Here is a 50,663-nt window from a genome sequence, read left to right as displayed (position 1 = left end):
CGCTTTTCTCCCCCCTCCAGGGGGGGGGGGTGTGGGGGGGGCGGGGGTGGTGGGGGGGGCGGGGGGGGGAGGGGGGGCACGGGGGCCCCCCCCCCCCGAACCGCCCCCCCCCTCCGGCCGGGCGGCGGGGTCTGCCGCCCGGGCGTGGGACGTGTCGAGGCTCAGGATGCCGCCCCGAACGCCTTCGCGAGCTGCTCGTAGACCCCGGTGTAGGTCTGGATGTCCTCGCGGAGGTAGAACGCCGGGTCCACGTAGACGACCTGGCCGCGCTTCACGGCGGTCACGTTGGCGAGCGCCTCCGAGCCCTCGATGAGCTGCTTGGCGGGCACGTAGCCCTCGGCATCGGTCATGGCGCCCTCGCGGTCGATCACGACGATCCAGTCGGGGTTCGCCGCGGCGATCGCCTCGACGCTGATGTCGTCGCCGTGCGAGGTGTCGTCGGCGGCCTGCTCGATGCCGGGCTTCAGGCCGAGTGCCGGGTAGAGCATGCCGAGGCCGCGGCCCGTGACCGGGGCGATATAGGAGATCTCGCCGCCCGAGGTCATCAGGCTGACGACCGAGGAGCTGCCGTCGTAGGCCTCCTTGGCCTCGGCGATCGACTGCTCGAAGTCGGCGACGATCTCCGCCGCCTCGGCCTCGTGGTTGAAGATCTGGCCGAGGATCTCGACCTGGCGCACGAGCTCGGCGGCGGGGTCCTCGCCCTCGCGCGGCGCGATCTCGATGACGGCGGCGTCGGGGTTCTGGCTCACGATCTGGTCGTAGGACTCGGCGAAGCGGTAGCCGCCGATGATGAGCTCGGGCTGCGCCGCGACGATCGATTCGAGGTTGGGCTCGAAGTGCGCGCCCACGTCGAGCACCGCCTCGTCGCCGGTGTACTCGGGCCAGATGTCGGTGCCCATGACGCCCTTGGGGGCCGCGGCGAGCGGGATGTCCCAGGCGGACAGGGTCTCGAACACGTGGTTGTCGAGGGCCACGACGCGCTTCGGGTTCACGGGCACCTCGACCTCGCCGTGGTTGTCCTCGATCGTGACCGAGGTGGCGGCGGCGGTGCTCGGTTCGGCCTCGGCCGTGCCGCTCGCGCAGCCGGCGAGGAGGAGGCTCGCGGCGGCGAGCGCCCCGGCGGCGGCGAAGATCGACTGACGTCTGGGCATGCGGAAGTCCCCGTTCGTAGGAGTGTGCAGTGGGATGCCGACCCCTCGTCGCGTCGACTAAGGTGAGGCTAACCTTAATTCGACGCGAATCTCAAACCCCGGCGTGCACCGCGCAGGGGACCGCCGTGCACCCCTCGCACACCACGGACTGCTGCCGGCACGAGGCATCCGGGCAGTTCGCCGTGCGCTTCGTCGCGGCGCCGCAGCCCGCGCAGCGACCGATCACCTCGGCGTGATCGCTGAAGTCCACCGAGCCGCGCCCGTCGAAAACGTACAGCGAGCCCTGCCACAGCCCGTCGTCGCCGAAGCGCTCGCCGTAGCGGACGATGCCGCCCTCGAGCTGGTACACCTCGCCGAAGCCGCGGCTCGCCATCAGCCCAGACAGCACCTCGCAGCGGATGCCGCCCGTGCAGTAGGTGACGACCGGGCGGCCCTTCAGATGGTCGAAGTCGCCGCGGTCGAGCAGCTCCACGAAGTCCCGCGTCGTCTCCGTGTCCGGCACGACCGCCCCGCGGAAGCGGCCGATCTCCGCCTCGAGCGCGTTGCGGCCGTCGAAGAAGACCACCTCGTCGCCGCGCTCGGCGACGAGCTCGTGCAGCGCCTCAGGGTCGAGCCGGATGCCGCCGCCGACCACGCCCGCCGCGTCGACGACGAGCTCGCCCGGGGCGCCGAAGGAGACGATCTCCTCGCGCACCCGCACGCTGAGCTTCGGGAAGTCGAGGCTGCCGCCCGCCTCGTCGAGGCCGGTGCCCTCGCTCCACTTGAAGTCGATGCCGCGGAACGGCGCGTACTCGCGCGTCTTGCGCACGTAGCGCTTCAGTGCGCCGAGCTCGCCGCCGAGCGTGCCGTTCAGCCCGTCGCCCGAGATCAGCAGCCGGCCGCGCAGCCCGAGCGATTCGGCGAGGTCGCGCTGCCAGAGGCGGATCGCCTCGGGGTCGGCGATGGGGGTGAACACGTAGTACAGCAGGATCTTGGCGACGGCCACCCCGAAATCCTACGTGGGCCCGCGACGTAGGCTGGGCGGAGGACCGGATGCCGGCGCCTCCGCGTGGATCGAACGGCGGCCCGGCGAACGAGGGAAGGACAGAGATGTTCGATTTCGACCCGTACGAGCAGCTGCAGAAGCTGCGGCCGATGGGCTCCTTCGCCCTGACGAGCGAGGACCTCGCGCCGGGGCAACCGCTCGCCGAGGCGCAGCGCGGGGCCGGCCGCGGGGGCGGCGACGTGTCGCCGCAGCTCAGCTGGTCGGGCTTCCCTGCCGAGACGAAGAGCTTCGCCGTGACCTGCTTCGACGCCGACGCCCCGACGGGCTCCGGCTGGTGGCACTGGGCGGTCGCGAACATCCCGGCCTCGGTGACGAGCCTCGCCGCGGGGGCCGGGGCGCCCGACGCACTCGCCACGGGCGCGCTGCCCGAGGGGGCGCTCGTGCTGCAGAACGAGAACCGCGAGCCGCGGTACCGGGGATCCGGGCCGCCCGCCGGCAGCGGCGTGCACCGCTACTTCTTCGCCGTGCACGCGCTCGACGTGGCGCACCTCGACCTCGACCCCGCCGTCACGACGCCCGCCGTGCTCGGCTTCAACTGCTTCTTCCACGGGCTGGCCCGAGGCATCCTGATCGGCACCGACGTCAACCCCGCCGACGCGGGCTGAGGCGCGCGCCTGCCGGCGCCGCGCGGCTGCCGGCGCCGACGCGAAGTCGCCCGAACCGCCCTTCCCGGGCCGTCCGGGCCTCCGTTCGCGCGACTCCACGATGCGGAGTCGCCCGAACCGTCGACTCCGGCCCGGCGCTGGGACCGTTCGTGCGACTTCGCGCGGCGGTACGACGGCGCGGCCGGCTAGTGCTTGCTGCCGCTCAGGGCGAGCACGCCGCCGAGGCCGATCATCATCACGCCGCCGGTCGTCGCGAGGTGCTCGGCGCGCTTCGGCGAGCGGGCGAACCAGTCGCGCGCCGAGCCCGCCGCGAGCGCCCACACCGAGTCGCACGCGAGCGCGAGCACCACGAACACGACGCCCAGCGTCGCGAGCTGCAGCGGGATCGCGCCCGCGCCGAAGTCGACGAACTGCGGCAGCACCGCCACGAAGAACGCGATCGTCTTCGGGTTCGTCACGCCCACGAGGAAGCCCTCGCCGAGCAGCCGCCACGGCGAACGCCGCGCCACCCGGCCGGCGATCGCCGCCGAGGCATCCCTCCGGTGCCGGATCGCCTGCACGCCCAGGTAGGCCAGGTACAGCGCGCCGACGATCTTCACGATCGTGAACAGCACCACCGACTGCGCCACGACGACGCCGACCCCGAGCGCGACGGCCGCGACGAGCGGGATCATGCCGAGCGCGTTGCCGACGACGCTCAGCAGCCCGCCGACCCGGCCGAGCGCGAGCGAGCGGCCGATCACGAAGAGCACGCTCGGGCCGGGCACGACGATGAGCACGACCGAGGCGGCCACGAAGGCCCAGAGGTTGGCGGCGGGGACCATGCGAGGATGCTACTCCGCTAGCGTGGCGGTGTGAGCCCCCACATCTCCGCCACGGTCGCCGACGGCGTCGGCCACCTGACGCTCGATCGGCCCGAGGCCATCAACGCCCTCTCCTTCGAGATGGTGCGCGAGCTCTCCGGCGTGCTCGAGGCGTGGCGGCGCGACACCGAGGTCGGCCTGGTCGTCCTCGACGGCGCGGGGGAGCGCGGCTTCTGCGCCGGCGGCGACATCCGCGAGCTCTACGGCTACGCGACGAGTGACGCGCACGAGGAGGCCCGTGCCTTCTTCCGCACGGAGTACCGGCTGGATGCCGCGATCGCCCGCTACCCGAAGCCGGTCGTCGCCATCATGGACGGCATCACGATGGGCGGCGGCATCGGCCTCGCCGGGCACGCCGCGATCCGCATCGTCACCGAGCGCTCCCGCATCGCGATGCCCGAGACCCGCATCGGCTTCACCCCCGACGTCGGCGGCAGTTGGCTGCTCGCGAAGGCGCCCGGCGAGCTCGGCGTGCACCTCGGCCTGAACGCCCGCACCATGGACGCCGCCGACGCCCTCTACGCCGGCTTCGCCGACGCGTACGTGCCCTCGGAACGGCTCTCCCACCTCGTGCAGGCGCTCGCCGAGCGCGCCGACCCCGGCAGCCCCGCCGAGATCGTCATGCTCTTCGACGAGACCCCGGAGCCCTCGAAGCTCGCGCTCGCACGCGATTGGGTCGACGCCTGCTTCTCGGCACCGACGGTCGCCGAGATCGTGCGCCGGCTGCGCGAGCACGGGCACGAGGACACTGCGGCCGCCGCCGACGAGCTCGAGACCCTGTCGCCGACGGCGCTCGCCGTGACGCTCGCCTCGATCCGCCGGGCGCGTACGCTGCCCGCGCTCGAGGACGTGCTGGAGCAGGAGTTCCGCGCGGTCAGCTGGTTCCTCGACCAGCCCGATCTGCACGAGGGCATCCGCGCCCGGGTCATCGACAAGGACCGCTCCCCGCGCTGGAACCCGCCCGAGATCCGCGACGTTCCGCTCGACCTGCCGGGTCGTGTGCTCGAGACCCCGGTGCCCGGCGGCGGCGTCTTCGCCTAGCCTCGGGCAGGCGCCGCGCCGTGCCGCCGGCTCAGTGGCCGTAGTCCGCGATATAGACGCCGATCTGCGTCACGCCGTCGGCCTCGTAGACGGGGATCTCCCGCTCCCGGGGTTCGGCCACACGCTCGGCTTCCGACAGTGAGCCCGCCGGTGCTCCGAACGCGTCGACCGTGAGGATGTATCCCTCCCGCCCGTTCGTCCCGACGGCGCGGAGCAGATCGGGAGTAGCGGATGGGTCCTCATGGAGCCCGACGCCGTACTCGCCGAGCGTCTGCCCGCGTGCGTTCGTCTCGAACCGCTCCACGGTCGGGATGCCGCTCTCCGCGGGCGAGGTGGCGCTCGGCGGGCTGGCGCTCGCGGCCTCGGCCGGTGCGTTCGATGCGCTGATCGCCACACCGGCGATCGAGCCGAGCGCCCCACCCGCCAGAAGGACCGCCGCGCCGGCCGCTACGAGTTTGCTTCGCTGTTTCATCGGAGTCTCCTACGGATACACCTGGAACGGTGCCTGGACGGATCGGGAGGTATAGCCCGAACCGTTGTACGCGTAGCCGATCCCTGCAGCGGACAACTGAACTCGAGTTCCGCACGCGCTGCTGTTCCAGTACGCCATGCTGGATTTGTACGCGGTCTTCGCCGTCGAGTAGGTGGTCGCTGCTGATGAACAGAGGGTTCCGTTCGGCCGCTTCAACCCCACACTGCTCCCGAGCCAGCCGGACGGCTTTGCGGACACGGATCCTGCCGTGCACCCGTTGTACGCGGTGGCATTGAGCTGAGCGCGTTCTGATGCGTCGGTGTTCGAGATTGCGACCACTCGCGCGCAGAAGTTCGCCTGTGCGGCGATGGTGACCGTGCTGCTCGATGCCGTCGCGAGGGCTGCGTAGGTGCCGCCGAAGCCTCCAGCGAAGACGAAGCTGAGCAGCAGAGCAATCGAGAACCTAGCCCGCAGCCGCATCGAAGCTCCCTCCCGTGCTTGGTATGCCAAAAAAGCCCTGAAGGCATTAAGCCCAGCAAGCCGACTATTTGTCAACGGTGCGGGTGTGCAATTTGGTATCCGAAGTGCACGCTCGATTCAGGCGGCGCGCGCCTCGGTGAGGCAGGCCTCGAGCGCGACCCAGGAGAGCATCGCGCACTTCACCCGCATGACGTACTTCGAGACGCCGTGGAACGCGATCGCGTCCTCGAGCAGCTCCTCGTCGGGCTCCCCGGCGCCCTGCGAACGCAGCATGGCGCGGAAGGCGTCGATGCGCTCGCCCGCCTCCGCGAGGGTGCGGCCGGCCATGAGGTCGACGAGCGCCGAGGCCGAGGCCATCGAGATGCTGCAGCCGTCGCCCTGCCAGGCGAGTTCCTCGATGCGCTCGCCCGCGTCGTCGAGGCGGATGCGCATGGTCAGCTCGTCGCCGCAGGTCGGGTTGTACTCGTGGTGCTCCGCGGCCGCGTGCTCGAGCGGCCCGTCGCCGTGCCTCGCCTTCGAGTGGTCGAGGATGATCTGCTGGTACAGCCCTTCGAGCCCGCTCACGCGACGACCCCCGTCTGCTCGCCGGCGCCCGCGACGCCGAAGAAGCGGCGCACCCCGCCGAGGGCGTCGATGAAGCGGTCGACCTCGTCCTCCGTCGTGTAGACGTGGGCGCTCGCCCGGGTCGTGGCGGTGACGCCGAGCGCCCGGTGCAGCGGCTGCGCGCAGTGGTGCCCGACGCGGACGACGACGCCCGCCTCGTCGAGGTACTGGCCGACGTCGTGGGCGTGCACGTCGTCGACGACGACGGAGACGAGGCCCGCGCGCTCCTTGCCGGGCGGCGGACCGATCAGGCGCACGCCGGGAAGCGCCGCAACGGCTTCGGCCATGCGGGCCGCGAGCGCGGACTCGTGCCGGGCGACCTCGGCCATGCCGAGCTCGTCGAGGTAGCGGGCGGCCTCGGCGAGGGCGACGACCTGGGACACCGGCTGGGTGCCCGCCTCGAAGCGGTGCGGCGCCGGCAGGAACTCGGCGTGCTCGAGCGTGACCCGCGTGATGGTCGAGCCGCCGGTGCGTGCCGGGGGCAGCGCGTCGAGCAGCTCGGCGCGGCCGTACAGGCCGCCGATGCCGTTCGGGCCGAGCATCTTGTGGCCGGAGAACGCGGCGAAGTCGACGCCGGACGCGGCGAGGTCGCTCGGCCGGTGCGGCACCGACTGGCAGGCGTCGAGCACGACGAGCGCCTCGGGCGAGCGCTCGCGCACGAGGGCGACGAGCTCGGCCACCGGGGCGAGGAAGCCGGTGACGTTCGAAACCTCGGCGAACGCGACGACGCGGGTGCGCGGCGAGAGCACGGCGGCGAGCTCGGCCGGGCCCCAGAGCCCGCGATCGTCGACCCGGACGGGTCGCAGCACGGCGCCGGTGCGCGCGGCGAGCCGCTGCCAGGGGATGAGGTTGGCGTGGTGCTCGGCCTCGGTCACGACGAGCTCGTCACCCGGCTGGAGGGCGAAGCGGGATGCCTCGGCGCCGCCGAGCCCTGCGGAGGCATCCGCCATGCCGAGCGCGACGATGTTCAGCGCGTCGGTGGCGTTCTCTGCCCAGACCAGCTCGCGCTCGCCGGCCCCGACGAAGCGGGCGACGGTGGCCCTGGCGTCCTCGAAGAGCGTCGTGGAGCGGGCGACGGCGGCGCTCGCGCCGCGGTGCACCGGGGCGAGGTGGTGTTCGAGGTAGTCGCGTTCGGCGTCGAGCACCCGGGCGGGCCGTTGCGAGGTCGCGGCGGAGTCGAGGTAGGCGGGCGCGTGCTCGCCCCCGTCGCGGAACACGGGGAACTCGAGGCGGAGGTCGGCGACGCGCCGGGCGCCGATGGTGTCGCTGCTCATCCCTTCCATCGTCCCATGCGGCGGGTGGGTGAGGGCCGGATGCATGTATACATTCCGTGCAGAAATCGCGAAGGAATCCGTGTGATAGCGTCGGAATGTATACATCAGGCGAGGAGGTGCGGATGCGGGCCAGCGAACGCGCGTACCAGCGGCTCCGCGAGGAGATCCTCGACGGCGAGCTCGCCCCCGGCGCCCCGCTCGGCGAGGTCGAGCAGGCGGCCCGGCTGGGTGTCTCGCGGACCCCGGTGCGCGAGGCCTTCGCCCGGCTCGAGGCCGACGGCCTCGCCACCGCCGCCTCGGCGCGCGTGCTCGTCGTCGCCGAACTCAGCCCCGAGAGCATCGCCGCGCTCTACGAACTGCGCGAGGCGCTCGAAGAACGTGCAGCCCGGCTCGCCGCCGAACGCCGCGACCCGGCCCCGTTCCGCGCCGTGCGCCGACGCATCGTCGCCGCCACCGAGCGGCTCGACGGCGGCGCCGACGGGCTCACCGAGTACTACGCCGCGATCGCCGAGCTCGACGAGGCCGTCGACCGCGCCGCCGGCAACCCGCTGCTCACGGCCGCACTGCGCGGGGCCCGGCTGCACTCCGCACGCGTGCGCCGGCTCGCCAGGCACCACCCCGAGCGGCTCCGCCGCGCCGCCGACGAGCACCTGCTCATCGTCGACGCGATCATCGACGGCGACGCCTCGCTCGCCGCCCACGCCACCCACGTCCACCTGCACCTGAGCCTTCGTCACGCCCTCGCCTCCATCGGCGGGCGGAGCGTAGCCTGACACCGACCGCACCACCGAAGGGACCCCCGATGCAGACGCACCACCTGCGCACGCACCGCAGCGACGAGCACCTGCCCCGCGAGGGCCAGCTCGCCTGGCAGCTCGCCGAGCTCGCCGCCGACCCCGTCGAGCTCGACGCCGACGTCGTCGACATGGTGGTGAACCGCGTCATCGACAACGCGGCGGTCGCCGCGGCATCCCTCACCCGCCGCCCCGTGGTCTCGGCGCGCAGCCAGGCGTTCGCCCACCCGGTCTCGATCGGCGGCGAGGGCGCGACCGTGTTCGGCGCCGACCCGGCCCGCCGCACGAGCCCCGAGTGGGCCGCGTGGGCCAACGGCGTCGCCGTGCGCGAGCTCGACTACCACGACACCTTCCTCGCCGCCGAGTACTCGCACCCGGGCGACAACATCCCGCCGATCGTCGCCGTGGCGCAGCACCTCGCCTCCGCCCGCGGGCTCACCGGCCGCGACGTCGTGCGCGGCATCGCGACCGGCTACGAGATCCAGATCGACCTCGCCAAGGCGATCAGCCTGCACCAGCACAAGATCGACCACGTCGCCCACCTCGGGCCGAGCGCCGCGGCCGGCATCGGCACCCTGCTCGGCCTCGACCGCGAGACGATCTTCCAGTCCATCGGCCAGGCGCTGCACACCACGACGGCGACCCGCCAGTCGCGCAAGGGCGAGATCTCCAGCTGGAAGGCGCACGCCCCCGCCTTCGCCGGCAAGATGGCGATCGAGGCCGTCGACCGGGCCATGCGCGGCGAGACGAGCCCCGTGCCGATCTACGAGGGCGAGGACGGCGTCATCGCCTGGCTCCTCGACGGGCCCGACGGCGCCTACGAGGTGCCCCTGCCCGAGCGCGGCGAGGCCAAGCGGGCCATCCTCGACTCCTACACGAAGGAGCACTCGGCCGAGTACCAGGCCCAGGCCTGGATCGACCTCGCCCGCCGCCTGCACGAGGCGTACCCGCTGATCCTCGACGACCCCGAGCGCATCGAGTCGATCGTGCTGCACACCTCGCACCACACGCACTACGTCATCGGCTCGGGCGCGAACGATCCGCAGAAGTACGACCCGGACGCCTCGCGCGAGACGCTCGACCACTCGATCCCGTACATCTTCGCGGTCGCCCTGCAGGACGGCGCCTGGCACCACGAGCACTCCTACTCCCCGGAGCGGGCGCACCGGCCCGAGACCGTCGCGCTCTGGCGCAAGATCTCGACGGTCGAGGATGCCGAGTGGACCCGCCGCTACCACTCGCTCGACATCGCCGAGAAGGCCTTCGGCGGCCGCGTCGTCATCACGCTCGCCGACGGCGGCGAGATCGTCGACGAGATCGCCGTCGCCGACGCGCATCCGCTCGGCGCCCGGCCGTTCGCCCGCGAGCAGTACGTGCAGAAGTTCCGGCTGCTCGCCGACGGCGTGCTGGAGCCCGGCGAGATCGAGCGCTTCCTCGAGCTCGCCCAGCGCCTGCCCGAGCTCTCGCCCGACGAGCTCGGCGGCCTCACCATCACCGCGGGCCCCGGCGTCCTGGCCGGCCTCGCGATCCCCACGGGACTGTTCTGACGGAGGTCAGCCGATGCTCTACGCCACCACCCCCGCCCATGTGAAGCGCCAAGCGTTCCGCGCCCGGCTCGCCACGGGCGAGCTGCTGCGCTTCCCCGGCGCGTTCAACCCCCTGTCGGCGCGGCTCATCGAGCAGCGCGGCTTCGAGGGCGTCTACATCTCGGGCGCCGTGCTCTCGGCCGATCTCGGCCTGCCCGACATCGGCCTCACGACGCTCAGCGAGGTCGCGGGGCGTGCGAAGCAGATCGCCCGGATGACGGAGCTGCCCGCCATCGTCGACGCGGACACGGGCTTCGGCGAGCCGATGAACGTGGCCCGCACCGTGCAGGAGATGGAGGACGCGGGCCTCGCCGGCCTGCACATCGAGGACCAGGTGAACCCCAAGCGCTGCGGGCACCTCGACGGCAAGCAGGTCGTCGACGAGCACACGGCGCTGCAGCGCATCCGCGCCGCCGTCGACGCCCGTCGCGACCCGAACTTCCTGATCATGGCGCGCACCGACATCGCCGCCGTCGAGGGGCCGCAGGCCGCGGTCGACCGCGCGAAGGCGCTCGTCGACGCGGGCGCCGACGCGATCTTCCCCGAGGCGATGCGCTCGCTCGCCGAGTTCGAGGCGGTGCGGAAGGCGGTCGACGTTCCGCTGCTCGCGAACATGACCGAGTTCGGCAAGAGCGAGCTCTTCACCGTCGCGCAGCTGCGCGACGTGGGCATGAACCTCGTGATCTGGCCGGTGTCGCTGCTGCGCCTCGCGATGGGGGCCGCCATGCGCGGGCTCGACGAGCTCGAGGCGGCGGGCGCGCTGACGGGCAAGCTCGGTGACATGCAGCACCGCGCGGAGCTCTACGAGCTCATCGACTACGAGGGCTATACCCGCTTCGACTCCGGCGTCTTCGACTTCACCGTCGGCGACACCCCCCGCTGATCCCGCCCTCCCTCCCGCCCCGCCTCTTCCCCGGCAGCCCAAGAAGTCACTATTCGCGGGTGCTGCTCGATCCAGACCCGCAAATACTGACCGCAAGGGGGTCAGGGGGTCAGGGAGTATGGGGGGCAAGGGTCAGGGAGTAAGGGGCCAGGGGGGTCAGGGGCCAGGGGCGGGCCGGCGAGCGGGATCAACGGACGGGGAACCAGCGCGAGAATCGCGGCGTGCCCGACCACCCCCGGCGACGCAGGGTCGCCGCGAGCCGCGTGATCAGCTCGCGCGGTCGCCGGAGATCCGCCTGCGTCACCTCGGTGACGTGAAAGCCGAGGGCCTCGAGCTCCGCCTCCCGGGTGCGGTCGCGTCGCCACTGCCGCAGCTCCGAGCGATGGTGGTCACCCTGGTACTCGAGGATCTCGCCGTACTCGTCGAACAGCGCGTCGACGCGGGCGACGAAGCGGCCGGCCTCGTCGACGACGACCGCCTGCGGGAGGTGCGTGGGCAAGCCCGCCAGGATCGTCAGTGCGAGGAGCTCCGATTCCTTCGGCGACTCCCGTCGGGTGTCCCGCAGGGCGAGGGCGGCGGACAGCTTCGGGCGCATTCGGCCATCCGGGTACCGCTCGACCGCCGTCGCGAGGTCGAGCGACGGGGGCAGGGCATCGGCGACCGCGACGAGTTCGGGCACGGTGAGTCGGGCGGCGAGGTCGCAGAAGGTCCGCTCGGGCGAGGTCGTGCGCGCGCCGTCGACCCGCACGAGTTCGTGCGGCTGGATCCGGAGCGAGCGGGCGACGATGCCCGCGCGCCGCGGCGCCCTGGCCGGCCACGGAACGCCGAGCTCCATGATCGGGTTGAGCCGCCACGGCAGCGGAAGCTCGTACTCCGCGGCGGCGGATGCCCCGCAGAGGAACGCGTCCCCGCGGAGCGCGAGGAGGATGGCACGGCGCCGATCCCCAGCATCGCCGCCGCGGGGCGCGCGCGCACCGGACGTCGGGGCGTCGAGATCGGCTGCACGGATCCGCCCGGCGGAGACCCCGGCGTCGAGGGCCGCGCGCGTCGCGAACGGCCGGCCGGCGAGGTGCGGAGGCAGCGGGCGGCGAGCGGTCATCGGGCCATCCTGCCGACGGACACGGCTTCATCCCTCGGTTGCGCCCGAACCGAGGCATCCGCTCCGCTGCGGCCGGCCTGTGGAGGAGGGATGCAGGCGGGGCCAAGACGGCAGTATTTGCGGGTTCGCACGCCTCGCGACCCGCAAATACCGCCGTCTTGCCGGAAGGAGGGGAGACGGAGGGGGAGGAGGGGGGGGACGGGGCGGATGGCTGCCGGCGGCGCCGTGCCGGGCATAGGGTGAAGGAGGCGCCGCTGCCGCACGCGCGGGTGCCCCACCGATCCCACAAGGAGCGCACATGGCCGAGCAGCAGGACACCGCAGCACCCCAGATCTTCAAGGGACTGGCCGGGGTGCCGGTCGACTACACCGCCATCTCGAAGGTGAACCCCGAGTCGAACTCACTGCTGTACCGGGGGTACCCCGTGCAGGAGCTCGCCGCGCAGTGCACCTTCGAGGAGGTGGCGTACCTGCTGTGGCACGGCGAGCTGCCGAGCGATGCCGAGCTCGCCGCGTTCGAGGAGTTCGAGCGGCGGCACCGCGGCCTCGACCACCAGACGAAGCGCATCATCGACGAGCTGCCGCTCGAGGCGCACCCGATGGACGTCGTGCGCACCGCCGTCAGCGTGATCGGCGCGAGCGACCCCGAAACGCCCGTCGACACTCCCGAGGCGAACCTCGACAAGGCGATGCGCCTCTTCGCGAAGCTGCCCTCGATCGTGGCCTACGACCAGCGCCGCCGGCACGGACTCGAGTTCGTCGAGCCGCGCGATGACCTCGGCTACTCGGCGAACTTCCTCTGGCAGACCTTCGGTGAGGCGCCCGAGCTCGCGGTCGTGAACGCCTTCGACGTGTCGATGATCCTGTACGCCGAGCACTCCTTCAACGCGTCGACGTTCACCGCCCGGGTGATCGCCTCGACCCTGAGCGACCTCTACTCCGCGGTCACGGGCGCCATCGGCGCACTCAAGGGCCCGCTGCACGGCGGCGCGAACGAGGCCGTCATGCACGCCTTCGCCGAGATCGGTCCGGGCGAGGGCGGCGCCGAGCGCGCCGTCGCCTGGCTCGACGCGGCGCTCGCCGAGAAGCGCAAGATCATGGGCTTCGGGCACCGCGTCTACAAGAACGGCGACTCCCGGGTGCCCACCATGCGCGATGCGATGGAGCGGATGGTCGAGCATTCCCAGCGCCCCGAGCTGCTCGAGGTCTACGTGGCGCTCGAGCAGGCGATGGGGGAGCGCAAGAACATCAAGCCGAACCTGGACTACCCCGCCGGCCCGACGTACCACCTGATGGGCTTCGACACCCCGACCTTCACCCCGCTGTTCGTCGCGAGCCGCGTCGTCGGCTGGACGGCGCACGTCATGGAGCAGCTCGCCTCGAACGCGCTGATCCGCCCGCTGTCGGTGTACAACGGGGTCGACGAGCGGCACGTGCCCGCGAAGTAGGCGGGCTCGGGGCCGCACTGGCGGATCCGCACAAGCACCGGCCGGGGCATCCGCCGCCGGGCTGTGGCGACCCTCAACGGACCGCGCCATCCGCGCGAAGCCGCCTACGCTCGGTGCTCATGCACATGCTCTTCCGGACGCTCCTCCACGTGCTGTTCCTGTCGCGGCGCCGGCCCGATCTCGGGCACTACGACGTGGCCCGCACGCGCTTCATCACGCTGCCGACCGATCTCGACATCAACCGGCACATGAACAACGGCGTGTACTTCTCGATCATGGATGTCGCGCGCTTCGACATGCTCGTGCGCAACGGCGTCTGGGGCATCATGCGCGAGCGGGGCTGGTACCCGGTGGTGGCGAGCGAGACCATCACGTTCCGCAAGTCGCTGCAGCTGTGGGAGCGGTTCACGATCGAGTCGCGCGTGCTCGGCTTCGACGACAAGGCGGTCTACGTCGAGCAGCGCTTCGTGAAGAAGGGCGCCGACGGCCGGCCGGAGATCTACGCGCAGGGGTTCATCCGCGGGCGGTTCCTGAAGAAGTCCGGCGGCACGGTGCCGATGGCCGAGGTCGTCGAGGCGTTCGGCGCCGGACCGGGCGACGGGCTGCCCGAGTGGATCGAGCGCTGGGGCCAGGATGTCGCGCTGCCGGCGACCCGCGCCGAGGCGCCGTCGGTCTGGAGCTGAACGCGCTGCGCGCCTGAGCTGGGCGGGCTCACGCCGCACGGCTCACGCCGCACGGCTCACGCCGCACGGCTCACGCCGCACGGCTCACGCCGAGCGGGAGAGCCCCTCGAGCACGATGCCGAGCTTGTCGCCGAAGGTGCAGGCGAAGAGCTCGTCGACGCGCTCGTCCTCGTCGATGCGGACGGTGAGGTTCGAGGCGATGAGCGTGTTGATGAGCATGCCCTGGGCCATGAAGCGCATCGCCTCGTCGGGGGTCATCACCTCGCGCATGCGGTCGTAGATGCGCAGGAAGCCTCGCCGGGCGACCGGCCCGATGTTCGGGTCGTGGCCGAGGATGAAGCCCTGCATGAGGGCGAGCAGCACCCCGCGCTCGGTCTCGACGAGGTGCACGTACGCCTCGCCGATGCGCGGGCCGACGGGCTTGTCGGAGGCCTCGTCGGCGACCGCGCGGTCGAAGGCGGCGACGATGAGCTCGCAGGTGCGCTCGAGCACCTCGATGAAGAGCTGCTCCTTCGTGCCGAACATGCGCACGACGTAGGGCTGGCTGATGCCGGCCGCCTTCGCGACCCGGTCGGTCGTCGCGCCCGCGTAGCCGAGTTCGCCAAAGACCCGAGTGGCCGCCTCGAGGATCTGTTCGCGGCGCTCGGTCGCCGGGATCCGGTCCGTCTTCGACACCATGCTTGACATGTTATCAGTCGATTACTACAGTCGCTCCAGTGAGGTAATCAGTCGATTACCACCATCGTCGTCCACTGCCTCCCGAGGAGCCCCGAATGTCCACCACCGCACGCCGGACCCCCGTCTGGCTCGCGATCGTCGCGGCATCCCTGCCGATGTTCATGGCGACGCTCGACAACCTCGTCATCACGAACGCGCTCCCCGCGATGGCCGCCGACCTCGGCGCCTCGATCGAGGAGCTGCAATGGTTCGTGAACGCCTTCACCCTCTCGTTCGCGGCGTTCATCCTCGGCGCCGCGGCGCTCGGCGACCGCATCGGCCGGCGCACCGTCTTCCTCATCGCGCTCGCCGTGTTCACCGCAGCCAGCGCCCTCGTCGCCCTCAGCACCGAGCCGTGGATGGTGATCGCGAGCCGCGCCGTCCAGGGCGTCGGCGCCGCCGGCATCATGCCGCTCTCGCTCACCCTGCTCGCCGGCAGCGTGCCCGAGCGCCGCCGCCCGATGGCGATCGGCATCTGGGGCGGCGTGGCCGGCCTCGGCGTCGCGCTCGGGCCGCTCGTCGGCGGCGCCGTCATCGAGGGCTGGAACTGGGAGGCGATCTTCTGGCTGAACGTGCCCGTCGGCGTCATCGCCATCCCGCTCGCGCTCGCCGCCCTCCCGAACGCCCTCGGCGCCCGGGTGCGCATCGATGTGCCCGGCATCCTGCTCGCCGGTCTCGGCGTGCTCGGCGTCGTGTTCGGCATCGTCCGCGGCAACGACGCGGGCTGGGACAGCGCCGAGGTGCTCGGCTCGCTCGCCGCCGGAGCCGTGCTGCTCGCCGCGTTCATCGCCTGGGAGCTGCGGGCGCCCGCACCGCTGCTGCCGCTGCGCCTCTTCCGCAACCGCGGCTTCACGGCGGCGAACCTCGTCGGCTTCTGGTTCAGCTTCGGCATGTTCGGCTCGGTGTTCGTGCTCATCCAGTTCCTGCAGGTCGTGCAGGGCGCGACGCCGCTCGAGGCGGGCGTGCAGACCATGCCGTGGACCCTCGCCCCGATGTTCATCGCCCCGATCGCCGGTGCGCTCGCCCCGCGCGTCGGCACCCGCACCCTCATCGTGGCCGGGCTCGCCCTGCAGGCCGCCGCGCTCGCCTGGCTCGCGTTCGAGCTCGACCCCGGCGTCGCCTACGGCGCCCTGATCGGCCCGTTCCTGATGGCGGGGGTCGGCATGTCGCTCGTCTTCGCGCCCATGTCGACGGCGGTGCTCGCCGGCATGCCGGAGGATGACCACGCGAAGGCGTCCGGCACGAACTCGACCCTCCGCGAGGTCGGCGTCGCGCTCGGCGTGGCGGTGCTCACCGCGGTCTTCACCGGCGCGGGCGGCGAGCTCACCCCCACCGGCTTCGTGGACGCCGCGGTGCCGGCCGTGCTCGTCGGCTCGGCCGGGCTCGTGCTCGCGCTCGTCGCGGCGTTCTTCCTGCCGCTCGGGCGCAGCGGCGGGCGGGATGCCTCGGCCGGAGCATCCGCCGTGGACGCGGCCTCGGATGCCTCGATCGACGCCGGCCTCGCCACGGCGCAGCGCTAGCCGCGCGCCCGGTCTCGGCGGCTAGCTGCGCGCCTGCCGCGGGATCACGATCTCGCGCACGATGAGCAGGATGCCCGCCGAGATCGGGATCGCGACGAGCGCGCCGAGCAGGCCCAGCAGCGTGCCGCCCGCGAGCGCCGAGATCAGCACGATGGTGCCGGGCACCTGCACCGCCTTGCCCATCACCTTCGGCGTCAGGATGTAGGCCTCGACCTGCATGTAGACGAGCATCGCGATGAGCACGATGAGCGCCGCGGTGGGCGAGACGAAGAGCGAGACAATCGTCATCAGGATCGTGGTCAGCACCGTACCGATGAGCGGGATGAGCGTGACGAACAGGGCTACAACACCGATCACGAGGGCGTACTTCACGCCGACGAGGCTCAGCAGGATCGTCGAGAACACCGCGTTGCAGAACGCGAGCACGACCATGCCGCTCAGGTACTTGCCGACGGACTGCATGATGCGCTCGCCGTAGTCCTCGACCTGCTCGCGGTGGGAGGCCTTCACGAGCGAGTAGCAGGCGCGCTTCGTGGCGTCGAGCGTGGCGATGAAGTAGATCGAGAGCACGACGACGAAGAAGCCCGTCGAGACCGCGTCGAGCACGGCGGCGCCGAAGGCGAGCGCGCCGCCGCCGATCGACGCCCAGACGTTCGGATCGGAGAGGAGGTCCTCGACCGACTTCACGATCGCGGCGAGCACGCCGTTCGTCGTCTCGTTCGCCTGCTCGTACCAGCCCGAGTCCTGCAGCTCCTGCACTTGGGCGGGCAGAGTCGTCACGAGCGAGGTGGCCTGCGAGATCAGCGGCGGGATGAGCACCCAGATGATGCCGATCACGACCAGCACGAAGAGCAGGATGACGACGACGATCGCCGCCCCGCGCTTCAGCCCGTGCCGCTGGAACCAGCGGATCAGCGGGTCGAGTCCGAGCGCCACGAAGGCGGCGATGAACACCGAGAGCAGCACGCTCTGCAGGTTCACCACGACGATCGCGAGGAGTGCCGCGAGCAGCACGCCGAGCGTGACGATGAATCCCCAGCGCAGCGGGTGCTGCGAGAAGAAGGAGCCCCCCGGGCCGCCGGCGGCCGGCTCGCGCCGCCGCAGTCGATCTGCCGCTCTCACGGCGTCAGTCTAGGGGCGGGCCGCGTCGGGGACGCGGAGGTCGCGGTAGTGCGCGGCGAACGCGGGGAAGTAGTCGCTCCACTCGGGCATCGCGAGCCCTTGCCTGGCGGCGATCATGCGGTCGAGGTAGTAGTCCCAGCCGGGGCCGATCTCGCCGACGTCGAGCTTGTCGTCGAGCCGCTGCGCGAAGCTCAGCGTCGTCATCCCGCCGGCCTCGCGCAGGTGGCAGTGCAGCCGCCACGACTCCGGCTGGGTGTCGACGTCGAGGTGGAAGCGGTGCGGCGCCTCGCAGAGCAGGATGCTCACGTTCTGCCACGGGGCGTCCTCGCCCTCCGCGGTCATGCGGAAGCGGACGCCGCCCGTGGAGGGGCTGCCCGTGTACGTGCCGATCCAGGAGCGGAGGGCGGTCGGGTTCGTGAGGCTGTACCAGACGTCCTCGATGGGGGCGCGGAACAAGCGGTCGAACTGCAGATAGCGGCCGTCGGGCTTCAGCTCGTAGTGACCGGTGGGCTTGGCGCTCATCTCGACCCCCTCGTCGTCCGGTTTCCCCAGGCTAACCCTCGGCGCTCGGAACCACTAGCATCGTGGCCATGAGTAGCAAGGGGTCGTCGGCCGCCAAGCGCGAAGCCGCCATGGACATCACCGAGGGCAAGTCCGGGCTGTGGGGGTGGCTCGTGGGCCTCGTCGTGCTCGCCCTCATCGCGGTGCCGCTGTCGGCCGCGTTCGCCTTCGCGACGCACCCGCACTCGCAGCAGCTCTTCGCGGGCCGGCTCGAAGAGGTCGGCACCGGCGCCTACCAGGCGTTCTGGTGGCTCGTGACGATCTTCCTCGTCGCGCTGCCGATCCTCGTCGGCTACGCCATCGCGAAGCTCTCGGCCCGCTCGCTCGCCATCGTCGGCGCGATCGTCGCGCTCTTCGTCATCGCGATCCTGGTGCTCGGCCAGCTCTTCGTCTTCTGATCCCAATAGTTACGCCTTGACTTATATAAGTTGAGGCGTAACTATTGGACCATGCACGCGTTCGACGTCCTCGGCGATCCGGTCCGGCGACGCATCCTGGAACTCCTCGCCGAGGGCGAGGCGCCCGCCGGCGCCGTCTGCGCGATCGTGTCGGCGGAGTTCGGCATCACGCAGCCCGCGGTGTCGCAGCACCTGCGGGTGCTGCGCGAGCAGGGCTTCGCCTCGGTGCGCGCCGACGGCCGTCGGCGGCTCTACGCGGTCGACGCCCGCGGGCTTCAGCAGGCCAACGACTGGCTCAGCCCCTTCGAGCGCTTCTGGCGAGGCCCGCTCGCCGCGCTCGGAACAGAGCTGAAGCGAGGCCAGCGGGCCCGCCGGCTCGATGCCGACGCCGTGCACGACCGGGCGGACGGCCCGGCCGATCCGCCACGAGACGAGGAGTGACCATGGTCGACGTGAACGAGCAGATCGACGCCGTGACGCGCGAACTGCGCACCGAGGAACTCGACGGCGAGCCGTCGCGCAGCCAGCTCATCGCGCAGGAGTATCCCGCGGACCTCGCCGACGTGTGGGCTGCCGCGACCGAGCCGGAGCGGATCGCCCGCTGGTTCCTGCCGGTGACGGGTTCGCTCGAGCTCGGCGGGCGGTACCAGCTCGAGGGCAACGCCGGCGGCGAGGTGCTCGCCTGCTCGCCGCCCGCCGACGGGCGCGCGAGCTACCGCATCACCTGGGAGTACGGCGGCGGGATGTCGTGGGTGACCGTGCGCCTCGCGGCGATCGACGCCGAGCGCACCCGCTTCGAGCTCGAGCACGTGGCGCGCGTCGGCGACATCCCCGAGGAGATGTGGCAGACGTTCGGCCCGGGCGCGACCGGGGTCGGCTGGGACCAGGCGCTGCTCGGCCTGGCCCTGCACCTCGGTACGCAGGACGCGAGGATCGCCCCGGAGGACGCCATGGAATGGATGCTCTCGGAGGAGGGGCGCGCGTTCTCCCGCGCCGCCGCCGACGGGTGGGCCGCCGCGCATCGCGCCTCCGGCGCTGACGCCGAGACCGCGGCGCGGGCCGCCGACGCCACCTTCGGCTTCTACACGGGCGCGATGCCCGGCGCCTGAGCGGCGGGCGCGTCAGCCGCGCGATTCGAGCACGGCCATCGCGGCGTTCTGCCCGCCGAGGCCGCTGACCGCCCCGCCGCGCACGGCGCCCGAGCCGCAGAGCAGGATGCGCTCGTGCGCCGTCGCGACGCCCCAGCGCTCGGCGGCCGTCGCGAGCGGCCGGCCGGGCTCCGCCCACGGCCACGACAACGGCCCGTGGAAGATGTGCCCGCCGGGCATCGCGAGCGCCGCCTCCAGGTCGCGCGTCGTCTTCGTCTCGATGCAGGGCCGACCCGCGGCATCCCTCGCGATCACGTCCGCGATCGGCTCGGCGAGCACCGAGTCGAGCGAGTCGAGCACGGCCTGCTGCAGCCGCTCGCGCAGCTCGTCGGCGCCGAAGCGCTCGCCGAGCCGATCGGCGGCGTGCAGCCCGAAGACGGTGAGCGTGTGCGCGCCGCTCGCGGCGAGCTCGGGCGAGAGGATCGTCGGGTCGCTCAGCGTGTGGCAGTAGATCTCGCAGGGCAGCGGGTCGGGGATGGCCCCGCGGGCCGCCGCGCGGAACGCGCCCTCGAGTTGCGACTCGAGTTCGTTGATGTGGAAGGTGCCCGCGAAGGCCTGCTCGGGCGCGACCTCCGGGTCGCGGAGCCGGGGCAGGCGAGTGAGCAGCAGGTTCACCTTCACCTGCGCGCCCTCCGGGGCGTCGAGGTGACGGAGCCGTTCGAGCACGACCGGCGGGATGCCCGGCACGCGGTCCTCCGCGAACGGGGCCTGGGTGCGCGAGGCGGATGCCTCGGGGTGCGGCTCGGATGCCTCGGGGGCGGGCGCGCCCGCGGCCAGCAGCCGGTCGAGCACCGCCGGCGCCACGTTCGCGAGGATCGTGCCCGCCCCGACGAGCTGCTCGCCCGAGGCATCCCGGTAGCGCACCGCGCCCGCGGGGCTCGCGCCGAGCACCTCGGCCCCCGTCAGCAGGGTCGCGCCCGCCGCGCGGGCGACCCGCTCGAGTTCGCCGGTGACGGCGCCCATGCCGCCGACGGGGACGTCCCAGTCGCCGGTGCCGCCGCCGATCACGTGATACAGGAAGCAGCGGTTCGCGTCGAGCGCCGGATCGTCGAGCGAGGTGAAGGTGCCGATCAGGCCGTCGGTCGCGACGATCCCGCGCACGAGGTCGCTCGCGAAGCGGGCGTCGACGGTCTCGCCGAGGGGGCGCTCGACGAAGTCCCGCCACACCCGCTCGTCGCCGACGAGCGCGCGGGCCTCCCCGCGGGTCGGCAGCGGCTCGGTCAGGGTGGGGAAGAGCGCCGTCGCGAGCCGGGCGGTTTCGGTGCCGAGCCCGCGCCAGGCGGCGACGTCGGCCTCGGCGCCGACGCGGGCGAAGGCGGCGGCGAGGGCCGCGTCGTCGGCGTCGCGGTCGACGAGCAGTCCGCGCGCGGGGTCCGCCGGGTCGGGCGTGTAGGAGGAGAAGCGGCGGCGCACGAGCTCCAGCTCCAGGCCGAGCTCTTCGACGATGCGGGCGGGCAGCAGGCTCACGAGGTACGAGTACCGGGAGAGGCGGGCCTCGACGCCCTCGAACGCCTCGGCCGAGACCGCGGCGCCGCCGAGATGGTCGTCGCGCTCGAGCAGCAGCACGTCGAGCCCGGCGCGGGCGAGATAGGCGGCGGCGGTCAGGCCGTTGTGGCCCCCGCCGAGGATGACGACGTCGTGCGCGCGCATGGATCGAGCGTAGCCCGCCGCGGAGCCGCGAGCGGTCAGCGGGCCCGGCGCATCGCACGCACGCCGACGACGAGGCCGATCGCGCAGGTGACGACCGCCGCGATCGCGCCGCCGAGCACGGCCGGTGCGCCGAAGTCGCCCGCGAGCAGGGCGCGCTCCGCGCCGACCAGGTAGCTGAGCGGGTTCACGGCGGCCGCGACCCGCATCCACTCCGGGCCGTCCTCGAGCGGCAGCAGCATGCCCGAGAGGATCATCAGCGGGAACAGCAGGGTCTGGTGCACCATCCAGAACATCCAGTCCCGGTTGCGGCAGGCGAGCGCGAGCGTGTAGCTCAGCGCGCCGAAGCCGATGCCGAACACGGCGAGCACGACGAGGCCGAGGAGCAGCCCGGGCACGTTCACGCTGAAGCCGAACGGCACGGCGACGAGCACCACGATCGTGCCCTGCACCATGAGCGGCACGACCTCCTTCAGCGCGCGGCCGACGAGCAGCGCGTTCCGTGAGAGCGGGGCGACGAGGGTGCGCTCGTGCGAGCCGGTCTGCATCTCGAAGAGCAGGTTCGCCCCGGTCGAGGCGGTGCCGAACAGCGCCACCATGACCAGGATGCCCGGCACGAACCACTGCAGCGTGCCCGCGACGTCGCCGCCGGCCGCGCCGACGAGCAGCGGGCCGAAGAGGCCCAGGAAGACGAGCGGCTGCACGAGTGAGAACAGCACGCTGAACGGGTCGCGTACGAGCGGTCGGGACTCGCGCACGAACACCGCCGCGGTGTCGCGGGCGAAGCCGGTGCGGGGCGGGACCGGGCGGGCGCCGGGCGATGCGGGCGCCGGAGTGCCCGTGGCGGTGGACGGCGTGGGATCGGCGATGGTGTTCATGGTCGTGCTCCTTCGGTGGCGGTGGCGGTGGCGGTGGCGGTGGCGGTGGCGGTGGGATGGATGCCGCTCACGCGGCGGCCGGTTCGGGCGTCTCGTCGGCTCCGGCCCGCGCGGATTCCTCGCGGAGGCTGCGCCCGGTGAGGGCGAGGAAGACGTCGTCGAGCGTCGGCGGTCGGTGCGTCGCCGTGAGCACGTCCAGCCCCGCCTCGGTGAGCTCGCGGAGGTGACGCGGCAGCGCCCGCTCGCCGTCGGCGGCGGTGAGCACGAGGCGGGTCGGGTCGGCCGGGTCGAGCTCGCCGCCGAGGCGCGCGGCGGCGGACGCGGCATCCGACCGTCCTGCGAAGCCGAGCGTGATCCGGTCGCCCGCGAGCGACTCCTTGAGCGCTCCGGCCGTGTCGTCGGCGATGACGCGGCCGTGGTCCATGACCATCACGCGCTCGGCGAGCTGATCCGCCTCGTCGAGGTAGTGCGTGGTCAGGAAGATCGTGGTCCCGGTCGTGCGGCGCAGCTCGACGATGTGCTCCCAGAGGTTCGCCCGGCTGTGCGGGTCGAGCCCGGTCGACGGCTCGTCGAGGAAGAGCAGCTCCGGACGGTGGATGAGTCCGAGCGCGATGTCGAGCCGGCGCTTCTGCCCGCCGGAGAGCGACTGCACGCTGCGGTTCGCGGAGGGGCCGAGCTCGAGGGAGTCGAGCAGTTCGGCCGCCCGCACCCGCGTCTCCCGCCGGCCGAGGCCGTAGAACGCGCCCTGTGCGTGCAGCTCGTCGCGGACCCGCTGGGTGTGGCCGCCCGAGCTGCCCTGCCCGACGTAGCCGATTCGGCGACGCACCCCGGCCGGGTCGCGGCGGATGTCGCAGCCGGCGACGGTCGCCTCGCCGCTCGTCGCGGGCAGCAGGGTGGTGAGCATCCGGAGGGTCGTCGACTTGCCCGCGCCGTTCGGCCCGAGGAACGCGACGAGCTCCCCGGCGGCGACGGAGAGGTCGACGGCGCGCACCGCCTCGACCGTCTGCCCCTTCGAACGGAACGTCTTCGTCAAGCCGCGGGCGGTGATCATCTGGCCGGTTCCGGCCTGCGTGTGCTTCGTCATGGACCCAGCTTCTCGAGGCATCCGGTCAGTTCCTGTCCGGTATCGGAGGAGAATCGGGGCATGGCCGCCACGACCTCGAGAACGCTCGAACTGCTCTCACTGCTGCAGAGCCACCGGCACTGGACCGCGCACGAGCTCGTCGACCGCCTCGGCGTCAGCGAACGCACCCTGCGCCGCGATGTCGAACGGTTGCGCGAGCTCGGGTACGGCATCGAGTCGCTCCGCGGCGTCGCCGGCGGGTACCGGCTGGAGGCGGGCACGGGTCTGCCGCCGCTGCTGCTCAGCGACGACGAGGGCGTGGCCATCGCGGTCGGCCTGCGGTCCCAGGCGACCGCCGGCCTCCGCGGCGCGGAGCACACCACGCTCAGCGCCCTCGCCAAGATCGAGCAGGTGCTGCCGCCGGCACTGCGCCGCCGGATCGAGGCGCTGCAGTCGCACGCCGCCGCCGGCGCGCCGCCCCTCGGCGGGCGCGACGGGCGACCGGTGCCCGCCGTCGACCCGGAACTCCTGGGCCTGCTCGCGCTCGCCTGCCGCGACGCCGAACGGCTGCGCTTCCGCTACACCGACGCGAACGGCGGCGAGACGGCGCGGGCCGTCGAGCCGTACCGTCTCGTCCCGATCGCCCGGCGCTGGTACCTGCTCGCCTGGGACCGGGATCGCGACGACTGGCGCACCTTCCGCGTCGACCGGGTCGACGACGTCTTCCAGACCCGCGTGCGCTTCGAGCCGCGGCCGATCGGCGACGAGGAGGCCCGAGAGCGGGTGGAGCGGGCGACCAGGTACCGCCGGAGCTCGGTCACGGCACGGGTGGTCGTCGCGATGCCGCTCGCCGAGCTCGCCGCGCACCTGGGCTGGTGGGGGCGCGAGCTGGAGGCGGTCGATGCCGACCACTGCGCCTGGCCGATCGAGGCGGACTCCGTCGAGGGGCTCGCGATGGGACTGATGTGGCTGCCGCCGAGCGCCGAGTACCGGATCGAGGGGGAGGAGCTGCGGGCGTTCCTCGCGGTGCAGTCCGCGCGGTTCGCCGCCGCCGCGGGCTGAGGGCGCCGCGGGCGGCCGTCTGGGTGCTGCTTCAGTCGCCCGCGGGGTGCGTCGCGAGCCCCTCGAAGAGCAGCTCGAGGGCGAGGTCGACCTGCGCCTCGATCTCGGCGCGGTCGGGCAGGGCGGCGTCGCCGAGCATCATGGCGCGGTTCAGTGGCTCGCCCATGACCATCCAGTTGAGCTGCGCGGCGGCGCGCTCGGGGTCGGCGGAGCGCAGCACTCCGGCGGCCTGCAGCTCGGCGACGATGCCGGCCAGGTTCGCGATGGCGCGCTTCGGCCCGTGCTCGTAGAGGGCTGCGGCGAGCTCGGGGGAGCGGGGCAGCTCGCCGATGACGAGGCGCCGCAGCCCGACGATGTTCGGCGTCAGCACCGCCGCGAGCTGGCCGACGAGCAGCTCGCGGAGGGCGGTGCGCGGCTCGTCGTGCGGGTCGATGCGCGGCGCCGGGGAGAGCACGGTGCGGCTGGTGTCCACGGTCTCGGCGGTGACGAGCTCGAGGAACAGGGCGCGCTTGCTGCCGAAGTGGCTGTAGAGGGTCTGCTTCGCGATGCCGCACTCGGCGGCGATCGAGTCCATCGTCACGGACTCGTAGCCGGTGGCGAGGAACTGCCGTTCGGCCGTGCGCAGGGCGGCCTCGCGCTTCTGCAGCGAGCTGGGGCGCATCCGGTGCTCCTTCCTCGGATCGACTCTTGCAGACATCATACTCACGGGTCTATATTCTCACTGAATCAAGACTCGTCAGTCCAGAAATGGGGATGCCTCGATGGAAACCATCACCACCGCGAGCGGCGACCGCGTCGCCTTCGACCGCTACGGCGAGGCGGGAACCCCCGCTGTCGTCTTCATCCAGGGGGCCGGCCCGACCCGCGCCGACGACCCCGTGACCGCCGAGACCGGGCGCCTGCTCGCCGAGCACGGACACCAGGCGATCGTGCCCGACCGCGTCGGGCGCGGCGACTCCGCGGCATCCGGCCCGATCGCGCTGGAGCGCCAGCTCGACGCGATCGCCGCGCTCGCCGAGGCGGCGGGCGCGCCAGTGGTGCTCGTCGGGCACTCCTCGGGCTGCGCCATCGCGCTGCGCGCCGCACCCCGGTTGCCGGGGCTCGCGGGCCTCGCGCTCTGGGAGGCGCCGCTCGGGCAGTTCGAGGGCGGTGCGCCCGCGTGGTGGGCGGTGGTCGAGCAGGCCATCACCGACGGCCGACTCGAGGACGCCGTCGCCGCCTACATGGTCGGCATGCCGCCGGAGTGGCTCGAGGAGTTGCGCCGCTCGCCCGACTACCCAGGGCTCGTGCTGAGCTGGATCCCCGACGGCGAGGCGCTCGCCTCCGTCGAGTCCGACGGGCTCGCGGCCCACCTCGGCGGGCTCCCCGTGCCGGTGCTCGCCGTGGTCGGCACGGAGACGTTCCCCGGCATGGCCGAGGCCGCCGACGCGATCGCGGCCGCGGCGCCGGCCGGGTCCTCCGAACGCGTCGCGGGCGCGTGGCACAGCTGGGAGCCCGAGGCGATGGCCGAGCGGCTCGGCCGGCTGCTCGACGCGCAGGGCTGAGCCGGGCCGCTCCGCAGCTCGGCGCGGCGCTTCAGCCTGCGGGGCGCGGCGCGGGAGCGGCGGCGCGGGCCGCCCGGGCGAGCGCCTCGCGGCACGCGACGACCGCCGGACGGGTCGCCGCCGCATGCCTGGTCGCCGTGAACACCTCGCGCTGCGGGCTGCCGGGCAGCTCCGCGAGGCGGACGCTCGGCGGCTCGCCGGCCCAGACGAGATCGGGCAGCAGCCCCGCGGCGTGGCCGGCCCGGATGAGCCGGATGTGCGCGATGAGGTCCGCCGTCTCGAAGCGCACGTCGGGTTCGAAGCCCGCCTCGCGGCAGAGCTGCACCGCCCACTCGCGCGAGGCGGTGCCGGCCGGCTCCAGGACCCAGGGCAGGGATGCCGCGTCCGCCAGTGTCGCGGTCTCGGGGGCGACGCCGCCGGGCAGGGCGAGCCGGATGGGGTCGGCGACGAGCGGGACGCGGTCGAGTTCCGGGCGGTGCGCCCGGGTGTGCCCCGGGTACTGCTCGGCGACGACGAGGTCGAAGTCGCGGGCCGCGACCTCGAACAGCCCTGCCTCGGGCTCGCGCTCGGTGACCTCGACGCGGAGCTCGGGGTGCTCCGCTGCGAGGATCGTCAGCGCCCGCGGCACGACGGCGTGCGCGGCCGATTGGAACACCGCGACGCGCACTGTGCCGCCGACGGCGGTGAGGGAGCGGGCGACCTCGGCCTCCGCCTCCTCGAGCTGGTCGAGCACGGCGATCCCGTGCTGGACGAGCACGAGCGCCTGCGGGGTGAGCTGCACCCGGCGGCCCGCCTGCACGAGCAGGGGCACGCCCGCCTCGCGTTCGAGCAGGGCGAGCTGCTGCGACACCGAGGACGGGCTGTACGAGAGCGCCTCGGCGACGGCGGCGAGCGTGCCGCGGCGGCTCAGCTCCACGAGCAGGCGCAGGCGGCGCACGTCGAGCATCGCGGCATCCCTCCTCTCGTATCTGTCTCGACTTGCCCAACTTTCATGAAAGTTGGGCAAGTCGAGATGGGGCGCACAATTATTCGGAAATCATGAACAGTATCCATCGGAATCATTCGCTGTACCGAATGAACGCGCGGCCGCACACTTGAGTCGATGCCCGGCGTTCCCCCGGCCCCGCTTCCAGTGAAGGACAGTACTGTCGTGACCATGACGAACCTCAGCGCAGCCACCGACAGCCCGCGCACCGACGACGTCGTCTCCCTCGTTCGCCGCTGGCTCGCCGAGAGCGCCGAGCACCCCGTCGACCCCGCCGCCGAGCGGCTCGCGGGCGTGCTGAAGGACCCGAACGGCCTCGCCTTCACCGTCGGCTTCGTCGACGGCGTCATGCGCCCGGAGGACCTCGGCGTCGCCGGCCGCAACCTCGAGCAGGTCGCGAAGCTCACCCCGAAGTTCCTGCCCTGGTACCTGAAGGCCGCCATCCGGGTGGGCGGCGCCTTCGCCCCGATGCTGCCCTGGGTCGTCATCCCGATCGCTCGGCGGGTGCTGCGCGCCATGGTCGGCCACCTCGTGCTCGACGCCACCCCGGCGAAGCTCGGCCCCGCCATCGCCAAGCTCCGCGAGGGCGGCAACCGGCTGAACCTGAACCTCCTCGGCGAGGCCGTGCTCGGCGAGCAGGAGGCCGACCGCCGGCTCTCGGGCACCTACGAGTTCCTCGCCCGCGACGACGTCGACTACGTCTCGATCAAGGTCTCGTCCGTCGTCAGCCAGCTCTCCATGTGGTCCTTCGACGAGGCCGTCGCGAAGGTCGTCGACAAGCTCACCCCGCTCTACGAGCTCGCCGCCCAGCGCTCAGCCGAGGGCACGCCGAAGTTCATCAACCTCGACATGGAGGAGTACCGCGACCTCGACCTCACCATCGCGGTCTTCACGGCGCTCCTCGACCAGCCGCAGCTGCAGCAGCTCGAGGCCGGCATCGTGCTGCAGACCTACCTGCCCGACGCGCTGCGCGCCATGCAGGAGCTGCAGGCCTGGGCGAAAACCCGGCGCGCCGGTGGCGGCGCCCCGATCAAGGTGCGCGTCGTCAAGGGCGCGAACCTCGCGATGGAGCACGTGGATGCCGCGATCCACGACTGGCCCGTCGCCACCTACTCGAGCAAGCAGGACTCCGACACCAACTACAAGCGCGTGCTCGACTGGTCGATGACCCCCGAGCGGATCGACGCCGTGCGGCTCGGCGTCGCCGGCCACAACCTGTTCGACGTCGCCCACGCCTGGCTCACCGCCAAGGCCCGCGGCGTCGAGGCCGGCGTCGAGTTCGAGATGCTGCTCGGCATGGCGACCGGGCAGGCCGAGGCCGTCCGCGGCGACGTCGGCCAGCTGCTGCTCTACACGCCCGTCGTGAACCCGGCCGAGTTCGACGTCGCGATCGCCTACCTGATCCGCCGGCTCGAGGAGAACGCGAGCCAGGAGAACTTCATGTCGGCCGTCTTCGAACTCGCCGACGACCGCGGGCTCTTCGACCGCGAGCGCGCCCGCTACGAGCGCTCCCTCGCCGCACTCGAGCCCGTCGTGGGCGAGGCGCCCGAGCCCAACCGCACCCAGAACCGCCGCACCGAGTGGGAGGACGGAGCGCTCGACGCCGCCTTCGCCCGCCTCGACGCCCCCGCACCCGGCAGCGAGCACGCCGACGAAGGGCTGACCAACGTCGTGCTGGGGATCAGCCGGGGGTCGAGCGGTGGCGCTTCGATCGGTTCCGCTTCGACGGGCTCAGCGGGCCATTCGACGGGCTCCGCTTCGACGGGCTCAGCGGGCCAGGGCCCGGGGCTCACCCCCGGCTTCCGCAACGAGCCCGACACCGACCCCGCGCTCGCCGCGAACCGCGAGTGGGGCCGGCGCATCCTCGAGCGCGTCCCCGGCTCCGAACTCGGCCTCGACACCATCCGCGCCGCCCGCATCGACGACGCCGACGCGCTCGCCGAGCTCATGGCCGGCGTCGCCGCCGCGGGCGAGGCCTGGGGCCGCAAGTCCGGTGCCGAGCGCGCCGCCGTGCTGCACCGGGCGGGCCTCGCGCTCGCCGCGAACCGCGACCGGCTCATCGAGGTCATGGCCGCCGAGGCGGGCAAGACCATCGCCGAGGCCGACCCCGAGATCAGCGAGGCGATCGACTTCGCCCACTACTACGCCGAGCGCGCCCGCGAACTCGACCACGTGCAGGGCGCCGTCTTCGTGCCCTCCAAGCTCACCGTCGTCACCCCGCCGTGGAACTTCCCCGTCGCGATCCCCGCCGGCGGCGTGCTCGCCGCGCTCGCCGCGGGCTCCGGCGTCGTGATCAAGCCGGCGAAGCTCGCCCAGCGCTCCGGAGCCGTCATGGTCGAGGCGCTGTGGGAGGCGGGCATCCCGAATGAGCTCCTCGCCCTCGTCGACGTCGGCGAGCGCGAGCTCGGCACGCAGCTCGTCTCGAGCCCGAACGTCGACCGGGTCATCCTGACCGGCGCGTACGAGACGGCCGAGCTGTTCCGCTCGTTCCGCGCCGACCTGCCGCTGCTCGCCGAGACGAGCGGCAAGAACGCGATCATCGTCACACCCTCGGCCGACCTCGACCTGGCCGCGTCCGACGTCGTGAAGAGCGCGTTCGGGCACGCCGGGCAGAAGTGCTCGGCGGCCTCGCTCGTCATCCTCGTCGGCTCGGTCGCGAAGTCGGAGCGCTTCCGCCGCCAGCTCGTCGACGCCACCCGCTCGATGCGGGTGGGCTACCCGGCGGACGCCCGCACCCAGATCGGCCCGATCATCGAGCCGGCGCAGGGCAAGCTGCTGCACGCCCTCACCCAGCTCGGCATCGGCGAGGAGTGGCTCGTCGAGCCGAAGCAGCTCGACGACAGCGGGCGGCTCTGGTCGCCGGGCATCAAGACCGGAGTGCAGCCGGGCTCCTACTTCCACCTCACCGAGTTCTTCGGCCCGGTGCTCGGCATCATGCACGCGAAGGACCTCGACGAGGCCATCCGCTTCCAGAACGCCGTCGACTACGGCCTCACCGCGGGGCTGCACTCGCTCGACTCGGAGGAGCTCGCGAGCTGGCTCGACCAGGTCGAGGCGGGCAACCTCTACGTGAACCGCGGCATCACCGGCGCGATCGTGCAGCGGCAGCCGTTCGGCGGCTGGAAGCGCTCCGCGGTCGGCGCCGGCGCCAAGGCCGGCGGACCGAACTACCTGTTCGGGCTCGGCAGCTGGGAGGCCGAGCACGGCCGCCAGTCCTCGACGCTGCACCTGCGCGGCCTCGACAAGCGCATCACGGAGGTCATCGAGGCATCCCAGTCCGCCCTCGACTACGAGTCGTTCGACGTGCTGCGCCGCTCGGCGCTGAGCGACGCCGTCGCGTGGGCCGAGGAGTACGGCGTCGCCCGCGACGCCTCGCAGCTCGGGGTCGAGCGGAACGTGTTCCGCTACCGGCCGCTGCCCGTCACCGTGCGCATCTCCGACGACGCCGAGCTCGCCGAAGGCCTCCGGGTCATCGTCGCCGGCCTCCTCTCGAAATCGCGCTTCGAGGTGTCGACCGCGCTCGAACTGCCGAAGGGCGTGCGCACCGTGCTCGCCGCCCGTGAGGTGCGGATCACCCGCGAGGACGACGCCGCCTGGCTCGCCCGCGTGGCGAAGCGGGGGGCGAAGGCGCTCGGCGCGAGCCGGGTGCGGCTCGTCGGCGGGGATGCCTCGGCGCTCGCGCAGGCGCTCGGCGGAGCCCCGGATGTCGCGGTGTGGGCGCACCCCGTGACGCCCTCGGGCCGGGTGGAGCTGCTGCCGTTCCTGCACGAGCAGGCGATCTCGATCACGAACCACCGCTTCGGCAACCCGACGACCCTGTCGCAGGGCGTGATCTAGGCATCGCCGCGCTGCCGTGCTGCAGCGCTGCCGCGCTGCCCTGCTTCAGGGTTGCCCGACTTTCATGAAAGTTGGGCAACCCTGAATCGGGGGTCAGGCGCGGCCGCGGTTGCGGCGGCGCGCGTGCTTCGGCGCGCGGCCGCCGACGAAGGAGCGGCCGGAGTCGACGACGAAGCCCTGCCGCAGCGCCTCCCGGCCGACGAGCATGCGGAAGCCCATCTCGTCGCGGTTCGTGAGCGTGACCTCGGCGGTCACCGTGCGGCCGAGCAGCACGACGTCGAGCAGCACCACGACGCGTTCGGCGGTGTGGCCGGAGGAGCTGCGCACGAGGCGCCGGTCGTGCACCGGCAGCTCGACCCGGACGTCGTCCTCGTCGGAGCCCTGCCAGGGGCGCACCCCGAAGCGCACCCAGGGCTCGCCGTCGCGCTCGAACTCCTCGAGATCGAAGGCGTGCAGCGCGGAGCTGCGGGCGCCGGTGTCGAGCTTCACCTTGATCCAGTCCACCCCGAGCCCGGGGAGGCTCGCCCATTCGCGCCATCCGGCGATGGTGCTTGAATGGGAGCTCGACTTCACTCGTCCATCTTGGCAGGGCACCCAGCATGAAACTCGCGATCCTCTCGCGCGCGCCGCACGCGTACTCGACCCAGCGCCTCCGCGCCGCAGCCCAGCAGCGCGGTCATCAGGTGAAGGTCCTGAACACGCTGCGCTTCGCGATCGACCTCGCGGGGCCCGAGCCCGACCTGCAGTTCCGCGGCCGGCAGCTCAGCGACTACGACGCGATCCTGCCCCGCATCGGCAACTCGATCACGTACTTCGGCACCGCCGTGGTGCGCCAGTTCGAGCAGATGGACGTGTACACGCCGAACACCGCGAACGGCATCTCGAACGCCCGCGACAAGTTGCGCGCGAACCAGATCCTGTCCCGGCACAACATCGCCCTGCCGCCGACCGCCTTCGTGCGCAACCGGGCCGACGTGCGCCCGGCGATCGAGCGCGTCGGCGGGGCGCCCGTCGTCATCAAGCTGCTCGAGGGAACGCAGGGCATCGGCGTCATCCTCGCCCCGCAGGTGAAGGTCGCCGAGGCGATCATCGAGACGCTGCACTCGACGAAGCAGAACGTGCTCATCCAGAAGTTCATCGCCGAGAGCCGCGGCCGGGACATCCGCGCCCTCGTCGTCGGCGACCGCGTGGTCGCGGCCATGCGCCGCGTCGCGAACGGCGACGAGTTCCGCTCGAACGTGCACCGCGGCGGCACCGTCGAACCCGTCGAGCTCACCCCCGAGTACGAGCAGGCGGCGGTGCGCTCGGCGCAGATCATGGGCCTCAAGGTCGCCGGCGTCGACATGCTCGAGGGCGAGCACGGGCCCCTCGTCATGGAGGTCAACTCCTCGCCGGGCCTGCAGGGCATCGAGGCCGCGACGAACCTCGACGTGGCGGGCGCGATCATCGACTACATCGCGAACCAGGTGGCGTTCCCCGAGATCGACGTGCGCCAGCGGCTCACCGTCTCGACCGGCTACGGCGTCGCCGAGCTGCTCGTGCACACGAACGCCGACCTCGTCGGCAAGACGCTCGGCGAGTCCGGCCTCTGGGAGCGCGACATCACGGTGCTCACGCTGCACCGCGGCGCGAACGTCATCCCGAACCCGCGCAAGGGCGTGCTGCTCGAGTCGGGCGACCGGCTGCTCTGCTTCGGCAAGCTCGAGGAGATGCGCTCGATGATCCCCGAGCGCCGCCGCCGACGCGCGAAGGTGCGCAAGCTCCCGAAGCAGGCGATGCCGACGAGCGAGTAGCGGCGCAGCGCGGCGGCGCCCGGAGAAGGCGCTCCCGCACCCGCGGATCGACTACCCTCGCCTGGTGCGCATCGCGATCGTCGGAGCCGTGCTCACCGCGCCCGGCCTCGTCGCGGTGGCGAGCGGCGTGCTGCCGCTCGACGCCGTCGCGGCGCTCGCGGAGCGGTCCGCGCCGATCCTCGGTTTCGTCGTCGCGATGACGGTGGTCGCCGAGCTCGCGGCCGAGGCCGGCGTCTTCCGGGCGCTCGCGGAACGGCTGGCGCGGATGGCGGGAGGGCGGGCCATCCTGCTGTGGCTGCTCGTCGTGGTGCTCGCGACGGCCTCGACCGTCTTCCTCTCGCTCGACACGACCGCCGTGCTGCTCACGCCCGTCGTCGTGTCGCTCGCGGCGCACGTGCGGCTGCCGCCGATCCCGTTCGCCCTGACGACGGTGTGGCTCGCGAACACGGCCTCGCTGCTGCTGCCCGTCTCGAACCTGACGAACCTGCTCGCGGCCGAGCGGCTCGCCCTGCACCCGCTCGAGTTCGCGGCGCTCATGGCGGCGCCGGCGCTCGTCGCCGTCGTGGTGCCCGCGGTCATCGTGCTGCTCGTGCGGCGGCGGGAGCTCGCGGCCCGCTTCGTGCCCGACGAGCCCGCAGCGATCAGCGACCGCCCGCTGTTCTGGACCGCCGTCGGCGTGCTCGTCGCGCTCGTGCCGCTGCTCGTTTCGGGACTCCCGGTGTGGCTGCCGGCGAGCGGGGCGGCGCTCGTGCTCGTCGTCGCGTTCGCGGTGCGTCGGCGCGGGGTGCTGCGGCCGGGGCTCGTGCCCTGGTCGCTGCTCGTGTTCGTGTGCGGGCTGTTCCTCGCGATGCAGGCGGCGCACGAGCTCGGCGCGACGGCCGTGCTCGGCGCGCTCGCGGGTACGGGGGAGGGTCCGCTCGAGCTGCTGCGGCTCGCCGGGGCATCCGCGCTCTCGGCGAACGCGATCGACAACCTGCCCGCGTTCCTCGCGCTCGAGCCGTTCGCGGCGTCGCCGCTGCGCACCGCGGCGCTCCTCATCGGGGTGAACGCGGGCGCGATCGTCACGCCGTGGGCGTCGCTCGCGACGCTGCTCTGGCATCAGCGGCTCGTGGCGATGGGCGTCGAGATCTCGTGGTGGCGCTACGTCGCGCTCGGGCTGCTCGTCGCGCCGCTGACGGTCGCCGGGGCGACGCTCGCGCTGGCGCTCGCGGCGGGCTGAGCGGACTCCGCTCCCGGCTCAGTCGTGCAGGGCGGCGTCCACGATCTCGCGCGCCGCGCCGGGGTCGACGCCGAGGCGGCGGGCGAGCGCCGCGTAGTCCGCCGCGGCCGCCTGCAGCGCGCGGCGGCCCGCGTCGCCGTGCTCGGCGACGACGGTGCCGTTGCGGCCCCGGGTCTCGATGACGCCGTCGGCCTCGAGCGCGCGGTACGCCTTCGCCACGGTGTTCGCGGCCAGCCCCAGCTGCTCGGCGAGGGCGCGCACGGTCGGCAGCCGGTCGCCGGGGGCGAGCCGCCCGGACTGCACGGCTTCGACGACGCCCGCCCGCAGCTGCTCGAACGGCGCGGCGGCCGCGGACGGGTCGATCGAGACCGGCAGGCCGGCGCCGGGCTTCGACATCGCGGCCCCGCTCAGTCCCGCACCCGGTTCACGAGCCGCGAGAGCACGATCGCGCTGCGGGTGTGGTCGACGTTCGGGGCGATGCGGACCCGTTCGAGCGCGTCCTCGAGGGAGGCGATGTCGCGCGCGCGGATCTGCACGATCGCGTCGGCGGATCCGGTGACCGTGCCGGCGTAGACGACCTCGGGCACGTCCTGCAGGATGCGCTTCAGCTCGTCGGGGGCGACGGTGCCGCGGCAGAACAGCTCCACGTAGGCCTCGGTGGACATGCCGTCGACGGTCGGGTCGACCTGGATCGTGAAGGAGCGGATGACGCCCTCGGCGACGAGCTTGTCGACGCGACGCTTCACCGCCGAGGCGGAGAGGCCCACGGAGGAGCCGATGTCGCCGTAGCCGGCGCGGGCGTTCTGCCGCAGAAGATCGAGGATCGCTCGGTCCAGGTTGTCCATGGAACGCGAGTGTACGCGGGACTCTTGCGCGCCGTCGTCCGGTCGCGCGCGAATCCTGCGGGTCGTTGCGGAATCGTTCGCAAACGGGGGTGCACCACCCGTTGGTGATGAGCTCAGGCGGGGGCGACGGTGGCGCGGCGGGCGCGGAGGCCGTCGAGGAGGGCGCGGATGCCGAGCTCGAACGCGGCGGCGGCGCTCGTCGACTCCTCGTACTCGGGGTCGAGCGCGGCGTGCACCCGGGCGAGCTCGGCCGGCACCGAGGACTGGTCGAGCATGTCGCTCGGCGCCACGAGGTCGAGCGCGGAGCCGAGCACGTGCGCCTCGACGGTGCGCATCACGGCGACGGCGTCGTGCATCGGCCAGCCGGCCTCGATCAGGGCGCCGATCACCACGTCGTAGATCTCGAAGGTCGAGACGTCGCGGATCGGGGTCGTCGCGAGGATGCGGATGAGGTTGGGGTGCGCGGCGAAGACCCGCAGGTAGGAGCGGGCCCACGCCTCGAGCGCGACGTCCCAGGGCTGCTCGGCGAAGGGGCTCGTGTCGATGCCCACGACGATGTGCGCGCGCACGAGCTCGATCAGCTCGTCGCGGCTGCCGACGTGGTTGTAGAGCGAGGAGACCTGCCGGTGCACCCGGGCCGCGAGGGAGCGCATCGTGAGCGCTTCGCTGCCCTGCTCGTCGACGATTGCGAGGGCGGCGACGACGAGCTGCTCGCGGTTGACGGTGGCCATCGCGGCATCCCCCTTCCGTCAGCCCTGCCGAGAGTGTAGCCTCTCAACACCCACACGAACAGTGTTCGTATGAACGCTGTTCGTTCGAGTGAAAGCAACGGTGCATGACGGCGATCCACTTCTCCGGCGGAACGATCTGGCGCGGCGCGGGCGAGCCCACGGCGCACTCCCTGCTCGTCGAGGGCGGGGTGATCGTCGCGCTCGACGACGCGGCCGACGCCGCTGCGGAGGGCGCCGTCGAGCTCGAGCGCGTCGAGCTGGACGGCGGATTCCTGATGCCCTCGTTCGGCGACGGGCACGCCCACCCGCTCTTCGGCGGGCTCGAGGCCGAGGGCCCCGCCGTGCGCGGCCGCACCTCCGTCGACGACATCGTGGCCGCCGTCGGCGAGTACGCCGCGGCGCACCCCGACGAGGAGTGGATCTTCGGCGCCTCCTACGACCCCAGCCTCGTCGAGGAGGGCCTCTTCGACGCCCGTTGGCTCGACGCCGCGGTGCCCGACCGTCCGGTCGTGCTGCGCGCCTACGACTACCACACCGTGTGGGTGAACTCCCGGGCGCTCGAGCTCGCCGGCATCGACGCGTCGACGCCCGACCCGGTGCTCGGCGAGATCTGCCGCCGCGCCGACGGCAGCCCGCTCGGCACCCTCCGCGAGTGGGGCGCCGTCGACCTCGTCTTCGACGCCGCCCCGGTGCGGCCGGCCGAACAGCGCATGCGCGCGCTCGTGCGGGCCGGCGAGTACTACCTCGCGCGCGGGGTCACCTGGGTGCAGGATGCCTGGGTCGAACCCGGCGACGTCGACAGCTACCTCGAGGCGGCGCAGCGCGGCATCCTGCCCGTCCGCTTCAACCTCGCCCTGTACGCCGACCCGCGGCGATTCCCCGCGCAGCTGCCGACCATGCTCGACTCGCGCGAGCGGGTGCAGGCGCTCGGCTCGCCCATGCTCACCGCGCACACCGTGAAGTTCTTCGCCGACGGCGTCATCGAGTCCGAGACCGGGGCGCTGCTCGAGCCGTACTGCTCCGCGCTGCACAAGCACGGCATGTCGGTCTGGGAGGGCGAGTCCCTCGCCGAGGCCGTGCGCGCGGTCGACGCCGCCGGCTTCCAGGTGCACATCCACGCCATCGGCGACGCCGCCGTGCGCCAGGCGCTCGACGCGATCGAGGGCGCCATCGCCGCGAACGGCCCGCGCGACCGCCGCCCCGTCATCGCCCACGCCCAGCTCGTCGACGACGCCGACCTCGACCGCTTCGCCGAGCTCGGCGTCATCGCGTGCATGCAACCGCTGTGGGCGCAGCTCGACGGGCTGATGACCGTGCTCACCGTGCCCCGACTCGGTCAGGAGCGCGCCGACCGGCAGTACCGCATGGCCTCACTCGAGGCATCCGGCGCCGCGCTGTCGTTCGGCTCCGACTGGCCCGTGAGCTCCGGCGCACCGCTCGACGGGCTCGCGATCGCCGTCTCGCGGCAGACCGCCGACGGCGTGCCGGTCGGCGGCTGGACCCCCGCCGAGATCCTCGACACCGCGATCGCCTTCGACGCCTACTCGTCCGCCGTCGCCCACCAGGGCTTCGCCGACCTCGCCGCCGCCCCCTGGGGGCGCATCGAGCCGGGCGCGAGCGCCGACTTCGTCGTGCTCGCCGCGGACCCCAGGCAGCTCGCCCCCGCCGAGCTGCCCGCCCTCGCCATCCGCTCCACCTATCTCGCAGGAAGCCCCCGATACCGCGGCGCAGCGTAGCGCCGCACCACGAAAGGAACCCGGCCATGTCCCAGGCTTCGCCCCACGATCCGCTGATCTCGGCGACCACCGCCACCGCGCAAGTCACGGAGGGCCGCTTCAAACGCGTGCTCGGCGTGCCCTCGCTCGTGCTCTTCGGGCTCGTCTACATGGTGCCGCTCACCGTGTTCACGACGTACGGCATCGTCACGCAGGTCACCGGCGGCCGGGTGCCCGTCGCCTACCTGATCACGCTCGTCGCGATGGTCTTCACGGCGCGCTCCTACGCCAGGATGTCGGTCGCCTACCCCTATGCGGGATCGGCGTACGTGTACACGCAGCGGAGCTTCGGCGGCGCGGTCGGCTTCCTCTCCGGCTGGGCGCTGCTGCTCGACTACCTGTTCCTGCCGATGATCAATTACCTGGTGCTCGGCATCTACCTCTCGGCCTCGTTCCCCGGCATCCCCGCCTGGGTGTTCGTCGTCGCCGCGATCGCACTCGTGACGATCCTCAACGTCGTCGGCATCGTCTCGGTCAACCGCGCGAACTTCGTCATCATCGCCGTGCAGACGATCTTCATCGTCGTGTTCGTCGCACTCGGCCTCTCGACGGCGGCCGGCAACGGCGTCGACCCGCTGCTGCCGTTCCAGGGCGACGGCACGGTCGACGGCTTCGGGGCGCTGTTCGCGGGCGCCGCCATCCTCTGCCTCTCCTTCCTCGGCTTCGACTCGGTGTCGACGCTCGCCGAGGAGGCGAAGGACTCGAAGCGCACGGTGCCCCGGGCGATCATGATCACGACGATCAGCGCCGGCCTCGTGTTCGTGCTGCTCTCCTACGTGGCGCAGCTCGTGTTCCCCTCGAACGACTTCACCTCGGTGGATGCCGCGGGCGTCGACGTCGTCAGCGCCGCGGGCGGCCAGTGGCTGTCGACCTTGTTCATCGCGGGCTATGTCGCGGGTGCGACCGGATCGGCGCTCACCTCGCAGGCCTCCGTCGCGCGCATCCTCTTCGCGATGGGCCGCGACGGCGTGCTGCCCCGCCGGGTGTTCGGCCACTTGAACAAGCGATTCGGCACGCCGGTCGTCGCGATCCTCATCGTCTCGGCCATCTCGCTCCTCGCGCTCGTCTTCGACCTCACCCTGCTGAGCGAGATGATCAGCTTCGGCGCCCTCATCGCCTTCTCGGTGGTGAACCTCTCGGTCGTGAAGCACTACTTCCTTGACGGCAAGGAGCGCACCGGCCTCGGCGTGCTGAACAACCTCGTGCTGCCGCTCATCGGCTTCGCGCTCACGGTGTGGCTGTGGACGAGCCTCTCGGGCCGCACCTTCATCATCGGCCTGTCGTGGCTCGCGCTCGGCGTCGTCATCCTCGCGATCGTGACGCGCGGCTTCCGCCGGCCGACGCCCATGCTCGACCTGAAGGAGTAACCGCTTCGTCACCTGCAGGGTTGCCCGACTTTCATGAAAGTCGGGCAACCCTGGAGGGGTGGGCGTGCACGCCCGGGCAGACCGTAGGCTGACGAGATGACCCTCGAATCCCGCGCACGCCTGGGCGTGCAGCTCCAGCCGCAGCACGCCGAGTACTCCGCCATCCGTGACGCCGTCCTGCGCGTCGAGGAGCTCGGCGCCGATGTCGTCTTCAACTGGGACCACTTCTACCCCCTGTACGGCGACCCCGACGGCCTGCACTTCGAGGGCTGGAGCATGCTCGGCGCCTGGGCCGAGCAGACCGAGCGCATCGAGTTCGGCACGCTCGTGAACTGCAACTCGTACCGCAACGCCGACCTGCAGGCCGACATGGCCCGCACCCTCGACCACGTCTCGGCGAAGGGCGGCACGGGCCGCTTCATCTTCGGCACGGGCGCCGGCTGGTTCGAGCGCGACTACGACGAGTACGGCTACGAATTCGGCACGCCGGGCACCCGGCTCGCCGCGCTCGCCGAGGCGCTGCCGCGCATCCGCTCGCGCTGGGCGAAGCTGAACCCGGCGCCGACCCGGGACATCCCGGTGATGATCGGCGGCAAGGGCGAGCGCAAGACGCTGCGCATCGTCGCCGAGCACGCCGACATCTGGCACTCCTTCGTGCAGCCCGACGAGCTCGGCCACAAGCTCGACGTGCTGAAGCGCTGGGGCGACGAGGTCGGTCGCGACGTCTCGACGATCACCGTGTCGAACGAGCTCGACCGCGCCGGCGAGGACGTCGAGCACGCCGACGCGCTGTACGACGCGGGGGTGCGCCTCTTCACGATCGGCGTGTCCGGGCCCGACTACGACCTGGCGCCGGTGCGGCGCTGGCTCGAGTGGCGCGACTCGAAGAACGCCTGAGTCGGGTTGCCCGGCCCGCATGACGTCACTTTTCGCGGGTTGCGGCGGCGTCGCACCCGCAGATACTGACGTCGTGCGGGCCGGGCGGCTCAGAGCAGCGGGATGCCGAGCTGCACCGTGCCGTCGGCGAACCACGTCGCCCGCAGCGTGAGGAGCCCGTTCTCGACGGCCGGGTCGTTCGTGCCGATCTCCATGGTGAGCCCGTTCGGCGGGAAGTCGCCGCCGTTCGTGCAGGTGGTGCCGCCGCCGCCCATCCGGTCCCAGATCACGGCGAGGCAGAGCTCCCGGCCGTCGGTGCTGCGCGCGCCGTAGGCCGCGACCCCGCTCTCGGCCGAACCGATGCGGCGCAGCGTGTCGCGGTCGATGCCGGACTCGGCGTCGAAGAGCGAGGGGCGGTCGTCGAAGTCCGCGGGGCGCTGGAGCATCGCCTCCGCGCCCGAGCCGGCGATCGGGATGCCGAGCCCGGACTCCGCGATCGCCGCGCGCGAGAGCTGCCAGCCCGCGACTCCGCCGAGCAGGAGCCCGAAGACCACCGCGGATGCCCCGACGAGCACGGTGCGCGAGCGGTGCCAGCGCCGGGGCGGGGCGTCCGGGGTCGGGGCGGGCGCGGCACCCGGGTCGGCTGCGGCATCCGCGGGCGCGGCATCCGGGGCGGGCGGGCCATCCGGTTCCGTCGGGGCACCCGGGTCGGGCGGGCCATCCGAACCGGCCGGGGCATCCGCCCCCGCGTCGCCGTGCCGCAGGGCGGCGAGCTCGCGCTCGGCCGCCGCGCGCTCCTCCGCGCTCGCGCCCGCGCCGTAGACGAGGCGCTCGAGGCGGGCGCGCCGCGAGCTCGTCGCGGCGGGGTCGTCGGGCTGCGCCATGCGGACTCCGTTCTCCGGCCCATGCCGGTCGCCTCAGCATGCCGCATCCGACGGCGGGGCGCGCGGCGGCGCTACGCTCGGCTCAACATCCGCGCTCGAGAAGGAGCCGTCATGACCCCTGAGATCAACTACTGGGCCGTTCTCCTCGCCACGCTGTCGAGCATGGTCGTCGGCTCGATCTGGTACACCCCGAAGGTCTTCGGCACCCGCTGGGCGAAGCTCGCGAAGGTCGTTCTCGATGGGGCCGCCTCGAGCGCCGTCGGCGCGATCCTGGTGACCGTGCTCGTGAGCTTCATCACGGCCTGGGTGCTCGCGGGCGCGACGGCGATCGCGTGGCACTTCTACGGCGGCAACTTCCTGCTCGGTGCGCTGCTGACCGCGGGCGCCCTCTGGGCCGGGTTCACGGCCGCGCGCTTCATCACTCACGACGCCTTCGAGGGGCGGCCGCCCGCGCTCACCACGATGAACATCGCGCACGAGCTCGTGACGGTGCTCGTGATGGCGCTCATCATCGGCGTCTGGCCGCCCGCCGGCACCGTCTGACCCGCGCCCCCTGCGCGCCCCGCGCGCACTGCGCGCACTGCGCGCCCTGCGCGCCCGCCGGAAGACCGAGTTGCCCGACTTTCATGAAAGTCGGGCAACTCGGGTTCTGGGGTGAGGCGGGTGTGGGCGCGCGCGGCTCAGCGCAGCTCCGAGCCGAACTCCAGCGCCTCGACGAGCGGGCGCACGGCGCGCTCGAACTGGCGGTCCACGAAGTAGTCCTTCAGCCGGTCGCGCTGCAGCTCGTTGCCGATCGCGGCCATGATCATCGACTGGTCGAGGCTCAGGTACCGCTCCGCGACCGTGCCGCTGCCGACCGCGACCGCGTCGTAGAAGCCGCCGGGGCCGTACGCGCCGAGCTCCTGCTCCAGGCCGGCGAGGTCGGCGAGGGTCTCGTCCTTCGCGTACGGCAGCGCGAGGAACGCCGCGTGCGGCGTGACCACCCCGTCGCCGAAGTCCGGCTCCGGGTTCGTGGCCTCGCGGCATCCCTCGTAGCCCGCGTCGACGTTCGTGCGCTCGACGTCGCTCGCGTAGCCGTCGGCGCTGATGCCGATCGCCTCGACGCCGTACTCGCGGTACTCGCCGAACGGGTCCGAACTGGGCGAGAAGCCCCAGTAGCCGTAGCCGGCCTCGTCCAGGCCGTGCTCGATCTGCGCGCGCACGGTGGCCTCGTGGTTCACCGCCCAGGAGTCCTCGCCCCAGTCGGCCTCGGGGATGAAGAGGTCGGGCATGAGCGCCTCGAACATGCTTCCGCCCCAGGCCGGCACGAGCTTCATGCCGCGGTACTCGTACACGCCCTCGTAGACGGGCACCCCGAGGTACTCGCGCCACTCGCCGGTGGGCTTCTGCTCCTGCCAGGCGTAGTCGCAGCCGCGCTCGGGCATCGTGCGGAACGTGCCGTAGTACGACTCCGCGGGGATCTGCCCGTTCGCGATACCGAGGTACGTCGCGATGCGCGCCTCGCTCACCGTCGTGTCGTACCAGTGGCACGTGTAGTACACGTCGGGGCCGTCGTCGCCGTAGTTGCCGGGCACCGAGCAGCCGGGCGGCGGCTCGACCCAGAAGCCGCCGCGGTTGATGCCCGCCTCAGGGGTGGCCTCGAGGTCGTGGAACCAGCCGAAGTCCATGCTCGCGTACAGCGCGTCGGCCTGCTTCGCGAGGCGCGGCTCGGCGGCGGCGACGACGCGCAGGGCGGCGGCGAGCCAGCCGTTGTCGACGGTGGAGAGGAAGGGATGCACCGCGCTGCCGTCCGTCGGCCAGCTGGTGAGCTTCGAGCCGTCGGCGGGGGAGTACCAGTTGTAGTACATGCCGCTCGGCTCGTGCCGCTCCATGGTGGCGAGGGTGTCGAGCGTGCGGGCCATCCGCTCGCGCGCCTCGGCGCGGGAGACGAGCTTCAGGTCGCGGGCGACGACGGTGGACCAGAGCGAACCGCCGATGTTCGTCGGGCTCGTGTACCCGCTCGGGGTGCGCAGCTCGCCGTCGATGTGGTCGGCGACGAGTCCGGTGCCGTCGTCGGTCATCGCCGTCATGGACGTCCAGGTGTCGGCGGCGTAGCGGAGCAGCGTGTCGCGTTCGCCGCCGCCGCGGCCCCCGCCGGCGTTCGCGGCGGTGGCGGGGACGAGCAGGGCGAGCGCGAGCGCCCCGCCGAGCAGGGCGCGCAGTCTCGTTCGCATGGGAACTCCTTCGTTCGTGCGGATGGGACGAAGGCAGCCTCTCGTTAAAACCGAACAAGTGCAAGGTATTTGAGACGGATGGATGGCGCGGGGCCGGCGTGGGAGCGCGCGCGGGCGCGATCAGGCGGTGGGCGGGGCGAGCAGGTAGCCGCGCACGAACTCGTCGAAGAGCGCGGTCATGTCGACCGACTCGTCGAGCAGCCACTGCTGCTGCAGGCCGTCCATGACGGCCGAGATGAGCCGGGCGGCGCTCGTCGGGTCGATGTCGGCGCGGATCAGCCCGTCGCGCTGCGCGTCGGCGAGCACCCGACTCGAGGAGGCCTCGGACTCGGCGTAGCGGCGGGCGAACTCCTCGTGCGCGGGATGCTCGCTGTCGGTCGCCTCGGCCGAGATGACCGTGTAGAGCGAGGTGAGCCCGCGAGTGGTCTGGTTGTAGGCGACGACCTTGCGCACCTGCTCGAGCAGCGTCGACTCCGAGACGTCGCCCGCGGCCGCCTGCACGTGCGCGTCGCGCTGGCGGAGCACCTCGGTGAAGAGCTCCTCCTTGCCGGAGAAGTGGTGCATGAGACCCGCGGGCGTGAGATTCACCCGCTTGGCGATCTCGCGGAGCGAGCCGCTGTGGTACCCGCTGCGGCCGAAGACGACGAGGGCGGCGTCGACGATCTCCTGCCGCTTGGCCTGCCCCTTCGCGTAGCTGCCGCGCGCGCCGCGCGGGCGGGCGGGGGAGCCGGGATGCCCCGGGGCCGCCCCTGCGGCGGCTGCGCGCTGCGTCTCGTCGTCGTGCATGGAGCGAATCTATCGCACCTTCATGCGAAAACCTATCGGATGTAAGGTTTTTGGGTTATGGTGGGCCGGTCGCGGCAGCACGCCCGACCGGATCCGGCGGAGCACACCCCCGTGCCGCGCGGACCACGACCGATGGAGGCCGAACGATGAATCGATGGAGATCACACCGGGTGGCGCGCCGCGCCCTGCTCGCGGGCGCCGTCATGGCGGTCGGCGCGACCGTGCTCGCCGGCTGCGGCCGCAGCGACGGCGCCGGCGGTGGCAGTGACGAGAGCAAGGGCGCCATCGACGAGCAGCCCGCGAAGGGCACCGTCGAGATCTGGGCGATGGGCAACGAGGGCGAGGTGCTCGGCGAGCTCGCCGCGAAGTTCGAGGAGGAGAACCCCGACGTCACGATCGACGTCACCGCCGTGCCCTGGGAGAGCGCGCACGACCGCATCGCCACCGCCATCGCCGGCGGCGAGACCCCCGACATCTCGATGCTCGGCACGACCTGGGTCGGCGAGTTCGCCGCGACCGGCGCCTTCGAGCCCACCCCCGAGGGCCTCGTCGACGAGGACAGCTTCTTCGACGGGTCCTGGGACACCACCGTCGTCGACGGCACCGCCTACGGCGTGCCCTGGTACGTCGACACCCGCGTGCTCTACTACCGCACCGACCTCGCCGAGGCCGCCGGCGTCGAGGCGCCCACCACCTGGGACGAGTACCACGCCTTCGCCAAGGCCCTGCAGCAGCAGGGCGCGGCTTCCGGCGTCTCGCTGCCGCCCGGCGGCTTCGACTCCTGGCAGTACGTCGCGCCGCTCGCCTGGCAGCAGGGCGGCGACATCCTCGCCGAGGACGGCGAGACCTTCACCCTCGACAGCCCCGAGTGGAAGGAGGCGTTCGAGTTCTACGCGAGCTTCTTCGAGGACGGCATCTCCGAGCCCGTCCGCCTCGAGGGCGGCGAGATCGAGCAGAAGTTCATCTCCGGCGAGGTCGGCTCCTTCTTCAGCGGCCCGTTCCACGTGAGCCTCCTCCTCGAACAGGGCGGCGACGCGTTCGCCGAGCAGTTCGCCGTCGCGATGGTGCCCGGCGCCGACAGCCGCACGAGCTTCACCGGCGGCGGCAACCTCGCCGTCTTCGACGACAGCGACAACCGGGATGCCGCGTGGAAGTTCGTGCGCTGGCTGAGCCAGCCCGAGACGCAGATCGCCTGGTACGACGTGTCCACCGACCTGCCGAGCGTCGAGGCCGCCTGGGACGACCCGACCTTCGCCGACGATCCGTACCTGAGCGTCTTCGGCGAGCAGCTCACCGACTCGAAGGCCCCGCCCGCGATCCCCACCTGGGCGCAGGTCTCGGCCGTCATCGACCAGGAGCTCGAGAAGGTCACCCGCGGCGAGACGAGCGTCGACGACGCGCTGGCGTCGGTGCAGCAGCAGGCCGAGTCCATCGGCACGGGGCAGTGATCCGGTCGTGACCGCCCTGCCCACGCCGGCCCCGGCCCGCGCCCGTGCGGCGCGGCGCCGGAGCCGGCGCGCCACACTCGTCGCCTGGGGGTTCGCCGCGCCGTTCGTCGTGCTCTTCCTCGTGTTCATGGCGGGCCCGATCGTGGCCTCGCTCGGGATGAGCTTCACCGACCTCACCACGCGCGACCTGCAGACCCCGTTCAACGTGAACCTCGTCGGCCTCGACAACTACCTGCGCCTCTTCGAGGACCCGCGCTTCGTGCGCTCACTGCTGAACACCGGCATCTTCGTGCTCGTCGGGGTGCCCGTCACGATGGCGCTCGCGCTCGCCGTGGCGCTCGCGCTGAACACCGGGATCGCGAAGTTCCGCACGGTGTTCCGGGTCGGCTACTACGCGCCGGTCGTCACGAGCATCGTCGCGATCGCGATCGTCTGGCGGTTCATCCTGCAGCCCGACGGCCTGCTGAACGCCTTCCTCGGCTGGTTCGGCATCGAGGGGCCGAACTGGCTGCAGTCGACGAGCTGGGCGCTGCCCTCGCTCATCATGATGGCCGTCTGGCGCAACATCGGCACGCTCATGGTGATCTTCCTGGCCGGCCTGCAGGGCGTGCCCAAGGAGCACCACGAGGCGGCCATGGTCGACGGTGCGAACGCCTGGCAGCGCTTCGGCTCGATCACGCTGCCCGCCCTGCGGCCGACCCTGCTGTTCGCCGCCGTCATCACCGGCATCGGCTTCCTGCAGTTCTTCGAGGAGCCCTTCGTGATGACCCGCGGCGGCCCGCTCGACTCGACGCTCTCGACGGCGATGTACACGTACCAGCAGTTCGGCTTCGGCAACTACTCCTACGCCTCGGCTGCGAGCTACGTGCTCTTCCTCGCGATCGTCGCGCTCTCGCTCATCCAGTTCCGCTTCCTCGGACGGAAGGACTGACATGACCCAGCTCACCGACCCGCCCGCCGCGGCCGGCGCCGCGGCCGAGGCATCCGTCGTCCCGCCCGTCGGCGCCGCCGCGCTACGCACGGGCGATCGACCGCCCCGGCGACGCCGCGGCCCGCGCCGCTGGTGGCTCTACCTCGTGCTCGCGGCCGGCCTGGTCGCGATGGTCATGCCGTTCGTCTGGATGATCCTCGGCTCGTTCAAGACGAACGCCGAGATCCGGCAGCACCCGACGAACTTCTGGCCGATCGATCCGACGCTCGACAACTACGCGCAGCTGTTCGGCCGGCTCGACTTCGCGAACTACTTCGCGAACAGCCTGATCGTCGCGTTCTTCGTGACCGCGGGCAACATCGTGTTCTCGTCGATGGTGGGCTACGCGCTCGCGAAGCTCGAGTTCCGCGGCAAGCGGCTGCTGTTCGGCCTCGTGCTGGCGACCCTCATGGTGCCGGGCGTCGTGACCTTCGTGCCGCTGTTCGTGCTCACCGCGAACCTCGGCCTCGTGAACTCGTACCCGGGGCTCATCCTGCCGTTCCTGATCACCCCGCTCGGGGTGTTCCTGATGCGCCAGTTCATGCTCTCCCTGCCCGACGAGCTCATCGAGGCGGCGCGCATCGACGGGGCGAGCGAGTGGCGCATCTTCCTGCGGGTGATCATGCCGCTCTGCGGGCCCGCGGTCGCGACGCTCACGATCCTCACCTTCCTCGCCAGCTGGAACAACTTCCTCTGGCCGCTCGTCGTCGCCACGAGCGAGGACAAGTACACGCTGCCCGTGGCGCTCGCGCTCTACTCCGTCGGCCAGAACGCCGCGCAGTACGGCCTCATGATGGCCGGCGCCGTCGTGGTCGTCGTGCCCGTGCTCGCCGTCTTCGTGGTGCTGCAGCGCTACTTCGTGCAGGGCATCGCCCTCACCGGCATCAAGTGACCCCCGCCGCCAGACCCGACCCGACCGACCAGTCCGACCCGACCGACTCGACCGACTCAGGAGACCAGCACCGTATGACGAACCCCGCCTTCCCCGACGGCTTCCTCTGGGGCGCCGCGACCGCGGCCCACCAGGTGGAGGGCAACAACGTGAACTCGGACTGGTGGCAGCGCGAGCACGGGCACCTGCCCGGTCCGCCCGTCGCCGAGCCCTCGGGCGACGCGGCCGACAGCTTCCACCGCTACCCGGAGGACATGGCGCTGCTCGCCGACGCCGGGCTGAACACCTACCGCTTCAGCATCGAGTGGGCCAGGATCGAGCCCGAGCGCGGCTTCGTCTCGCGGGCCATGCTCGACCACTACCGGCGCATGGTCGACACGGCCCGCTCGCTCGGGCTCGAGCCCTCGGTGACACTGCACCACTTCACGAACCCGATCTGGTTCGCGCGCGAGGGCGGCTGGCTCACGGATGCCTCGGTCGAGCACTTCGCCCGCTTCGTGGAGGCGGCGCTGCCGATCCTCGACGACGTCGCGCACGTCTGCACGATCAACGAGCCGAACATGGTCTCGGTGCTCGCCGACCCCGCTGTCGGCTTTCCCTCGGTCGGGCTGCCGCCGGGCGTGCCGGAGGTGACCGAGCGGCTCATCGCGGCGCACCGCCGCGCGGTCGAGCTCGTGCGCGGCGCCGGCGCGAAGGCCGGCTGGACGGTCGCGACGCAGGCGTACCAGCCCGAGCCCGGGGCGGAGCAGGTGGCCGCCGACTACGGCCGCTCTCGCGAGGACGTGTTCCTCGACGCGGCCGCTGGCGACGACTGGGTCGGCGTGCAGGCGTACACCCGCACGAAGATCGGGCCGGAGGGGCCGCTGCCGATCCCCGAGGGCGCGGAGCGCACCCTCACCGGCTGGGAGTACTACCCGCCGGCGGTCGGCGACGGCATCCGCAACGCCTGGGCGCGCAGCGGCGTGCCCGTCTACGTGACGGAGAACGGCATCGCGACCGCCGACGACGCGCGCCGCATCGACTACACGCGGGGCGCGCTCGAGGCGGTCGCCGGATGCCTCGCCGACGGTGTCGACGTGCGCGGCTACCTGCACTGGTCGGCCCTCGACAACTACGAGTGGGGCAGCTTCGCCCCCACCTTCGGCCTGATCGGCTGGGACCGCGAGACCTTCGAGCGGCACCCCAAGCCGAGCCTGGCGTGGCTCGGCGAGGTCGCCCGCACCGGCCGCCTCGCCTGACCCGACGCCCCGGCCGCGAACACCGCGCCCCCGACTTGCCCGACTTTCATGAAAGTCGGGCAAGTCGGAATCCACCCCCAGGGTTGCCCGACTTTCATGAAAGTCGGGCAAGTCGGAAACTGGGGCGGGAGTAGGGTGAGCGGCATGGGGGATCAGCGAGCGACGAGCGAGCCCGACGCCCGGAACGACCACGGCTTCTTCGGACAGCCGCGGGCGCTCGCGAACATCTTCGGCGTCGAGATGTGGGAGCGGTTCAGCTTCTACGGCATGCAGGGCATCCTGCTCATCTACCTCTACTACTCGGTCGCCGACGGCGGCCTCGGGCTCCCGGAGGCCTCCGCCGCGGGCATCGTCGGCGCCTACGGCGGCGGCGTCTACCTCTCGACGATCCTCGGCGCCTGGATCGCCGACCGCCTGCTCGGCAGCGAGCGGGTGCTGTTCTTCAGCGCCATCGTCATCATGGCGGGCCACCTCGCCCTCGCCCTGCTGCCGGGCTTCCTCGGCGTCGGCGTCGGACTCGTGCTCGTCGCCTTCGGCTCCGGCGGCCTCAAGGCGAACGCCACGAGCGTCGTCGGCACGCTCTACGCCCCCGACGACGTGCGCCGCGACGCCGGCTTCTCGATCTTCTACCTCGGCATCAACCTCGGCGGCTTCCTCGGCCCGATCCTCACCGGGCTGCTGCAGTCGACCCTCGGCTTCCACTGGGGCTTCGGGCTCGCCGCGGCGGGCATGGCCATCGGGCTCGTGCAGTACTCCTTCGGCCGCAAGCGACTGCCGGCCGAGGCATCCGCCGTACCGAACCCGCTTCCCCGCGGCCGCATCGGCCTCGTGATCGGCATCGCCGTCACGGGCGTCGTCGTCATCACGGTGCTCGTCGAGACCGGGCTCATCACCGCCGAGAACCTCGTCGTCTGGGTGATCGGCACGACGATCGTCGCCGCGGTCGCGTACTTCGCGGTCATCCTGTCGAGCCGGCGCATCACGGCGGTCGAGCGCAGCCGGGTCGTCGGCTTCATCCCGCTGTTCATCGCGAGCGTTGCGTTCTGGTCGCTGTACCAGCAGCAGTTCACCGTGCTGACGATCTACAGCGACAAGCAGCTGAACCGCGACCTCTTCGGCTGGGAGATGCCCGTGTCGTGGGTGCAGTCGATCAACCCGATCTTCATCATCGTGCTCTCCGGCGTCTTCGCCGCGATCTGGACGAAGCTCGGCGCCCGCCAGCCGTCGACGCCAGTGAAGTTCGCGCTCGGCACGGTGATCATGGGCGTCGGGTTCCTGCTGTTCATCCCCTTCGCGGGCGGCGGCCCGAACTCGACCCCGCTGCTCGCGATCATCGGCATCCTGTTCGTGTTCACCGTCGCCGAGCTGCTGCTCTCGCCCGTCGGGCTGTCGGTCACGACGAAGCTCGCGCCTGAGGTGTTCCACACCCAGATGGTGGCGCTGTTCTTCCTCTCCGTCGCGCTCGGCACCGCGATCTCGGGCCGGCTCGCGGAGTTCTACTCCGCCGAGACCGAGGTGGGCTACTTCGGCGTGCTCGGCGGCATCGCGATCGTGCTGGGGCTCGCGCTCGCGGTCGGCAGCCGGGGCGTGCTGCGGCTCATGCGCGGCGTGCGCTGAGCGGGCACCGAGCGGTTACGATTCGAGGGATGCCCAGCCCGCTCGTGGTGATCCCCACGTACAACGAACGTGAGAACCTCGCCGCGATCGTCGGCCGGGTGCTCGCGGCGGAGCCCGCCGCCGCGGTGCTCGTCGTCGACGACGCCTCGCCCGACGGCACCGGGGGGCTCGCCGACGAGCTCGCCGCCGCCGACGAGCGGGTGCTCGTGCGGCACCGCGCCGGCAAGGAGGGTCTCGGCGCCGCCTACCTCGACGCCTTCGCCTGGGCGCTCGAGGCGGGGTACGACCCGATCGTGCAGATGGATGCCGACGGCTCGCACCTGCCCGAGCAGCTCGACGGCCTGCTCGCGCCGCTCGGCGAGGGCGCCGATCTCGTCATCGGCTCGCGCTGGATCCCGGGCGGCCGGATCGAGAACTGGCCCAGGTACCGCGAACTGCTCTCCCGCGGCGGCAGCGCCTACGCGCGCTGGGTGCTGCGGCTGCCGACCCGCGATGCGACGGCGGGGTACCGGGCGTTCCGGGCGGAGGGCCTCCGTCGGATGCGCCTCGACGAGGTGCACACGAAGGGCTACGGCTTCCAGGTCGACATGCTGTGGCACGCGCACGAGGCTGGGCTCCAGGTCGTCGAGGTGCCCGTGACGTTCGTCGAGCGCGAGCTCGGGCGCTCGAAGATGAGTGTCGGGATCGTGCTCGAGGCGATGCTGCGGGTCACCGGCTGGGGCCTCGCCGCCCGCTTCCGCCGGCGCTGAGGGCGCAGGGCGGGCGGACCGGGCCGGGCGGGCGGACCGGGCCGGGCGGGCGGACCGGGCCCAGCGGGCGGTGCGGGGTCAGCGGAGCGGGCCGACGGAGGCGTAGGCGTCGGGCTGCACGCGGGAGGGCACGTCCCACACCTTCGCCGCCGGGCCCGGCCCGTGCGCCGCCGGCCAGCCCGGGTCGCCCGTGCCGATGAAGGCGACGGCGGCCGCGTGCAGCTCGTCGGCGAGCGCCTGCGGCGGGTTCGGGCCGGCGAGCGGCACCATCGCCGGCCCGTCGAGGCAGTCGAAGAAGAACGGCACGTCGAGGCAGTGCTCGGCGAAGCCGAAGGTGCCGGAGGGCCACGAGAAGCGGTACAGCCAGGTGCCGGCCGAGGCATCCGCGCCCGCCGAAGTCGAGGCGGCGCCGGCCTCGCGCGCCTCGACGACGCGCAGCGCGGCGGTGCGGAACATCCGGTCGCTGAGGAAGCGCCCGGCGATCCGCGCGGTGCCCTTCGCGGCGACGTCGGCGTTGGCCCGCAGGTAGGGCTTGAGGCGCTCCTTCGGCAGGCCGAGCTTCTTCAGCAGCAGCGACTTCGGCACCCAGCGCAGCTTCTTCTCGGCCTCCGTGAAGGCCATCGTGAACTCGTCGTCGGTCGCGCCGAGCACGAGCGGGATGCCGCGGCCGACCCCCGCGGCCAGCGACTCCAGCGTGGGGCGCTCGATGAGCTCGCCGTCGACCGCGGGGCCGAGCGGCAGGCCGTCCTCGA

50 protein-coding genes (1 of these 50 running past the window's edge) are annotated in these 50,663 nt (G+C 72.4%); 26 read left to right on the top strand and 24 right to left on the bottom strand.

Annotated elements, in window-relative coordinates; translation table 11 throughout:
- Positions 1-161: 161 nt before the first annotated feature.
- Positions 162-1,151 (bottom strand): siderophore ABC transporter substrate-binding protein, encoded by a 990-nt coding sequence (locus ACFWE1_RS16040; RefSeq protein WP_376934405.1) that lies wholly within the window; start codon positions 1,149-1,151, stop codon positions 162-164.
- Positions 1,152-1,242: 91 nt separating this feature from the next.
- Positions 1,243-2,136 (bottom strand): rhodanese-related sulfurtransferase, encoded by an 894-nt coding sequence (locus tag ACFWE1_RS16035; protein ID WP_376934404.1) that lies wholly within the window; start codon positions 2,134-2,136, stop codon positions 1,243-1,245.
- 104 nt (positions 2,137-2,240) lie between these two features.
- On the opposite strand from ACFWE1_RS16035, the gene ACFWE1_RS16030 reads away from it, so the two are divergent.
- On the top strand, positions 2,241-2,801 hold the full coding sequence (locus tag ACFWE1_RS16030) for a YbhB/YbcL family Raf kinase inhibitor-like protein (RefSeq protein WP_230765428.1): 561 nt from the start codon (positions 2,241-2,243) through the stop codon (positions 2,799-2,801).
- A gap of 185 nt (positions 2,802-2,986) precedes the next feature.
- On the opposite strand, the gene ACFWE1_RS16025 is transcribed toward ACFWE1_RS16030, so the two are convergent.
- Positions 2,987-3,625 (bottom strand): LysE family translocator, encoded by a 639-nt coding sequence (locus ACFWE1_RS16025; RefSeq protein ID WP_376934403.1) that lies wholly within the window; start codon positions 3,623-3,625, stop codon positions 2,987-2,989.
- Between the two features lie 30 nt (positions 3,626-3,655).
- Here ACFWE1_RS16025 and ACFWE1_RS16020 point away from each other — a divergent pair, with 30 nt between their 5' ends.
- Positions 3,656-4,705: an enoyl-CoA hydratase/isomerase family protein gene (locus ACFWE1_RS16020; protein WP_376934402.1), complete on the top strand. Its 1,050-nt coding sequence runs from the start codon at positions 3,656-3,658 to the stop codon at positions 4,703-4,705.
- Between the two features lie 31 nt (positions 4,706-4,736).
- Here the strand turns inward: ACFWE1_RS16020 and ACFWE1_RS16015 are convergent, their stop codons facing one another.
- The 4 genes from ACFWE1_RS16015 to ACFWE1_RS16000 form a co-directional block, all read right to left on the bottom strand.
- Positions 4,737-5,177: a hypothetical protein gene (locus ACFWE1_RS16015; protein WP_376934401.1), complete on the bottom strand. Its 441-nt coding sequence runs from the start codon at positions 5,175-5,177 to the stop codon at positions 4,737-4,739.
- A gap of 9 nt (positions 5,178-5,186) precedes the next feature.
- On the bottom strand, positions 5,187-5,657 hold the full coding sequence (locus ACFWE1_RS16010) for a hypothetical protein (RefSeq protein ID WP_376934400.1): 471 nt from the start codon (positions 5,655-5,657) through the stop codon (positions 5,187-5,189).
- Positions 5,658-5,774: 117 nt separating this feature from the next.
- Positions 5,775-6,221 carry a Fe-S cluster assembly sulfur transfer protein SufU gene (gene sufU / locus ACFWE1_RS16005; protein WP_376934399.1) on the bottom strand — a complete coding sequence of 149 codons (447 nt, stop codon included), beginning with the start codon at positions 6,219-6,221 and terminating at the stop codon, positions 5,775-5,777.
- A complete protein-coding gene (locus ACFWE1_RS16000) occupies positions 6,218-7,534 on the bottom strand; it encodes an aminotransferase class V-fold PLP-dependent enzyme (RefSeq protein ID WP_376934398.1) in 1,317 nt (438 codons plus the stop codon). The genes sufU and ACFWE1_RS16000 overlap by 4 nt, the downstream gene beginning before the upstream one ends.
- Before the next feature lie 122 nt (positions 7,535-7,656).
- Between ACFWE1_RS16000 and ACFWE1_RS15995 the strand changes: the two genes are divergently transcribed.
- From ACFWE1_RS15995 to prpB, 3 genes are read left to right on the top strand one after another with little or no spacing between them, the layout of a single operon-like run.
- Positions 7,657-8,307, top strand: coding sequence for a GntR family transcriptional regulator (locus tag ACFWE1_RS15995; RefSeq protein ID WP_376934397.1), 651 nt, complete (start codon positions 7,657-7,659; stop codon positions 8,305-8,307).
- Between the two features lie 29 nt (positions 8,308-8,336).
- Positions 8,337-9,875 (top strand): MmgE/PrpD family protein, encoded by a 1,539-nt coding sequence (locus tag ACFWE1_RS15990; RefSeq protein ID WP_376934396.1) that lies wholly within the window; start codon positions 8,337-8,339, stop codon positions 9,873-9,875.
- A gap of 13 nt (positions 9,876-9,888) precedes the next feature.
- Complete coding sequence (gene prpB / locus ACFWE1_RS15985) at positions 9,889-10,797, top strand: methylisocitrate lyase (protein WP_376934395.1); 909 nt, start codon at positions 9,889-9,891, stop codon at positions 10,795-10,797.
- Between the two features lie 187 nt (positions 10,798-10,984).
- Here the strand turns inward: prpB and ACFWE1_RS15980 are convergent, their stop codons facing one another.
- Complete coding sequence (locus tag ACFWE1_RS15980; protein ID WP_376934394.1) at positions 10,985-11,896, bottom strand: hypothetical protein; 912 nt, start codon at positions 11,894-11,896, stop codon at positions 10,985-10,987.
- A 298-nt stretch (positions 11,897-12,194) separates the two neighbouring features.
- Here ACFWE1_RS15980 and ACFWE1_RS15975 point away from each other — a divergent pair, with 298 nt between their 5' ends.
- Both ACFWE1_RS15975 and ACFWE1_RS15970 read left to right on the top strand, forming a co-directional pair.
- Positions 12,195-13,343 (top strand): bifunctional 2-methylcitrate synthase/citrate synthase, encoded by a 1,149-nt coding sequence (locus ACFWE1_RS15975; protein ID WP_376934393.1) that lies wholly within the window; start codon positions 12,195-12,197, stop codon positions 13,341-13,343.
- Positions 13,344-13,462: 119 nt separating this feature from the next.
- Positions 13,463-14,026, top strand: a complete 564-nt coding sequence (locus ACFWE1_RS15970; protein WP_189085228.1) for a thioesterase family protein — start codon at positions 13,463-13,465, stop codon at positions 14,024-14,026.
- 84 nt (positions 14,027-14,110) lie between these two features.
- On the opposite strand, the gene ACFWE1_RS15965 is transcribed toward ACFWE1_RS15970, so the two are convergent.
- Positions 14,111-14,713, bottom strand: a complete 603-nt coding sequence (locus ACFWE1_RS15965; RefSeq protein ID WP_376934392.1) for a TetR/AcrR family transcriptional regulator — start codon at positions 14,711-14,713, stop codon at positions 14,111-14,113.
- A gap of 86 nt (positions 14,714-14,799) precedes the next feature.
- On the opposite strand from ACFWE1_RS15965, the gene ACFWE1_RS15960 reads away from it, so the two are divergent.
- Positions 14,800-16,263: a DHA2 family efflux MFS transporter permease subunit gene (locus tag ACFWE1_RS15960; RefSeq protein WP_376934391.1), complete on the top strand. Its 1,464-nt coding sequence runs from the start codon at positions 14,800-14,802 to the stop codon at positions 16,261-16,263.
- Positions 16,264-16,284: 21 nt separating this feature from the next.
- Here ACFWE1_RS15960 and ACFWE1_RS15955 read toward each other — a convergent pair whose 3' ends face one another.
- Together ACFWE1_RS15955 and ACFWE1_RS15950 are read right to left on the bottom strand one after the other, a co-directional pair.
- Positions 16,285-17,385, bottom strand: a complete 1,101-nt coding sequence (locus ACFWE1_RS15955; RefSeq protein ID WP_376934390.1) for an AI-2E family transporter — start codon at positions 17,383-17,385, stop codon at positions 16,285-16,287.
- A 9-nt stretch (positions 17,386-17,394) separates the two neighbouring features.
- Positions 17,395-17,907, bottom strand: coding sequence for an SRPBCC domain-containing protein (locus ACFWE1_RS15950; RefSeq protein ID WP_376934389.1), 513 nt, complete (start codon positions 17,905-17,907; stop codon positions 17,395-17,397).
- A gap of 68 nt (positions 17,908-17,975) precedes the next feature.
- Here ACFWE1_RS15950 and ACFWE1_RS15945 point away from each other — a divergent pair, with 68 nt between their 5' ends.
- From ACFWE1_RS15945 to ACFWE1_RS15935, 3 genes are read left to right on the top strand one after another with little or no spacing between them, the layout of a single operon-like run.
- Complete coding sequence (locus ACFWE1_RS15945) at positions 17,976-18,344, top strand: hypothetical protein (protein ID WP_376934388.1); 369 nt, start codon at positions 17,976-17,978, stop codon at positions 18,342-18,344.
- Positions 18,345-18,395: 51 nt separating this feature from the next.
- Positions 18,396-18,785, top strand: a complete 390-nt coding sequence (locus tag ACFWE1_RS15940; RefSeq protein ID WP_376934387.1) for an ArsR/SmtB family transcription factor — start codon at positions 18,396-18,398, stop codon at positions 18,783-18,785.
- 2 nt (positions 18,786-18,787) lie between these two features.
- On the top strand, positions 18,788-19,453 hold the full coding sequence (locus ACFWE1_RS15935; RefSeq protein ID WP_376934386.1) for an SRPBCC domain-containing protein: 666 nt from the start codon (positions 18,788-18,790) through the stop codon (positions 19,451-19,453).
- A gap of 12 nt (positions 19,454-19,465) precedes the next feature.
- Here the strand turns inward: ACFWE1_RS15935 and ACFWE1_RS15930 are convergent, their stop codons facing one another.
- The 3 genes from ACFWE1_RS15930 to ACFWE1_RS15920 all read right to left on the bottom strand — a co-directional run bounded on the left by ACFWE1_RS15930 (position 19,466) and on the right by ACFWE1_RS15920 (position 23,101).
- Positions 19,466-21,142: a phytoene desaturase family protein gene (locus tag ACFWE1_RS15930; protein ID WP_376934385.1), complete on the bottom strand. Its 1,677-nt coding sequence runs from the start codon at positions 21,140-21,142 to the stop codon at positions 19,466-19,468.
- Positions 21,143-21,177: 35 nt separating this feature from the next.
- Positions 21,178-22,017, bottom strand: a complete 840-nt coding sequence (locus tag ACFWE1_RS15925; RefSeq protein WP_376934384.1) for an ABC transporter permease — start codon at positions 22,015-22,017, stop codon at positions 21,178-21,180.
- 67 nt (positions 22,018-22,084) lie between these two features.
- Positions 22,085-23,101, bottom strand: a complete 1,017-nt coding sequence (locus ACFWE1_RS15920; protein WP_376934383.1) for an ATP-binding cassette domain-containing protein — start codon at positions 23,099-23,101, stop codon at positions 22,085-22,087.
- 60 nt (positions 23,102-23,161) lie between these two features.
- Here ACFWE1_RS15920 and ACFWE1_RS15915 point away from each other — a divergent pair, with 60 nt between their 5' ends.
- Positions 23,162-24,142 carry a helix-turn-helix transcriptional regulator gene (locus ACFWE1_RS15915; RefSeq protein WP_376934382.1) on the top strand — a complete coding sequence of 327 codons (981 nt, stop codon included), beginning with the start codon at positions 23,162-23,164 and terminating at the stop codon, positions 24,140-24,142.
- A gap of 31 nt (positions 24,143-24,173) precedes the next feature.
- Here ACFWE1_RS15915 and ACFWE1_RS15910 read toward each other — a convergent pair whose 3' ends face one another.
- On the bottom strand, positions 24,174-24,803 hold the full coding sequence (locus ACFWE1_RS15910; RefSeq protein WP_376934381.1) for a TetR/AcrR family transcriptional regulator: 630 nt from the start codon (positions 24,801-24,803) through the stop codon (positions 24,174-24,176).
- 100 nt (positions 24,804-24,903) lie between these two features.
- Between ACFWE1_RS15910 and ACFWE1_RS15905 the strand changes: the two genes are divergently transcribed.
- Positions 24,904-25,686, top strand: coding sequence for an alpha/beta fold hydrolase (locus ACFWE1_RS15905; protein WP_376934380.1), 783 nt, complete (start codon positions 24,904-24,906; stop codon positions 25,684-25,686).
- Between the two features lie 31 nt (positions 25,687-25,717).
- Here the strand turns inward: ACFWE1_RS15905 and ACFWE1_RS15900 are convergent, their stop codons facing one another.
- Positions 25,718-26,632: a LysR substrate-binding domain-containing protein gene (locus tag ACFWE1_RS15900; RefSeq protein ID WP_376934379.1), complete on the bottom strand. Its 915-nt coding sequence runs from the start codon at positions 26,630-26,632 to the stop codon at positions 25,718-25,720.
- Between the two features lie 210 nt (positions 26,633-26,842).
- On the opposite strand from ACFWE1_RS15900, the gene ACFWE1_RS15895 reads away from it, so the two are divergent.
- Positions 26,843-30,508, top strand: coding sequence for a proline dehydrogenase family protein (locus tag ACFWE1_RS15895; protein WP_376934456.1), 3,666 nt, complete (start codon positions 26,843-26,845; stop codon positions 30,506-30,508).
- Positions 30,509-30,601: 93 nt separating this feature from the next.
- Here the strand turns inward: ACFWE1_RS15895 and ACFWE1_RS15890 are convergent, their stop codons facing one another.
- A complete protein-coding gene (locus ACFWE1_RS15890; RefSeq protein ID WP_376934378.1) occupies positions 30,602-31,081 on the bottom strand; it encodes an ATP-dependent zinc protease in 480 nt (159 codons plus the stop codon).
- 26 nt (positions 31,082-31,107) lie between these two features.
- Between ACFWE1_RS15890 and ACFWE1_RS15885 the strand changes: the two genes are divergently transcribed.
- On the top strand, positions 31,108-32,301 hold the full coding sequence (locus tag ACFWE1_RS15885; protein WP_243569696.1) for a RimK family alpha-L-glutamate ligase: 1,194 nt from the start codon (positions 31,108-31,110) through the stop codon (positions 32,299-32,301).
- Positions 32,302-32,365: 64 nt separating this feature from the next.
- Positions 32,366-33,520, top strand: coding sequence for an SLC13 family permease (locus ACFWE1_RS15880; protein WP_376934377.1), 1,155 nt, complete (start codon positions 32,366-32,368; stop codon positions 33,518-33,520).
- An 18-nt stretch (positions 33,521-33,538) separates the two neighbouring features.
- Here the strand turns inward: ACFWE1_RS15880 and ACFWE1_RS15875 are convergent, their stop codons facing one another.
- The 3 genes from ACFWE1_RS15875 to ACFWE1_RS15865 form a co-directional block, all read right to left on the bottom strand.
- On the bottom strand, positions 33,539-33,916 hold the full coding sequence (locus tag ACFWE1_RS15875; protein WP_376934376.1) for a GntR family transcriptional regulator: 378 nt from the start codon (positions 33,914-33,916) through the stop codon (positions 33,539-33,541).
- An 11-nt stretch (positions 33,917-33,927) separates the two neighbouring features.
- Complete coding sequence (locus tag ACFWE1_RS15870) at positions 33,928-34,365, bottom strand: Lrp/AsnC family transcriptional regulator (protein ID WP_376934375.1); 438 nt, start codon at positions 34,363-34,365, stop codon at positions 33,928-33,930.
- A 113-nt stretch (positions 34,366-34,478) separates the two neighbouring features.
- Entirely contained in the window at positions 34,479-35,096 is a 618-nt protein-coding gene (locus ACFWE1_RS15865; RefSeq protein WP_376934374.1) for a TetR/AcrR family transcriptional regulator C-terminal domain-containing protein, read from the bottom strand.
- A 104-nt stretch (positions 35,097-35,200) separates the two neighbouring features.
- Between ACFWE1_RS15865 and ACFWE1_RS15860 the strand changes: the two genes are divergently transcribed.
- From ACFWE1_RS15860 to ACFWE1_RS15850, 3 genes are all read left to right on the top strand, one after another.
- Positions 35,201-36,832, top strand: a complete 1,632-nt coding sequence (locus tag ACFWE1_RS15860; protein ID WP_376934373.1) for an amidohydrolase — start codon at positions 35,201-35,203, stop codon at positions 36,830-36,832.
- A 26-nt stretch (positions 36,833-36,858) separates the two neighbouring features.
- Positions 36,859-38,238 carry an APC family permease gene (locus tag ACFWE1_RS15855; protein WP_376934372.1) on the top strand — a complete coding sequence of 460 codons (1,380 nt, stop codon included), beginning with the start codon at positions 36,859-36,861 and terminating at the stop codon, positions 38,236-38,238.
- A gap of 96 nt (positions 38,239-38,334) precedes the next feature.
- The gene (locus tag ACFWE1_RS15850) at positions 38,335-39,135 is read left to right on the top strand and encodes an LLM class F420-dependent oxidoreductase (RefSeq protein WP_376934371.1); all 801 of its coding nucleotides are present in this window, start codon (positions 38,335-38,337) and stop codon (positions 39,133-39,135) included.
- A gap of 89 nt (positions 39,136-39,224) precedes the next feature.
- Here the strand turns inward: ACFWE1_RS15850 and ACFWE1_RS15845 are convergent, their stop codons facing one another.
- Positions 39,225-39,998 carry a hypothetical protein gene (locus ACFWE1_RS15845; protein ID WP_376934370.1) on the bottom strand — a complete coding sequence of 258 codons (774 nt, stop codon included), beginning with the start codon at positions 39,996-39,998 and terminating at the stop codon, positions 39,225-39,227.
- Positions 39,999-40,109: 111 nt separating this feature from the next.
- Here ACFWE1_RS15845 and ACFWE1_RS15840 point away from each other — a divergent pair, with 111 nt between their 5' ends.
- Positions 40,110-40,541 carry a DUF1761 domain-containing protein gene (locus ACFWE1_RS15840; protein ID WP_376934369.1) on the top strand — a complete coding sequence of 144 codons (432 nt, stop codon included), beginning with the start codon at positions 40,110-40,112 and terminating at the stop codon, positions 40,539-40,541.
- A gap of 137 nt (positions 40,542-40,678) precedes the next feature.
- On the opposite strand, the gene ACFWE1_RS15835 is transcribed toward ACFWE1_RS15840, so the two are convergent.
- Together ACFWE1_RS15835 and ACFWE1_RS15830 are read right to left on the bottom strand one after the other, a co-directional pair.
- Positions 40,679-42,211, bottom strand: a complete 1,533-nt coding sequence (locus tag ACFWE1_RS15835) for a glucoamylase family protein (protein ID WP_376934368.1) — start codon at positions 42,209-42,211, stop codon at positions 40,679-40,681.
- A 120-nt stretch (positions 42,212-42,331) separates the two neighbouring features.
- Positions 42,332-42,997, bottom strand: a complete 666-nt coding sequence (locus ACFWE1_RS15830) for a TetR/AcrR family transcriptional regulator (protein ID WP_376934367.1) — start codon at positions 42,995-42,997, stop codon at positions 42,332-42,334.
- Between the two features lie 170 nt (positions 42,998-43,167).
- Between ACFWE1_RS15830 and ACFWE1_RS15825 the strand changes: the two genes are divergently transcribed.
- From ACFWE1_RS15825 to ACFWE1_RS15800, 6 genes are all read left to right on the top strand, one after another.
- Positions 43,168-44,445, top strand: a complete 1,278-nt coding sequence (locus ACFWE1_RS15825) for a sugar ABC transporter substrate-binding protein (protein WP_376934366.1) — start codon at positions 43,168-43,170, stop codon at positions 44,443-44,445.
- Positions 44,446-44,452: 7 nt separating this feature from the next.
- A complete protein-coding gene (locus ACFWE1_RS15820; RefSeq protein WP_229781666.1) occupies positions 44,453-45,376 on the top strand; it encodes a carbohydrate ABC transporter permease in 924 nt (307 codons plus the stop codon).
- Between the two features lies 1 nt (position 45,377).
- Complete coding sequence (locus ACFWE1_RS15815) at positions 45,378-46,307, top strand: carbohydrate ABC transporter permease (RefSeq protein WP_376934365.1); 930 nt, start codon at positions 45,378-45,380, stop codon at positions 46,305-46,307.
- Between the two features lie 74 nt (positions 46,308-46,381).
- Positions 46,382-47,545 carry a glycoside hydrolase family 1 protein gene (locus tag ACFWE1_RS15810; RefSeq protein WP_376934364.1) on the top strand — a complete coding sequence of 388 codons (1,164 nt, stop codon included), beginning with the start codon at positions 46,382-46,384 and terminating at the stop codon, positions 47,543-47,545.
- Between the two features lie 144 nt (positions 47,546-47,689).
- Entirely contained in the window at positions 47,690-49,162 is a 1,473-nt protein-coding gene (locus tag ACFWE1_RS15805) for a peptide MFS transporter (RefSeq protein WP_376934363.1), read from the top strand.
- 29 nt (positions 49,163-49,191) lie between these two features.
- Entirely contained in the window at positions 49,192-49,911 is a 720-nt protein-coding gene (locus ACFWE1_RS15800) for a polyprenol monophosphomannose synthase (protein ID WP_376934362.1), read from the top strand.
- A 78-nt stretch (positions 49,912-49,989) separates the two neighbouring features.
- On the opposite strand, the gene ACFWE1_RS15795 is transcribed toward ACFWE1_RS15800, so the two are convergent.
- On the bottom strand, positions 49,990-50,663 hold the 3' end of the coding sequence (locus ACFWE1_RS15795; protein ID WP_376934361.1) for a carboxylesterase/lipase family protein. The gene runs 913 nt beyond the window's last position; only the last 674 of its 1,587 coding nucleotides appear in the window; its start codon lies off the right edge, out of view — the gene reads right to left on this strand; its stop codon occupies positions 49,990-49,992.

The organism is Agromyces sp. NPDC060279 (genome assembly GCF_042726785.1).
Lineage (GTDB): Bacteria > Actinomycetota > Actinomycetes > Actinomycetales > Microbacteriaceae > Agromyces.
Note: the sequence above shows the minus strand (reverse complement) of the source record. Positions and strands in the feature narration are given on the sequence as shown.

Excerpts from the sequence above, each read along its gene's own strand:
- ACFWE1_RS16040 (WP_376934405.1), bottom strand. The coding sequence starts at position 1,151 with ATGCCCAGACGTCAGTCGATCTTCGCCGCCGCCGGGGCGCTCGCCGCC.
- ACFWE1_RS16030 (WP_230765428.1), top strand. The coding sequence starts at position 2,241 with ATGTTCGATTTCGACCCGTACGAGCAGCTGCAGAAGCTGCGGCCGATG.
- ACFWE1_RS16025 (WP_376934403.1), bottom strand. The coding sequence starts at position 3,625 with ATGGTCCCCGCCGCCAACCTCTGGGCCTTCGTGGCCGCCTCGGTCGTG.
- ACFWE1_RS16015 (WP_376934401.1), bottom strand. The coding sequence starts at position 5,177 with ATGAAACAGCGAAGCAAACTCGTAGCGGCCGGCGCGGCGGTCCTTCTG.
- ACFWE1_RS16010 (WP_376934400.1), bottom strand. The coding sequence starts at position 5,657 with ATGCGGCTGCGGGCTAGGTTCTCGATTGCTCTGCTGCTCAGCTTCGTC.
- ACFWE1_RS16000 (WP_376934398.1), bottom strand. The coding sequence starts at position 7,534 with ATGAGCAGCGACACCATCGGCGCCCGGCGCGTCGCCGACCTCCGCCTC.
- ACFWE1_RS15995 (WP_376934397.1), top strand. The coding sequence starts at position 7,657 with ATGCGGGCCAGCGAACGCGCGTACCAGCGGCTCCGCGAGGAGATCCTC.
- ACFWE1_RS15990 (WP_376934396.1), top strand. The coding sequence starts at position 8,337 with ATGCAGACGCACCACCTGCGCACGCACCGCAGCGACGAGCACCTGCCC.
- prpB (WP_376934395.1), top strand. The coding sequence starts at position 9,889 with ATGCTCTACGCCACCACCCCCGCCCATGTGAAGCGCCAAGCGTTCCGC.
- ACFWE1_RS15980 (WP_376934394.1), bottom strand. The coding sequence starts at position 11,896 with ATGACCGCTCGCCGCCCGCTGCCTCCGCACCTCGCCGGCCGGCCGTTC.
- ACFWE1_RS15975 (WP_376934393.1), top strand. The coding sequence starts at position 12,195 with ATGGCCGAGCAGCAGGACACCGCAGCACCCCAGATCTTCAAGGGACTG.
- ACFWE1_RS15970 (WP_189085228.1), top strand. The coding sequence starts at position 13,463 with ATGCACATGCTCTTCCGGACGCTCCTCCACGTGCTGTTCCTGTCGCGG.
- ACFWE1_RS15965 (WP_376934392.1), bottom strand. The coding sequence starts at position 14,713 with ATGTCAAGCATGGTGTCGAAGACGGACCGGATCCCGGCGACCGAGCGC.
- ACFWE1_RS15960 (WP_376934391.1), top strand. The coding sequence starts at position 14,800 with ATGTCCACCACCGCACGCCGGACCCCCGTCTGGCTCGCGATCGTCGCG.
- ACFWE1_RS15950 (WP_376934389.1), bottom strand. The coding sequence starts at position 17,907 with ATGAGCGCCAAGCCCACCGGTCACTACGAGCTGAAGCCCGACGGCCGC.
- ACFWE1_RS15945 (WP_376934388.1), top strand. The coding sequence starts at position 17,976 with ATGAGTAGCAAGGGGTCGTCGGCCGCCAAGCGCGAAGCCGCCATGGAC.
- ACFWE1_RS15940 (WP_376934387.1), top strand. The coding sequence starts at position 18,396 with ATGCACGCGTTCGACGTCCTCGGCGATCCGGTCCGGCGACGCATCCTG.
- ACFWE1_RS15935 (WP_376934386.1), top strand. The coding sequence starts at position 18,788 with ATGGTCGACGTGAACGAGCAGATCGACGCCGTGACGCGCGAACTGCGC.
- ACFWE1_RS15930 (WP_376934385.1), bottom strand. The coding sequence starts at position 21,142 with ATGCGCGCGCACGACGTCGTCATCCTCGGCGGGGGCCACAACGGCCTG.
- ACFWE1_RS15925 (WP_376934384.1), bottom strand. The coding sequence starts at position 22,017 with ATGAACACCATCGCCGATCCCACGCCGTCCACCGCCACGGGCACTCCG.
- ACFWE1_RS15920 (WP_376934383.1), bottom strand. The coding sequence starts at position 23,101 with ATGACGAAGCACACGCAGGCCGGAACCGGCCAGATGATCACCGCCCGC.
- ACFWE1_RS15915 (WP_376934382.1), top strand. The coding sequence starts at position 23,162 with ATGGCCGCCACGACCTCGAGAACGCTCGAACTGCTCTCACTGCTGCAG.
- ACFWE1_RS15910 (WP_376934381.1), bottom strand. The coding sequence starts at position 24,803 with ATGCGCCCCAGCTCGCTGCAGAAGCGCGAGGCCGCCCTGCGCACGGCC.
- ACFWE1_RS15905 (WP_376934380.1), top strand. The coding sequence starts at position 24,904 with ATGGAAACCATCACCACCGCGAGCGGCGACCGCGTCGCCTTCGACCGC.
- ACFWE1_RS15900 (WP_376934379.1), bottom strand. The coding sequence starts at position 26,632 with ATGCTCGACGTGCGCCGCCTGCGCCTGCTCGTGGAGCTGAGCCGCCGC.
- ACFWE1_RS15895 (WP_376934456.1), top strand. The coding sequence starts at position 26,843 with ATGACGAACCTCAGCGCAGCCACCGACAGCCCGCGCACCGACGACGTC.
- ACFWE1_RS15885 (WP_243569696.1), top strand. The coding sequence starts at position 31,108 with ATGAAACTCGCGATCCTCTCGCGCGCGCCGCACGCGTACTCGACCCAG.
- ACFWE1_RS15875 (WP_376934376.1), bottom strand. The coding sequence starts at position 33,916 with ATGTCGAAGCCCGGCGCCGGCCTGCCGGTCTCGATCGACCCGTCCGCG.
- ACFWE1_RS15870 (WP_376934375.1), bottom strand. The coding sequence starts at position 34,365 with ATGGACAACCTGGACCGAGCGATCCTCGATCTTCTGCGGCAGAACGCC.
- ACFWE1_RS15865 (WP_376934374.1), bottom strand. The coding sequence starts at position 35,096 with ATGGCCACCGTCAACCGCGAGCAGCTCGTCGTCGCCGCCCTCGCAATC.
- ACFWE1_RS15860 (WP_376934373.1), top strand. The coding sequence starts at position 35,201 with ATGACGGCGATCCACTTCTCCGGCGGAACGATCTGGCGCGGCGCGGGC.
- ACFWE1_RS15855 (WP_376934372.1), top strand. The coding sequence starts at position 36,859 with ATGTCCCAGGCTTCGCCCCACGATCCGCTGATCTCGGCGACCACCGCC.
- ACFWE1_RS15850 (WP_376934371.1), top strand. The coding sequence starts at position 38,335 with ATGACCCTCGAATCCCGCGCACGCCTGGGCGTGCAGCTCCAGCCGCAG.
- ACFWE1_RS15845 (WP_376934370.1), bottom strand. The coding sequence starts at position 39,998 with ATGGCGCAGCCCGACGACCCCGCCGCGACGAGCTCGCGGCGCGCCCGC.
- ACFWE1_RS15840 (WP_376934369.1), top strand. The coding sequence starts at position 40,110 with ATGACCCCTGAGATCAACTACTGGGCCGTTCTCCTCGCCACGCTGTCG.
- ACFWE1_RS15835 (WP_376934368.1), bottom strand. The coding sequence starts at position 42,211 with ATGCGAACGAGACTGCGCGCCCTGCTCGGCGGGGCGCTCGCGCTCGCC.
- ACFWE1_RS15830 (WP_376934367.1), bottom strand. The coding sequence starts at position 42,997 with ATGCACGACGACGAGACGCAGCGCGCAGCCGCCGCAGGGGCGGCCCCG.
- ACFWE1_RS15815 (WP_376934365.1), top strand. The coding sequence starts at position 45,378 with ATGACCCAGCTCACCGACCCGCCCGCCGCGGCCGGCGCCGCGGCCGAG.
- ACFWE1_RS15810 (WP_376934364.1), top strand. The coding sequence starts at position 46,382 with ATGACGAACCCCGCCTTCCCCGACGGCTTCCTCTGGGGCGCCGCGACC.
- ACFWE1_RS15805 (WP_376934363.1), top strand. The coding sequence starts at position 47,690 with ATGGGGGATCAGCGAGCGACGAGCGAGCCCGACGCCCGGAACGACCAC.
- ACFWE1_RS15800 (WP_376934362.1), top strand. The coding sequence starts at position 49,192 with ATGCCCAGCCCGCTCGTGGTGATCCCCACGTACAACGAACGTGAGAAC.